General features: G+C 59.0%; 49 protein-coding genes (1 of these 49 running past the window's edge). 21 read left to right on the top strand and 28 right to left on the bottom strand.

The window, feature by feature from the left end:
* Positions 1-259, top strand: the final stretch of a protein-coding gene (tal, locus tag EJA71_RS08035; protein ID WP_158955748.1) for a transaldolase. Its footprint begins 668 nt before the window's first position; only the last 259 of its 927 coding nucleotides appear in the window; its start codon lies off the left edge, out of view; the stop codon is at positions 257-259.
* A gap of 201 nt (positions 260-460) precedes the next feature.
* On the opposite strand, the gene rssC is transcribed toward tal, so the two are convergent.
* The gene (rssC, locus tag EJA71_RS08030) at positions 461-943 is read right to left on the bottom strand and encodes an anti-sigma factor antagonist RssC (protein ID WP_042560140.1); all 483 of its coding nucleotides are present in this window, start codon (positions 941-943) and stop codon (positions 461-463) included.
* Positions 943-2124: a two-component system response regulator RssB gene (gene rssB, locus EJA71_RS08025; protein WP_158955746.1), complete on the bottom strand. Its 1182-nt coding sequence runs from the start codon at positions 2122-2124 to the stop codon at positions 943-945. The genes rssC and rssB overlap by 1 nt, the downstream gene beginning before the upstream one ends.
* A gap of 276 nt (positions 2125-2400) precedes the next feature.
* Here rssB and EJA71_RS08020 point away from each other — a divergent pair, with 276 nt between their 5' ends.
* The gene (locus EJA71_RS08020; protein WP_158955744.1) at positions 2401-2700 is read left to right on the top strand and encodes a PilZ domain-containing protein; all 300 of its coding nucleotides are present in this window, start codon (positions 2401-2403) and stop codon (positions 2698-2700) included.
* Between the two features lie 52 nt (positions 2701-2752).
* On the opposite strand, the gene EJA71_RS08015 is transcribed toward EJA71_RS08020, so the two are convergent.
* Positions 2753-3442, bottom strand: a complete 690-nt coding sequence (locus tag EJA71_RS08015; protein ID WP_122595350.1) for a VacJ family lipoprotein — start codon at positions 3440-3442, stop codon at positions 2753-2755.
* Positions 3443-3640: 198 nt separating this feature from the next.
* Here EJA71_RS08015 and EJA71_RS08010 point away from each other — a divergent pair, with 198 nt between their 5' ends.
* Together EJA71_RS08010 and EJA71_RS08005 are read left to right on the top strand one after the other, a co-directional pair.
* A complete protein-coding gene (locus tag EJA71_RS08010) occupies positions 3641-4261 on the top strand; it encodes an HAD family phosphatase (RefSeq protein ID WP_158955742.1) in 621 nt (206 codons plus the stop codon).
* A 108-nt stretch (positions 4262-4369) separates the two neighbouring features.
* On the top strand, positions 4370-4633 hold the full coding sequence (locus tag EJA71_RS08005; RefSeq protein ID WP_053122053.1) for a DUF4404 family protein: 264 nt from the start codon (positions 4370-4372) through the stop codon (positions 4631-4633).
* Positions 4634-4776: 143 nt separating this feature from the next.
* On the opposite strand, the gene queF is transcribed toward EJA71_RS08005, so the two are convergent.
* Together queF and EJA71_RS07995 are read right to left on the bottom strand one after the other, a co-directional pair.
* On the bottom strand, positions 4777-5607 hold the full coding sequence (gene queF, locus EJA71_RS08000; protein ID WP_158955740.1) for an NADPH-dependent 7-cyano-7-deazaguanine reductase QueF: 831 nt from the start codon (positions 5605-5607) through the stop codon (positions 4777-4779).
* 61 nt (positions 5608-5668) lie between these two features.
* Positions 5669-6196 carry a plastocyanin/azurin family copper-binding protein gene (locus tag EJA71_RS07995; RefSeq protein ID WP_158955738.1) on the bottom strand — a complete coding sequence of 176 codons (528 nt, stop codon included), beginning with the start codon at positions 6194-6196 and terminating at the stop codon, positions 5669-5671.
* Positions 6197-6362: 166 nt separating this feature from the next.
* Here EJA71_RS07995 and EJA71_RS07990 point away from each other — a divergent pair, with 166 nt between their 5' ends.
* Both EJA71_RS07990 and EJA71_RS07985 read left to right on the top strand, forming a co-directional pair.
* Entirely contained in the window at positions 6363-7043 is a 681-nt protein-coding gene (locus EJA71_RS07990) for a heavy metal response regulator transcription factor (protein WP_158955736.1), read from the top strand.
* Positions 7043-8389: a heavy metal sensor histidine kinase gene (locus tag EJA71_RS07985; RefSeq protein ID WP_158955734.1), complete on the top strand. Its 1347-nt coding sequence runs from the start codon at positions 7043-7045 to the stop codon at positions 8387-8389. Before EJA71_RS07990 ends, EJA71_RS07985 begins: the two co-directional genes overlap by 1 nt.
* A 39-nt stretch (positions 8390-8428) precedes the next feature.
* Here the strand turns inward: EJA71_RS07985 and EJA71_RS07980 are convergent, their stop codons facing one another.
* The 3 genes from EJA71_RS07980 to EJA71_RS07970 form a co-directional block, all read right to left on the bottom strand.
* On the bottom strand, positions 8429-9673 hold the full coding sequence (locus tag EJA71_RS07980) for a lipoprotein-releasing ABC transporter permease subunit (RefSeq protein ID WP_102902248.1): 1245 nt from the start codon (positions 9671-9673) through the stop codon (positions 8429-8431).
* A gap of 63 nt (positions 9674-9736) precedes the next feature.
* A complete protein-coding gene (lolD, locus tag EJA71_RS07975) occupies positions 9737-10420 on the bottom strand; it encodes a lipoprotein-releasing ABC transporter ATP-binding protein LolD (RefSeq protein ID WP_178113667.1) in 684 nt (227 codons plus the stop codon).
* A gap of 7 nt (positions 10421-10427) precedes the next feature.
* Positions 10428-11678, bottom strand: coding sequence for a lipoprotein-releasing ABC transporter permease subunit (locus tag EJA71_RS07970; protein WP_158955730.1), 1251 nt, complete (start codon positions 11676-11678; stop codon positions 10428-10430).
* 94 nt (positions 11679-11772) lie between these two features.
* Between EJA71_RS07970 and EJA71_RS07965 the strand changes: the two genes are divergently transcribed.
* Entirely contained in the window at positions 11773-12354 is a 582-nt protein-coding gene (locus EJA71_RS07965; protein WP_158955728.1) for a PilZ domain-containing protein, read from the top strand.
* 14 nt (positions 12355-12368) lie between these two features.
* Entirely contained in the window at positions 12369-13091 is a 723-nt protein-coding gene (locus EJA71_RS07960) for a glycerophosphodiester phosphodiesterase (protein ID WP_007910500.1), read from the top strand.
* Positions 13092-13133: 42 nt separating this feature from the next.
* Here the strand turns inward: EJA71_RS07960 and sthA are convergent, their stop codons facing one another.
* Positions 13134-14528: a Si-specific NAD(P)(+) transhydrogenase gene (gene sthA / locus EJA71_RS07955; RefSeq protein WP_158955726.1), complete on the bottom strand. Its 1395-nt coding sequence runs from the start codon at positions 14526-14528 to the stop codon at positions 13134-13136.
* Positions 14529-14725: 197 nt separating this feature from the next.
* A complete protein-coding gene (locus EJA71_RS07950; RefSeq protein ID WP_158955724.1) occupies positions 14726-15742 on the bottom strand; it encodes an FAD:protein FMN transferase in 1017 nt (338 codons plus the stop codon).
* 89 nt (positions 15743-15831) lie between these two features.
* Between EJA71_RS07950 and EJA71_RS07945 the strand changes: the two genes are divergently transcribed.
* The gene (locus EJA71_RS07945) at positions 15832-17133 is read left to right on the top strand and encodes an MFS transporter (protein WP_158955723.1); all 1302 of its coding nucleotides are present in this window, start codon (positions 15832-15834) and stop codon (positions 17131-17133) included.
* 220 nt (positions 17134-17353) lie between these two features.
* Here the strand turns inward: EJA71_RS07945 and EJA71_RS07940 are convergent, their stop codons facing one another.
* A complete protein-coding gene (locus EJA71_RS07940; protein WP_158955721.1) occupies positions 17354-18817 on the bottom strand; it encodes a glyceraldehyde-3-phosphate dehydrogenase in 1464 nt (487 codons plus the stop codon).
* A 354-nt stretch (positions 18818-19171) separates the two neighbouring features.
* On the opposite strand from EJA71_RS07940, the gene mfd reads away from it, so the two are divergent.
* From mfd to EJA71_RS07925, 3 genes are read left to right on the top strand one after another with little or no spacing between them, the layout of a single operon-like run.
* Positions 19172-22621, top strand: a complete 3450-nt coding sequence (gene mfd, locus EJA71_RS07935; protein ID WP_158955719.1) for a transcription-repair coupling factor — start codon at positions 19172-19174, stop codon at positions 22619-22621.
* 10 nt (positions 22622-22631) lie between these two features.
* Positions 22632-23198 carry a CsiV family protein gene (locus tag EJA71_RS07930; RefSeq protein ID WP_158955717.1) on the top strand — a complete coding sequence of 189 codons (567 nt, stop codon included), beginning with the start codon at positions 22632-22634 and terminating at the stop codon, positions 23196-23198.
* Between the two features lie 11 nt (positions 23199-23209).
* The gene (locus tag EJA71_RS07925; RefSeq protein ID WP_158955715.1) at positions 23210-25900 is read left to right on the top strand and encodes a DEAD/DEAH box helicase; all 2691 of its coding nucleotides are present in this window, start codon (positions 23210-23212) and stop codon (positions 25898-25900) included.
* 140 nt (positions 25901-26040) lie between these two features.
* Here the strand turns inward: EJA71_RS07925 and EJA71_RS07920 are convergent, their stop codons facing one another.
* From EJA71_RS07920 to EJA71_RS07910, 3 genes are all read right to left on the bottom strand, one after another.
* The gene (locus EJA71_RS07920; RefSeq protein ID WP_158955713.1) at positions 26041-26778 is read right to left on the bottom strand and encodes an S-methyl-5'-thioinosine phosphorylase; all 738 of its coding nucleotides are present in this window, start codon (positions 26776-26778) and stop codon (positions 26041-26043) included.
* Positions 26779-26789: 11 nt separating this feature from the next.
* The gene (gene nagZ, locus EJA71_RS07915; protein ID WP_158955711.1) at positions 26790-27800 is read right to left on the bottom strand and encodes a beta-N-acetylhexosaminidase; all 1011 of its coding nucleotides are present in this window, start codon (positions 27798-27800) and stop codon (positions 26790-26792) included.
* A 158-nt stretch (positions 27801-27958) separates the two neighbouring features.
* Positions 27959-28666 (bottom strand): TetR/AcrR family transcriptional regulator, encoded by a 708-nt coding sequence (locus EJA71_RS07910; protein WP_158955709.1) that lies wholly within the window; start codon positions 28664-28666, stop codon positions 27959-27961.
* Positions 28667-28895: 229 nt separating this feature from the next.
* Here EJA71_RS07910 and lexA point away from each other — a divergent pair, with 229 nt between their 5' ends.
* Positions 28896-29504 (top strand): transcriptional repressor LexA, encoded by a 609-nt coding sequence (gene lexA, locus EJA71_RS07905; RefSeq protein ID WP_003226590.1) that lies wholly within the window; start codon positions 28896-28898, stop codon positions 29502-29504.
* 10 nt (positions 29505-29514) lie between these two features.
* Entirely contained in the window at positions 29515-29988 is a 474-nt protein-coding gene (gene sulA, locus EJA71_RS07900; RefSeq protein WP_158955708.1) for an SOS-induced cell division inhibitor SulA, read from the top strand.
* Between the two features lie 96 nt (positions 29989-30084).
* On the opposite strand, the gene EJA71_RS07895 is transcribed toward sulA, so the two are convergent.
* The 7 genes from EJA71_RS07895 to EJA71_RS07865 form a co-directional block, all read right to left on the bottom strand.
* On the bottom strand, positions 30085-30318 hold the full coding sequence (locus EJA71_RS07895) for a hypothetical protein (protein WP_003226592.1): 234 nt from the start codon (positions 30316-30318) through the stop codon (positions 30085-30087).
* 106 nt (positions 30319-30424) lie between these two features.
* Entirely contained in the window at positions 30425-30949 is a 525-nt protein-coding gene (locus tag EJA71_RS07890) for a DUF6586 family protein (RefSeq protein WP_158955706.1), read from the bottom strand.
* 143 nt (positions 30950-31092) lie between these two features.
* Positions 31093-33723: a type I DNA topoisomerase gene (gene topA / locus EJA71_RS07885; RefSeq protein ID WP_158955704.1), complete on the bottom strand. Its 2631-nt coding sequence runs from the start codon at positions 33721-33723 to the stop codon at positions 31093-31095.
* A gap of 114 nt (positions 33724-33837) precedes the next feature.
* Positions 33838-34074 (bottom strand): DUF1653 domain-containing protein, encoded by a 237-nt coding sequence (locus EJA71_RS07880; protein WP_064392833.1) that lies wholly within the window; start codon positions 34072-34074, stop codon positions 33838-33840.
* Positions 34075-34172: 98 nt separating this feature from the next.
* On the bottom strand, positions 34173-35348 hold the full coding sequence (gene fadA / locus EJA71_RS07875; protein ID WP_007910465.1) for an acetyl-CoA C-acyltransferase FadA: 1176 nt from the start codon (positions 35346-35348) through the stop codon (positions 34173-34175).
* A 32-nt stretch (positions 35349-35380) separates the two neighbouring features.
* A complete protein-coding gene (gene fadB / locus EJA71_RS07870) occupies positions 35381-37528 on the bottom strand; it encodes a fatty acid oxidation complex subunit alpha FadB (RefSeq protein ID WP_158955702.1) in 2148 nt (715 codons plus the stop codon).
* A gap of 525 nt (positions 37529-38053) precedes the next feature.
* Complete coding sequence (locus EJA71_RS07865; RefSeq protein ID WP_158955700.1) at positions 38054-38491, bottom strand: hypothetical protein; 438 nt, start codon at positions 38489-38491, stop codon at positions 38054-38056.
* A gap of 103 nt (positions 38492-38594) precedes the next feature.
* Here EJA71_RS07865 and EJA71_RS07860 point away from each other — a divergent pair, with 103 nt between their 5' ends.
* Positions 38595-39032, top strand: coding sequence for a universal stress protein (locus EJA71_RS07860; RefSeq protein WP_053122097.1), 438 nt, complete (start codon positions 38595-38597; stop codon positions 39030-39032).
* 140 nt (positions 39033-39172) lie between these two features.
* Here the strand turns inward: EJA71_RS07860 and EJA71_RS07855 are convergent, their stop codons facing one another.
* A complete protein-coding gene (locus EJA71_RS07855; RefSeq protein WP_158955698.1) occupies positions 39173-41095 on the bottom strand; it encodes an ATP-binding cassette domain-containing protein in 1923 nt (640 codons plus the stop codon).
* Between the two features lie 214 nt (positions 41096-41309).
* On the opposite strand from EJA71_RS07855, the gene EJA71_RS07850 reads away from it, so the two are divergent.
* A complete protein-coding gene (locus EJA71_RS07850) occupies positions 41310-43238 on the top strand; it encodes a transglycosylase SLT domain-containing protein (protein WP_158955696.1) in 1929 nt (642 codons plus the stop codon).
* Between the two features lie 69 nt (positions 43239-43307).
* On the opposite strand, the gene EJA71_RS07845 is transcribed toward EJA71_RS07850, so the two are convergent.
* Positions 43308-45101: an ABC transporter transmembrane domain-containing protein gene (locus EJA71_RS07845; protein ID WP_178113666.1), complete on the bottom strand. Its 1794-nt coding sequence runs from the start codon at positions 45099-45101 to the stop codon at positions 43308-43310.
* A 258-nt stretch (positions 45102-45359) separates the two neighbouring features.
* Between EJA71_RS07845 and EJA71_RS07840 the strand changes: the two genes are divergently transcribed.
* Positions 45360-45539 carry a PA1571 family protein gene (locus EJA71_RS07840; protein ID WP_158955692.1) on the top strand — a complete coding sequence of 60 codons (180 nt, stop codon included), beginning with the start codon at positions 45360-45362 and terminating at the stop codon, positions 45537-45539.
* 87 nt (positions 45540-45626) lie between these two features.
* Here the strand turns inward: EJA71_RS07840 and pdxB are convergent, their stop codons facing one another.
* A complete protein-coding gene (gene pdxB / locus EJA71_RS07835) occupies positions 45627-46772 on the bottom strand; it encodes a 4-phosphoerythronate dehydrogenase PdxB (RefSeq protein ID WP_158955690.1) in 1146 nt (381 codons plus the stop codon).
* Positions 46773-46932: 160 nt separating this feature from the next.
* On the opposite strand from pdxB, the gene EJA71_RS07830 reads away from it, so the two are divergent.
* Complete coding sequence (locus EJA71_RS07830) at positions 46933-48342, top strand: MATE family efflux transporter (protein ID WP_158955688.1); 1410 nt, start codon at positions 46933-46935, stop codon at positions 48340-48342.
* Positions 48343-48477: 135 nt separating this feature from the next.
* Here the strand turns inward: EJA71_RS07830 and tusA are convergent, their stop codons facing one another.
* Both tusA and rlmM read right to left on the bottom strand, forming a co-directional pair.
* Positions 48478-48729 carry a sulfurtransferase TusA gene (gene tusA / locus EJA71_RS07825; protein WP_007910424.1) on the bottom strand — a complete coding sequence of 84 codons (252 nt, stop codon included), beginning with the start codon at positions 48727-48729 and terminating at the stop codon, positions 48478-48480.
* Between the two features lie 160 nt (positions 48730-48889).
* A complete protein-coding gene (gene rlmM / locus EJA71_RS07820; RefSeq protein ID WP_158955686.1) occupies positions 48890-49963 on the bottom strand; it encodes a 23S rRNA (cytidine(2498)-2'-O)-methyltransferase RlmM in 1074 nt (357 codons plus the stop codon).
* A 221-nt stretch (positions 49964-50184) separates the two neighbouring features.
* Here rlmM and acnA point away from each other — a divergent pair, with 221 nt between their 5' ends.
* Positions 50185-52926: an aconitate hydratase AcnA gene (gene acnA / locus EJA71_RS07815; protein WP_158955684.1), complete on the top strand. Its 2742-nt coding sequence runs from the start codon at positions 50185-50187 to the stop codon at positions 52924-52926.
* Between the two features lie 315 nt (positions 52927-53241).
* Here the strand turns inward: acnA and EJA71_RS07810 are convergent, their stop codons facing one another.
* On the bottom strand, positions 53242-53730 hold the full coding sequence (locus EJA71_RS07810) for an SRPBCC family protein (RefSeq protein ID WP_158955682.1): 489 nt from the start codon (positions 53728-53730) through the stop codon (positions 53242-53244).
* Between the two features lie 163 nt (positions 53731-53893).
* On the opposite strand from EJA71_RS07810, the gene EJA71_RS07805 reads away from it, so the two are divergent.
* A complete protein-coding gene (locus tag EJA71_RS07805; RefSeq protein ID WP_158955826.1) occupies positions 53894-54820 on the top strand; it encodes an ADP-ribosylglycohydrolase family protein in 927 nt (308 codons plus the stop codon).
* 56 nt (positions 54821-54876) lie between these two features.
* Positions 54877-55281, top strand: coding sequence for a lysozyme inhibitor LprI family protein (locus tag EJA71_RS07800; RefSeq protein ID WP_158955680.1), 405 nt, complete (start codon positions 54877-54879; stop codon positions 55279-55281).
* A gap of 206 nt (positions 55282-55487) precedes the next feature.
* Here EJA71_RS07800 and mrdA read toward each other — a convergent pair whose 3' ends face one another.
* Positions 55488-57380: a penicillin-binding protein 2 gene (mrdA, locus tag EJA71_RS07795; RefSeq protein ID WP_158955678.1), complete on the bottom strand. Its 1893-nt coding sequence runs from the start codon at positions 57378-57380 to the stop codon at positions 55488-55490.
* Positions 57381-57671: the final 291 nt, after the last annotated feature.

The following is a 57671-nucleotide window of genomic DNA, read 5'->3' as shown; positions in this document are numbered from 1 at the left end:
TCAGATCGAGCAACTGGCTGGCTGCGACCGCCTGACCATCAGCCCGGACCTGATCGACAAACTGGCAGCCGATACCGGCAAGCTGGAGCGCAAACTGGCGCCAGGCAATGCCGGCGAAGCGCGTCTGAGCCTGAACGAAGCGCAATTCCGCTGGCTGTCCAACGAAGACGCAATGGCCACCGAAAAACTGGCCGAGGGCATCCGTCAGTTTGCTCGCGACCAGGAGAAGCTTGAGGCGCTGTTGCAGGCCAAGCTGTGATTTGAGTTAGAGAAATGCAAAAAGGGCGAACCTGTGAGGGTTCGCCCTTTTTTATTCCGTCAGCCATGAAAATGTATCGTCTGATCTGACGCCTTCGCGAGCAAGCTCGCTCCCACAAGGGGATTTGTGAACGACGCTGATCCAGCGTGGGAGCGAGCTTGCTCGCGAAGGGGCCAGCCCAGATAACATCACTTCATGAGATCAATGCCGCTCGAGGGCATTGACCAGGTCATGGAACGCTTCACGGTTGGAGTCGTTCAGGCCCATGAGGATCTTGTGCGCTTCCAGCACCTTGATCCGCACCACTTCTTCCGACTGATCCTGATCCGGCAGGTCGTCCAGGCACTCCGGGCATGGCACCGGGTGGTTGACGATGTTGAACACCTGCTCGAAGCCCATCGATTGCAGCAGACGGGTAATGTCATCGTGAGTGGTGACGACGGTCGGCAACAGGCCGACCTTCTGCCGCGACAGGATCGACAGCTTGGCCAACAGGCCCAGCGTCGTGCTGTCGATGCTGCGGGTTTCGGTCAAATCGATCACGATCGCGTTGAAGTTCAGCGCGGTGAAGATTTTCTCAATAGTCGCATCCAACGCCGAACACAGGGTCAGGCGAACTTCACCGACGAACTTGAGGACGAAGGTGCCGTCCTGCTCGGCGAACTGGATTCTACCGGTACTCATTAAAGATTCCTGCTCAACACCAACAGGGCGATATCATCCGGCATCTCCCCTAGCGTGGCCAATCCAAACACTTGCCGCAGACCATCCAGGCTGCCGCCCGCCGACTTCACCCGTTGAGGCAAAGCGGCTTCCTTTTCTTTGAGCGTCGGTTCTGGCAAAAGATCCAGAATGCCATCCGACATCAGCGTCAGGCTGAACGTCGGCGGCAGCTCAAGCACGTGATCTTCGTAGGTGGCTTCATTGAAAAGCCCCACCGGCAGACCACGACCTTCGAGATAACGAACACTGTCAGGCGTGTACAACACAGGCAACGGCAGATGGCCGCCGATGCTATAGGTCAACAAACCGGTCTCCTCGTCGATGACTCCACCGACCATTGTGACGTGTTTACCCAGCTTACAACTGATCAGTCCCCGGTTGATATGGCCCAGGACTTCCGAAGGCTTGAATTCCGGCAATGTGCCGTTGCGCTTGGATTCGAACAGCAAGCGCGTGGTCATGAACTTCAGCAGCACGGTGACAAAAGCTGAAGAGGCGCCATGACCGGATACATCCGCCAGGTAGAACGCGACCCGGCGCTCGTCGACGCGGAAATAGTCGACAAAATCACCCGACAGGTACAACGACGGAATGATCTGGTGAGCAAACTTGAACTCGTCAATGCTCCACGGACTTTCCGGCAGCATGTTCATCTGCACCTGGCGACCGGCATTCTGGTCTTCCTGGAGCAGGTTCAGGCTGGCCGCAAGCTCGCGGTTGGCCTTTTCCAGCTTCTCGCGGTAGCGCTGGTTTTCCACCAGCAACCGCGCACGATCCAGGGCCCGACGTACGGAATGCTCGAGCACTGCCAGATCTTCGAGGGGCTTGATCAGGTAATCCGCCGCGCCCAAGCGCAGAGCCTCGACCGCGTCGTTCATCACGCCCGCGCCCGAGACCACGATCACCGGCGTTTGCGGTGACAGCTCGGTGACCTGACGGATGAGTTCGAGACCGCCCATCTGCGGCATGCGCAGATCGCAGATGACCAAGTCGGGCTTGTCTTGCTCGAATACCTGGAGACCCTGTTGACCATTGCTGGCCTGCAGGACGCTGAAACCACTGTCTTCCAAATAGGCCGCGAGGCTCGCGCGCACTACTTCGTCATCATCGATTATCAGCAGCGTGGCACTGGTTTTTGGCATGTGGGCAAACGGCGCCAGAATTAGGTTGGCGTAGTTGGCGGAGCTTATTGGCCCTGCACTGACTACTGGATTCGCTTTCTAGCCTCTCTGCTGCACCGCTTTCGAGCCTGGGCCTTGAACGCGGTTGCACCAGAGGTGCCCTTCTAAGGCGCAGACGGTACTCCCATCCGCAGAGCGTTTCAAGCATGCGCCGATGGTCGCTTGACGACTTTACTTGTCAAATCACCGAGAGTTATAAGAACAGCTCAAACCGTAACCCAATGGAAGGACGAACCTATGAGTCAAACCAGTCGGGACTACAGCGAAAAGCGCGATTTCATCCGCATGCGGGTCGATGCCGATGTCGTGTTGATTCATGAAGGGGATGACATTTCCGGGGTGTGCATCGACCTCTCCAGCAGTGGCATGCAGGTCGAAGCACCCCGCCAGTTCGCGGTCGGCGACCGTTTGACGGTGCGCATCGACTCCGAGCACGCCGCGCTCAGCGGTCTCGAGGCAGAGACTGAAGTGGTCTGGGTCAGGCCCCAGGATGGCGGCGGCCAGAAGCTCGGCCTGACCATTGTGAAGATGAAATAGCTACACACAAAAAAGGCGACCCTGAGGTCGCCTTTGTTTTTACCGGTCGAGATCAAAAATCGTCTTCGACTTGGCCATCTTTCACCTTGAACTCGCGGTTCTGCAGGTAAGCGTTGCGGATGAAGGTGTACTTGTCGCCGCTGATCAGCTTCTCGCTCGACAGCAGGCTGGCGCGGGTGTCGACGATGTTCAGACCGAAGATCGAGTTACGCGCCGGCACGTCGTCGATGTAGCGGTACATCCCGGTGAAGCTGTCGACGTACTTCGACGGCGCATCACGCAGAGTGCTCGGGCCCATCAGCGGCAGCATCACGTATGGACCGCTGCCCACACCCCAGTAGCCCAGAGTCTGGCCGAAGTCTTCGTCGCTGCGATTCAGCCCCATCTTGGTGCCGACGTCGAAGAAGCCGAGCAGACCGAAGGTGGTGTTGAAGATCAAACGTGCGGTGTCGACGCCTGCGGCAGCCGGTTTGGCCTGCAGGATGTTGTTGGCAAGGTTGGTGACATCACCGACGTTGCGGAACATGTTGTGAATGCCGTCTTCCAGAAACTGCGGAGTGACGAACTCGTAACCCTGCGCCAGTGGCTTCAGCGCGTAGGTGTCAACGAAGTCGTTGAACTGGAAAATCGGGCGGTTGACGCTTTCCCAAGGGTCTTCTTCCGTTGCGGCCTGAGTGGCGAACGGCGCCAGCAACAGGCCGGCACATACACTTAGCTGAGCGAGCGGATAGCTCCAGCGCATAGAAAAACTCCTTGGGATTGTACTGTCGCGGACATCGGAGCCCGGGCATTAAGGCCGCTAGTATAAGCGCAAAAGCCCGTTTGGACAGTCCGGGCAATGAAGCCGTCTGTAGGACGCTTCCGGAGCAGCCTTTCACACAGGTGTCATCCAACTGTCACTGACAAGCCCTAGCCTGAACGTTATTTCAGGGACGCTGCCATGACACACGCTGAAACCTTGCCCCTCGCCGCGCCCAGCCTGACGGCAGTGCTGTTCGGACTCAGCGGTTGCCTGGTGGATTTCGGTGCGCGCGCCCGACAGCAAACCACTGCCCTGCCTGAATACGCCGAGGCCACACCGGGTGCACTCGACAGTCTGCACAGTTTGCAACACCAGCAAATTCCCTGTGTCTGGCTGGATGACCTGCCCCCTGCCCTTGCTCAGCCCTTGTCGGCCTCACTGCCGGCGTGGATCAAGCCGGCGCAACATTCAGCAACAATCAATCCGTGGCCGGCCCCGAACGCTTGCTGGCAGGCACTGATGGACCTGAACGTCAGCCGTCTGGAAGGTTGCGTATTGGTTAGCGGTGAACCGCGTTTGCTGCAGTCGGGCCTCAACGCCGGGCTGTGGACGATCGGCCTCGCCTCGTGCGGTTCGCTGTGCGGCCTGGCGCCGGGCGAATGGCAGGCCTTGAGCCAGAGAGAACGCGAACAACTGCGCGGCAAGGCAACCATGCAGTTATTCGGCCTCGGCGTGCATTCAGTCATCGATCATCTGGGCGAGCTCGACACCTGCCTGGCCGACATCCGCCTGCGCCGGCTCAAAGGCGAAAAGCCCTGATCGGGATCATGCAGGTTTGACGGGAGTGGATTAATCTAAAGGTCAGCCATAGACCTTTGGCGCGCGGCTGCGGTCAATGCCAGTGCCTCTCGATAAAAGGAAAACACCATGCCGGCCCAAGAACTGCAGAAACAGCTCGAAACCCTGCGCGAGCAACTGGAGCAGAATCCGCCACTGTCGGAAGCCGAACGTGAAGACTTACGCGTGTTGATGGCGCAGATTGAATCCGAAATTCAACTGGAAAATGCCACTCAGGACGCCAGCATCGCCGATGGCGTCAACCTCGCCGTCGAGCGCTTCGAAGTCGAGCACCCGGCGATTGCCGGCACATTGCGCAACATCGTCAATGCGCTGGGCAGCATGGGGATCTAGGATTTCCGGCCGCACAAAAAAAGCCCTGCCATTACTGGCAGGGCTTTTTCATTTCTGACATTTAAAAGATCGCAGCCTTCGGCAGCTCCTACCTCTGGAATGCACTCCCCTGTAGGAGCTGCCGAAGCTGCGATCTTTTGATCTTACTGTCGCACCAGCCTGTGGTTCGGCAGTTGTACGCTTTCAGTGCTGCGATACGGGTTGATGTCCAGGCCACCGCGACGCACGTAACGGGCAAATACGGTCAGCTTCTCCGGCTTCAGAAGACGTTGCAGGTCGAGGAAAATCCGCTCCACACACTGTTCATGGAAGTCCGAGTGCTGGCGGAAGCTGACGATGTATTCCAGCAAGCTGGCGTGATCCAGCGCCGAGCCACGATATTCCACCACCACCGTGCCCCAGTCCGGCTGACTGGTGACCGGGCAGTTGGATTTGAGCAGATGGCTGTACACCGTCTCTTCGACGATGCGCGAATCATCGCAACGCAGCAGTTCCGGACGCGGATGCTCATAGTTGCTGACGCTGATATCCAGATCATCGATGCACACGCCCGGCAGCGCCACGACGCCTTCCACTTCAACGTCCTTGAGGCTGCGAACGCGCACGCCCACCGGTTTGCCGGCGGCGGCAGACAGATCCTTGACCAGCGTCGCTTCCAGGGTTGCGACATCGGCAAACACCGTCTGATTCAACGAGTTCAGATACAGCTTGAACGACTTCGATTCGATGATGTTCGGCGAGTCCGCCGGGATGCTGAATTCGCCAATCGCCACCACCGGTTTGCCGGATGGCAGCAGCCACGAGAGCTCGAAGCAGTTCCAGAAATCCACACCTTTGTACGGCAGGGTTTCGGCGGTCAGACCCAGCTCGGCCCATTTCGCGGTGCGCGGAATCGGGAACAGCAGGGACGGCGTGTACGTGGCGATGTATTCGCTGGATTTGCCCAGCGGCGAATGTTCGGCTGCGGGATGCATGGCGGAAACCTGACTGAAGAATCAGCGGATTCTACCAGCCTTTGCCCGCGCCTTTGAGTGCTTACTGACTGACAGTCAGTTTACCGACCATGCCCGCCTGATAATGCCCGGGAATATTGCAGGCGAATTCAAGGCTCGTCGCCTTGCTGAAGGTCCAGGTCAGCTCTGCCGTCTTGCCCGGCTCGACCAGCACGCTGTTCGGGTCGTCATGCTTCATGCCATGGCCCATCGCTGCGTGATCCATGCCCGCCATGTCGTGGGACATTTCTTTCATTGCCGTCGGCGTAAGCATGCCGCTTTGCTGCATCTGCAACATTTCCTGCTGATGTTTGGCATGCATCGCTGCATCACCAAGGTTGAATTCGTGCAGCAACTGGCCCTTATTCACCAGCACAAAGCGAACAGTCTCACCGGCCTTGACCTCAATCGCCTTCGGATCGAAGGACATGTCGTTCAGCACTACTTCAATGCTGCGCGTGGCTTGGGCGGCAGGCGCAGGCTGGCCGAAGTCATAGGTGTGCCCCGACGCTGCCCATGCCGATGAACTCAGCGCCAACAAACACAAGGCCAGGGATTGGCGTAAAAACATGGTCGTTCTCCAACAAGATAAGGTTCAGCCTGTGGGAAACTTTAACCGCCCTGCGCTGGCATCTACCTGACAGGCAGATTACAACTTTGTCAGGTTGACGCTTGCTGCTGGCTGTCACGGTATAAAGCGTCTGTTTCTACACCCCCCGAACCAACCCGAGTCGTCCATGAAACTGTTGATCGTCGAAGACCAAGCGAAAACCGGCCAATACCTGCGCCAAGGGCTGACCGAGGCCGGGTTCAACACGGAACTGGTGGCCGACGGCAACAGCGGGCAACAATTGGCGTTGAGCGGAGACTACGCCCTGCTGATCCTCGACGTGATGCTGCCCGGTCGCAATGGCTGGCAAATCCTCCACGCCGTGCGCGAAGCAGGGCTGGATACGCCGGTGCTTTTTCTTACGGCTAAAGACGCAGTGGAGGACAGGGTTCACGGACTTGAACTCGGCGCCGACGACTATCTGGTCAAACCTTTCGCCTTCTCCGAGCTGCTGGCGCGGGTGCGCAGCCTGCTACGCCGTGGCAGCGCCATACCCCAGGAAACCAGTCTGCAACTGGCCGATCTGCGCCTTGATCTGATCCGCCGCCGGGTTGAACGCGGTGGCCAGCGCATTGACCTGACCGCCAAGGAATTCGCCTTGCTGGAAATGCTGCTGCGTCGCCAGGGTGAGGTGCTGCCGAAATCGCTGATCGCTTCACAAGTCTGGGACATGAATTTCGACAGCGACACCAACGTCATCGAAGTGGCGATCCGTCGTTTGCGCCTGAAGATCGACGACGAATTCCCTGACAAGCTGATCCACACCGTACGCGGCATGGGTTACGTGCTTGAAGAGCGCAGCGCCTGATGCGCCGCATGTCCCTGAGTTCGCGTCTGGCCTTGCTGTTTGCCGCCTGTACCGCCGTGGTTTCACTGTTCGCCGGGGTACTGTTCAACCGCGCCAGCGAAGCCCACTTCATCGAACTCGACCAGCAACAACTGGACGCCAAGCTGATCGGTCTGCGCCGTGCGTTGCAGGATGTTCAACCTGCCCAGCGCGAGGCGCGGCTGGCGGATGAGCTGAGCCGTCAGGCCGACTTGTCTTTGCGCATTACTGGCCGTGACGGTCAGCGCGGATACGACAGCTCGACGCAGATTCCCGTGGATTTACCGCAACAACCCGGCCTGTCGACGGTCAGCAGCGGCGGCACCGATTATCGCGTGCTGAACGCCCCCCTCTACCCTGACCAAGCCGACTCGGCGCAACTGACGCTGCTGCTCGACATCACCCATCACCAACACTTTCTGCAGCGCATGCAGCACCTGATCTGGCTGACCGTCGGCCTCTCGGCGCTGGCCACCGCGTTGCTCGGCGCCTGGGCGGCCCGCAGCGGTTTACGTCCCTTGCGGCGCATGAGTGCAGTCGCCCGTGGGATTTCCGCTCAATCGCTCAACGCCCGACTGCCAGAAGAACAAATGCCGCCAGAACTTGCGGAAATGGCCCACAGCTTCAACGCCATGCTCGCACGCCTCGACGACTCGTTTCAGCGACTCTCGGCATTCTCCGCCGACATCGCCCATGAATTGCGCACACCGCTGTCGAACCTGCTGACCCACACCCAGGTCACCCTCACCCGCCCTCGGCCCATCGAGGACTACCGCGAAGCACTGCACAGCAACCTCGAAGAACTGCAATGGATGGCGCAACTGGTCAACGATATGTTGTACCTGGCCAAGGCCGATCACGGCTTGCTGATGCCCAAGCGCGAACCGCTGGAATTGGCGGACGAGACCGATGTGTTGCTGGAGTTTTTTGCGCCGTTGGCGGAAGACGCCGGGGTCAAGCTGAGCCGCGAAGGCAATGCACAGATTGAGGGTGATCGCAGCATGTTGCGCCGGGCCTTGTCGAATCTGCTGGATAACGCCCTGCGCTTCACCCCGGCCGAAGGCTATGTGAGTTTGCGGATCACTGACCAAGTGAACGCTGTACACATTTCAGTCGAGAACAGCGGTGAAGGGATTTCTGCGGAGTTGTTGCCACGCTTGTTCGACCGGTTTTATCGGGCGGATCCGGCGCGACAGGAAGGCAGCAGTGAGCATGCGGGGTTGGGGTTAGCGATTACTCAGTCGATCATCCGCGCCCATGGCGGGCAGATTCATTGCGAATCGGAGGCGGGTTGGACGCGGTTTGTGATTGAGTTGCCTCGAACCTGATCGTTCCCACGCTCAGCGTGGGAACGATCATGGAGTCGCTTACGAATATCTCAGCGCGTGAGCCGGCTCGATCTTCGCCGCCCGCCACGCCGGATATACCGTCGCCAGGAAGCTGAGGATAAAGCCCGCCGAGCAGATCAACAGCACATCCCCACCCTGCAACTCCGACGGCAGATTGCTGACGAAGTACACATCGGAACTGAAGATGTGCTGCCCGCTGACTCGCTCGATCCAGCCCACGATCTGACTGACATTCAGCGCGGCGATTACGCCCAACACGCCACCAATAATGGTGCCGACAATCCCGATCACCGTGCCCTGCACCATGAAGATCGCCATGATCTGCCGGGGCGTGGCGCCGATGGTGCGCAGGATCGCGATGTCCGCGCCCTTGTCGTTCACCACCATGATCAGGGTCGCGATGATGTTGAACGCCGCCACCGCGACGATCATCAGCAACAGCAGGCCGATCATGGTTTTTTCCATTTTCATCGCGCTGAACAGGCTGCCCTGAGTATGCGTCCAGTCGTCAGCCTTGAACTCGGCGCCCAAACCGGCGGCGATGTCCGAGGAGACTTTCGGCGCCGCGTACAGGTCTTTCACCGCCAGACGCACGCTCTGCACCTGATTCGGTTCCCAGTGCTGCATGGTCGCGGCATCGGCGACGTGGATCAGGCCCATCGAGCCGTCCAGTTCAGCGCCGACCTTGAACACGCCGACCACGTTCAGACGCTGCATGCGCGGGGTAATGCCGCCCGGTGCGGTACTGACTTCCGGGACGATCAGGGTGATCTTGTCGCCAACGTTGAGGCGGAAACGCCGCGCCGTGATCTCACCGATCACCACGCCGAACTCGCCCGGTTTCAACGCGTCGAGACGGCCCTGCACAATGTGCTGGGCGACGATCGAGACCTTGCCTTCCTGCGCCGGATCGACGCCGCTGATCTGGATCGGCTGCATCAAGCCCTTATAGGAGAGCATGCCTTCCATCTCAGTGAACGGCACGGCGGCGGTCACTTCAGGATTTTTCATTGCAGCGGCGGCCACCGGCTGCCAGTCATCAATCGGCTTGACGCCAACGATGGTCGCGTGCGGCACCATGCCGAGGATGCGCGAACTCATTTCGCGCTGGAAGCCGTTCATTACCGACAACACCACGATCATTGCCAGCACGCCGAGGGCAAGGCCGATCATCGAGGTCATCGAAATGAACGAAACGAAGCGATTGCGGCGCTTGGCGCGGGTATAGCGCGTGCCGATAAAGATCGATAACGGTCTGAACATTCGCTGGGGCACCGTATAAAAATAAAAGACCCGACGCCGTTTCCGGCGCCGGGTTTCAGCCAATCAGATGGGGGTCAGGCAGCCATCCTGCAAATGCAGAACGCGGTCCATCTGGCGGGCGAGGTTCATGTCGTGGGTCACCACCAGGAACGCGGTGCGCATCGAGGTGCTGAGTTCCAGCATCAAATCCTGAATGCCCTGGCCGGTGTGGGAGTCGAGGTTGCCGGTCGGCTCGTCGAGCATCACCAGGCCTGGCTTGTTCACCAGCGCGCGGGCGATGGCCACACGTTGACGCTCACCACCGGACAGTTCCGACGGTTTGTGCTCGAGACGATGGCCGAGGCCGACGCGCTCCAGCAATGCCGTGGCGCGCTGACGCGCTTCCGGGATCGGCGTCTTGCCGATCAGCAGCGGCATGCACACATTTTCCAGCGCAGTGAATTCCGGCAGCAGGTGGTGGAACTGGTAGACGAAACCGAGCGACCGGTTACGCAGCAGGCCACGCTTCTTCTCGCTCAAGGCCGACAGCTCTTCACCGTCGAGCCAGACGCTGCCCTGGGTTGGCGTGTCCAGACCACCGAGCAGGTTGAGCAAGGTACTTTTGCCCGAACCCGAGGTACCGACAATCGCCACACGCTCACCCGGTTGCAACTCCAGTTGCAGACCGGCGAGGACTTCTACCGATTCCGGGCCTTCCTCGTAGGATTTGCCCAGGTTGCGGCAGCTCAAGATTGCTTTTTCACTCATGCCCGACTCACTCATAACGTAGCGCCTCCGCCGGCTGGGTGCGTGCGGCACGCCAGGCGGGATACAGGGTGGCGAGGAAACTCAGAACCAACGCCGCCGCGCAGACCATGACCACGTCCTGGCTCTGCACCTGCGACGGAAGATAATCAATGAAATACACGTCAGCATTAAGGAATTTGTGGCCGATCAGGCCTTCCAGTGCCGAGATCGCCGCGCTGACGTTGAGCGCCGCGAAAATCCCGACCACCGCGCCAATCGCTGTACCGACCACGCCAATCACCGTGCCTTGCACCATGAACGTGCGCATGATCGTGCCCGGCGTCGCACCCAACGTGCGCAGAATAGCGATGTCGCCCTTCTTGTCGTTGACCACCATCACCAGCGTGGAAATGATGTTGAACGCGGCGACGGCGACGATCAGCAGCAACAGCAGGCCGATCATGGCTTTTTCCATGCGGATCGCCTGATACAGATTGCCGTGGGTGCGGGTCCAGTCGCGGGCGTAGTAATGGTCTTCGCCAAGTTGCTGGGCGATGTTCCATGCCTCACGCGGCGCCTGGAACAGGTCGTCGAACTTGAGACGCAAGCCCTGCACCTGATCCGGCTTCCAGCGGTGCATTTTCGCCAGATCCTGCAGGTTGGTGACGCCCAGATAGCCATCGAGCTCACCAGCGCCAACATGGAAAATGCCGACGACGGTGAAGCGCTTCATGCGCGGGAACATCCCGGCCGGGGTCACGCTGACCTCCGGCGCGACGAAGGTGACCTTGTCACCGATGCCGACGCCGAGCTTGGTCGCGGCCTTGTCGCCGATGACGATGCCGAAGCTGCCCGGCGTCAAATCGTCGAGTTTGCCCTGCTTCATGAAGTTGTCGATGATCGACACGTTGCGCTCGAGCGCAGGGTCGATGGCGTTGAGCAACACCTTGGACACCTGACCGTTATTGGTCAGCAAGCCCTGCATCTGGGTGAACGGCGCGACGGCCGTCACCTGCGGGTTCTGCTTGACCTTGGTGGCCAGGCTTTGCCAATCGTTGATTGGCTCAGTGGATTCGATGGTCGCGTGGGGCACCATGCCCAGCACGCGGGTGCGCATCTCATGATCGAAGCCATTCATCACCGACAGCACGACGATCATCACGACCACGCCAAGGGCGAGCCCGATCATCGAAGTCAGGGAAATGAATGACACAAAATGATTGCGACGCTTTGCACGGGTATAACGCGTGCCGATAAATACGAAGAGAGGTCTGAACATGTCGGGGCTTGTTCGGAGGGAAAAGGAACGTCCTTGTGGCGGGGGTCGATAACCAGCTTTACACTCAGACCACCGCCGCTACCATGGGTTCGCCATGTCGACATTAGATGAAGAAGATCGCCGCGAATACTACCGTATCGAGGACACGATCGCACTGGAAATTCGGCCCCTGTCCGCTCCCGAAGCCGCAGGCCAGGAAGTGTTGCAGGATGCTTCCCCGCTCTTCAACCTGCTCAGCGAACTGCACCTGAGCGAATTCGAGTCGCAGCACCTGTTGCGCCAGATCAGCGAGCGCGACCGCGCCATTGCTGCGTTCCTGAAATCCCAGAACAAACGCATCGACCTGCTCAGCCAGGTGGTCGCCCTGACCGTGCTCGGCCAGATCGGCGAGCCGCAACCGGTGATCATTTCCGAAGGCGGCGTCGACTTTCAGCACCCGACGCCCATCGCCGCTGGTGCTCACCTGTCGGTGAAACTGGTGCTGATGCCGCAAGCGCTGGGCCTGCTGCTGCGCGCCCGCGTCACCCATTGCGACCGCAAGGGCGACGGTTACGACGTCGGCACAGAGTTTGAACACCTGACCGACGCCCAGCGCCAGTTGCTCGCCCGCTATATCTTGCAAAAGCAGGCCCAGGAACGACGTCTGGCCCGCGAACAGAACGAATCAGGCATTTAATTTAAGGAAGAACCGTGACCCTCATCTACGGCCACCGCGGCGCCAAGGGCGAAGCACCGGAAAATACCCTGAGCAGCTTTCAGGAATGTCTCAAGCACGGCGTGCGCCGCTGCGAACTGGATCTGCACCTGTCCAAGGACGGCGAGTTGATGGTCATCCACGACCCGACTCTCAAGCGCACCACGGAACGGCGCGGCAAAGTCGTCGAACACACCGCCGCCGAACTGGTGACCTACGACGCGCGCAAGGGTGGCCCGGGCTGGATCAAGCCGTGCCCGATTCCGACGCTGGAAGAGTTGTTCGAAAAGTGTGATTTCGAGCACTGGCAACTGGAAGTCAAAAGCGCTTCACGCACCCGCGCCGCAACCACCGTGCTGGCGATTCGCGAAATGGCCCAGCGCCATGGCCTGCTCGACAAGGTGACAATCACCTCGAGTTCGCGGGAAGTGCTGAAAGCTGCGCTGGATCTGGTGCCGGATGTGTCGCGGGGGTTGGTCGCCGAGTACGCCTGGCTCGACCCATTGAAGGTCGCGGCAAGCTATGGCTGTGAGATTCTGGCGCTGAATTGGACGCTGTGTACGCCGGAACGCCTGCAGAAGGCGCAGCGTCAAGGGCTGCATGTGTCGGTGTGGACCGTCAACGAGCCTGCGCTGATGCGCAGACTCGCCGACTTCGGCGTTGACAGCCTGATTACAGACTTTCCCGGTTTGGCCACTGCCACGCTCGAGAATTGCTGAAATCGGTCTCCCCGGCCGGCTCAGGCCACCGGCCGGAGCCCGTCAAAAAAGCCGGTTGAGGCCGTCGTACGCCGCTACCCGATAGGCTTCGGCCATGGTCGGGTAGTTGAACGTCGTGTTGACGAAGTACTTCAGGGTATTCAGCTCGCCCGGCTGGTTCATGATCGCCTGACCGATGTGAACGATCTCCGACGCCTGATAACCGAAGCAGTGAACGCCCAATACTTCCAGGGTTTCACGGTGGAACAGGATCTTCAGCATGCCTTGCGGCTCGCCGGCGATCTGCGCACGCGCCATGCTCTTGAAGAACGCCTTGCCGACTTCGTAAGGCACTTTGGCCTGGGTCAGCTCCTGCTCGTTCTTGCCGATCGAACTAATCTCCGGAATCGTATAGATGCCGGTTGGCACGTCATTCACGAAACGCCAGCTACCGTTATCAACGATGCTGCCAGCGGCGGAACGACCCTGGTCGTGGGCGGCACTGGCCAGGCTTGGCCAGCCGATCACGTCACCAGCACCGTAGATGTTCGGTACGCAGGTGCGGTACGCCTCGTCGACTTCGATCTGGCCACGGCTGTTGACCTTGACGCCGATGTTTTCCAGACCCAGCGTATCGGTGTTGCCGGTACGGCCGTTGCACCAGAGCAAGGCGTCGGCCTTGATCTTCTTGCCCGATTTCAGATGCAGGATCACGCCGTTATCGACGCCTTCGACGCGATCGTAATCCTCGTTGTGACGCACGGTAATGTTGTTGTTGCTGAAGTGGTAGCTCAACGCCTGGGAGATTTCCGAGTCAAGGAAGCTCAGCAACTGACCACGGTTATCGACCAGCTCGACCAGCACACCCAGACCGCTGAAGATCGACGCGTATTCGCAACCGATCACGCCGGCGCCGTAAACGATCAGTTTGCGCGGGGTGTGGCCGAGGCTGAGGATGGTGTCGCTATCGTAGATCCGCGGGTGGTGAAAATCGATGTCCGCCGGGCGATATGGGCGCGAACCGGTGGCGATGATGATGTGCTTGGCCACCAGTTTCTCGACCACACCGTTGGCGCAGACCACTTCGATGGTTTGCTCGTCGGCGAAGCTGCCTGTGCCGAAGAACACGTCGACGCGGTTGCGGGCGTAGTAGCCGGTACGCGAAGCGACTTGTTTGGAAATGACTTTCTCGGCGCTTTTCAACACGTCCGGAAAGGAGAACCAGCGTGGCTCGCCGATCGCCCGGAACATAGGGTTAGTGTTGAACTGCATGATCTGCCGCACCGAGTGACGCAGTGCCTTGGACGGAATGGTGCCGAGGTGGGTGCAGTTACCGCCGACCTGGCGACGGCTGTCGACCATCGCGACCTTGCGCCCTGCTTTGGCGGCGTTCATTGCCGCGCCTTCTCCCGCCGGGCCGGAACCCAGCACCACCACGTCGTAGTTGTAGACAGCCATGCGTACTCCTCAGAACAGGCCGCGGTGCCAGCAGCACCTACGGCTAAATCACGCCGAACGGCGGCGCGAAGGAACAATTGGGGGTCAATCAAGAACCCGGACACAGTCTATAGAAGCGTCAACGCCGCGCACATTAACCCTTGGTCGCGTCGTAGGCTACTTTTGCCTGCACTACAACGCCAGCTTTCGTATTGTTCTCAGTCAGTTTTCTTGCCACTGAGGCGCTCGAAAGCCTTGTTGGTGCGGACGACAAAACCTGTATCGGCACGCATGACAAAGAATGCACCAATGTCATGTTTTTCGGCATAGTCCCAAGCCCGTTCGGGGCCAAGAATAAGCAACAGCGTCGATAGTCCATCGGCCATCAACGCTGAAGGATGAATCACTGTGACTGACGCCAGGTCGTGTAGGACCGGTGCACCGCTGCGCGCATCGAAGGTGTGGGAATAACGCCGGCCATCCTGCAGGAAATAGTTGCGATAGTCGCCGGACGTGGAAACGCCGTAGCCATCGACATTAATGACGCGTTCGGCGACCTGCTGATCTTCGCGAGGCTCTTCCAAGGCAACGCGCCACGGTGAGCCGTCGAGTTTTTTGCCTTTGGCTTTTAATTCACCGGTGGCTTCGGCGAGGTAGTTGTGGATGCCCATGGCGTCGAGTCGGGCCGCAATGGCGTCGACGGCATAACCGGCGGCGATGCTGTTGAAGTCGACTTCGACGGCGGCGTCTTTGCACAACTGATCGCCATTGATTTGCAAATGCTGATAACCAACGCGCGACATCACCTCAGCCAGTGCATCGGCGTCAGGGACTTTCTCTTCGCGTCCTTGCGGGCCGAAGCCCCAGAGATTCATCAGCGGCTCCAGGGTAAGGTCGTAGGAACCTTCGCTTTGCGCTGACAGCTGCTCGCCAACGCGGATCAGTTCAAGCACAGATGCCGGCATTTTCTGACAGCTGCTCGCGGGCAAAGCGTTGAAGCGCTCGATGTCCGAATCATTGCGATAAGTGGATAACTGCCGATCAACTTCGCCGAGGATGCTCTCCACTTCACGGCGAACCTGCGTCGCGTCAGGCATGTCGGCGTGGCGCACATACTTGATCGAGTACGTGCTGCCCATGGTCGGCCCACCGAAACCCTCAGTGGAATCGCCATTGCCGCAGCCAGCCAATAGGCCACCCAGAATCACGAGCCCAAGCAACCGTCCAGTGAACAATTATTCATCTCCCCGTAAAACCACGGCGGCCATTATGAATTAACGGATCTGCAACATCTTTATACAAAATCCAATAGTGAGACCTGACCATGTCCTCCACCACGGGCAAAGGCAAAGCGATCTTTCGCGTTGTCAGCGGCAACTTCCTCGAAATGTTCGACTTCATGGTCTACGGCTTTTACGCCACGGCCATTGCCAAGACCTTTTTCCCCTCCGACAGCGCCTTCGCTTCCCTGATGCTTTCGTTGGCGACCTTCGGCGCAGGCTTCCTGATGCGACCGCTGGGGGCGATTTTCCTCGGCGCCTACATTGACCGTCATGGCCGCCGCCAAGGCTTGATCATAACGTTGGCGTTGATGGCAGCAGGTACCGTGCTGATAGCTTGCGTACCCGGTTACGCCACACTGGGTGTCGCTGCGCCTTTGCTCGTACTGTTCGGCCGATTGTTACAAGGCTTCTCGGCGGGCGTAGAACTCGGCGGTGTGTCGGTGTATCTGGCAGAAATCGCCACCCCGGGTCGCAAGGGCTTTTTCGTCAGTTGGCAGTCCGCGAGCCAGCAAGCGGCGGTCGTCTTCGCCGGCCTGCTCGGGGTTGGCCTCAATCATTGGCTCAGCCCGGAACAAATGGGTGAGTGGGGCTGGCGCGTGCCGTTCCTGATCGGCTGCATGATTGTGCCGGTGATTTTCTTCATCCGTCGCTCGCTGGAAGAAACCCCGGAATTCCAGGCGCGGAAACATCGCCCTACCCTGCGGGAAATTGTCCGCTCTATCGGTCAGAACTTTGGCCTCGTCATCGCTGGCATGGCGCTGGTGGTGATGACCACGGTGTCGTTCTACCTGATCACCGCTTACACCCCGACCTTCGGCAAGGCTGAGTTGCACCTGTCGGATCTCGATGCGCTACTGGTGACGGTGTGCATCGGCCTGTCGAACTTCTTCTGGTTGCCGGTGATGGGCGCGGTGTCCGACAAGATCGGGCGAAAACCCCTACTGCTCGCGGCGACGATTCTGGCGATTCTTACCGCCTATCCCGCCCTGTCTTGGTTGGTGGCGAATCCGAGCTTCAGCCATTTGCTGATTGTCGAATTGTGGCTGTCGTTCCTCTACGGCTCGTACAACGGCGCGATGGTGGTGGCACTGACCGAGATCATGCCGGTAGAAGTGCGTACGACCGGGTTCTCGCTGGCGTACAGCCTGGCGACGGCAACCTTCGGCGGGTTTACCCCGGCGGCGTGTACGTACCTGATTCATGTGCTGGACAACAAGGCTGCGCCGGGGATCTGGCTCAGTGGCGCGGCGGTGCTGGGATTGCTGGCGACGCTGGTGTTGTTCCGTGGCAACAAGCATGAACTGCGCACGGCGCAAGCGGCCATACCCGGCGGAGCACGGTAGGACGCCATCGCTGGCAAGCCAGCTCCCACAGGGTTTCGGGTGTTAATGCAATTGTGCAATTCACCAAGAAACCTGTGGGAGCTGGCTTGCCAGCGATGAGGGCATAAAGCAAAGATCGCAGCCTTCGGCAGCTCCTACAGAATCAAACGCGATGCTTTGATCTTCCCCAAACAAAAACGCCCCGACCAAAAGTCGGGGCGTTTTCATGTACTGCTAAGGCTTAGCGCGGGAATGCTGGCGGATTTACATCAGCCATGTCTTCCATCACGCGAACTACCTGGCAGCTGTAACCGAACTCGTTGTCGTACCAGACATACAGAACAACGCGGTTATCCTGAACGATGGTCGCTTCAGCATCGACCACGCCGGCGTGGCGCGAGCCAACGAAGTCGGTCGAAACAACTTCCTGCGAGTTGACGAAGTCGATTTGCTTGTGCAGATCGGAGTGCAGCGCCATGTAGCGCAGGTACTCGTTCATCTCTTCGCGGGTGGCGGCTTTCTCAAGGTTGAGGTTGAGAATGGCCATCGACACGTTCGGCGTCGGAACACGGATCGCGTTACCGGTCAGCTTGCCGGCCAGCTCAGGCAGGGCCTTGGCAGCAGCGGTGGCAGCACCGGTCTCGGTGATGACCATGTTCAGCGCGGCGCTACGGCCACGGCGATCGCCCTTGTGGAAGTTGTCGATCAGGTTCTGGTCGTTGGTGTACGAGTGAACGGTTTCGACGTGACCGTTGATGATGCCGAACTTGTCATTCACAGCTTTCAGCACCGGCACGATGGCGTTGGTGGTGCAGGAAGCGGCGGACACGATCTTGTCGTCAGCCGTGATTTCGTTGTGGTTGATACCGTGAACGATGTTCTTCAGCTTGCCTTTGCCAGGCGCGGTCAGAACAACGCGGTCGATACCCGGGCAGGCCAGATGCTGACCCAGGCCGTCAGCGTCACGCCATACACCGGTGTTGTCCACCAGCAGTGCGTCTTTGATGCCGTACTGGGTGTAATCCACCTCGGTCGGGTTCTTCGCGTAGATGACCTGAATCAGGTTACCGTTGGCAGTGATGGTGTTGTTTTCTTCGTCGATGGTAATGGTGCCGTTGAACGAACCGTGTACCGAATCGCGGCGCAGCAGGCTGGCGCGTTTGGTCAGGTCGTTTTCGGCGCCTTTGCGCACGACGATGGCACGCAGACGCAGGCCGTCGCCACCACCGGTTTTCTCGATCAGGATGCGCGCCAGCAGACGGCCGATACGACCGAAGCCGTACAGCACAACGTCGGTGCCTTTACGTGCGGAAGCATTTTGCTGACCAACCACGTCAGCCATCTCTTCACGAACGAACTGCTCGGCAGTACGGCCATTGCCTTCGTTGCGGAATTTGAACGCCAACTTGCCCAGATCTACCGAAGCCGCGCCGAGCTTGAGCTCGCTCATGGCCTTGAGCAGTGGGAATGTTTCGTGGACGGAGAGTTCGCTGTCGTCGGAAGAACGGTGGCGAGCAAAGCGGTGAGCTTTGAGAATCGCGATGACAGACTGGTTGATCAGGCTGCGGCCATAGATCGAGCTCACCACGTTGTTATTGCGGTAGAGCTGACCGATAAGCGGAATCATCGCTTCTGCGAGTGCTTCACGGTCGATCCATTCACCAAGACACTGGTCGGGCTTCTGAGTCACGGTAACCTTCCACATGTAGGGGCAGAAAAAAGGGGCTACATTATGCCGCCGACAACCTCATTCAGCAATGCGCGCTTGTCGCGCAATCGGTAACAAAATTCCTTTCAAAAAAAATACGCCCCTCTGCAGACCAATAAAACCGGGGCCTCCAGCGCAGTCAATTTTCCGACGACTGTCAGACGATGTCTGTAACCCTCCGTAACACCACCCGCTTTCGGCACTACATAACCACAAAAAAACTGCTCGTTTTTATGGTTACCACTACATTTCGCCAAAACCACGAAGATAGACGCAGTCTGCAACTGACAGGCAGCACCGGACGCCGCTACAATTACCGACTTTGTCGCAAAGCCTGGAGCTCAACCTTCCGTGCCCGTTCTGCGTCTACCGCTACTCCCTGCCGAAGCAGGTAAACAGCATTGGGGCAATTTGCCCGGTGCTGCCCTCAGCCTGGCAATTGCCGAGGCTGCCAGCGCTGCCAAGCGCTTCACCCTGCTACTGACCGCCGACAGCCAGAGCGCTGAACGACTGGAACAGGAGCTGAGTTTCTTCGCCCCGGATTTGCCCGTACTGCATTTCCCCGACTGGGAAACCCTGCCCTACGACTTGTTCTCGCCGCACCAGGACATCATTTCCCAGCGCATCGCCAGCTTATACAGGCTACCGGAGCTGGAGCACGGTGTGCTGGTGGTGCCGATCACCACGGCTTTGCATCGGTTGGCGCCGACCAAGTTCCTGCTCGGCAGCAGCCTGGTGCTGGATGTCGGGCAGAAACTCGATGTAGAGCAGATGCGCTCGCGGCTCGAAGCCAGCGGCTATCGCTACGTCGACACGGTTTATGAGCACGGCGAATTCACCGTACGGGGCGCGTTGATCGACCTGTTCCCGATGGGCAGCAAATTGCCGTATCGCATCGATCTGTTCGATGACGAAATCGAAACCTTGCGTACCTTCGATCCGGAAAACCAGCGCTCCATCGACAAGGTCGATTCGGTCAAGCTGCTGCCGGCCCGTGAGTTTCCGCTGCAGAAAGACGCGGTCACCCGCTTCAAGGCGCGGTTCCGCGAGCGCTTCGACGTCGACTTCCGTCGCTGCCCGATCTTCCAGGACTTGAGCAGCGGGATTACCCCGGCGGGCATCGAGTACTACCTGCCACTGTTCTTCGACGAAACCTCGACCCTGTTCGATTACTTGCCGCAGGACACCCAGGTGTTCTCGCTGCCGGGCATCGAGCAAGCGGCGGAGAATTTCTGGAACGACGTGCGCAATCGTTACGAAGAGCGTCGCGTCGATCCATCGCGTCCTTTATTGCCGCCCGCCGAATTGTTCCTGCCTGTGGAAGACTGCTTTGCTCGCCTGAAGAGCTGGCCGCGTGTGGTTGCCAGCCAGCAGGACGTCGAAAGCGGCGCCGGCCGCGAGCGCTTCCCGGCGCAGGCACTGCCAAATCTGGCGATCGAAGCCAAAGCCACGCAACCGCTGGCAGCGCTGGCCGGTTTCCTTGATGAATTCCCCGGTCGTGTGTTGTTCACCGCCGAATCCGCCGGTCGTCGCGAAGTCCTGCTGGAGTTGCTCGAACGCCTGAAGCTGCGGCCGAAAACCGTCGACAGTTGGCCGGATTTCGTCGCGAGCAAGGATCGCCTGGCAATCACCATTGCTCCGCTCGACGAAGGCTTGATGCTGGATGACCCAGCGCTGGCACTGGTCGCGGAAAGTCCGCTGTTCGGTCAGCGCGTGATGCAACGCCGTCGTCGCGAGAAACGCAGCGACGTCAGCAACGACGCGGTAATCAAGAACCTCACCGAGCTGCGCGAAGGCGCGCCGGTGGTGCACATCGATCACGGCGTGGGTCGCTACCTCGGTCTGACGATTCTGGAAATCGACAACCAGGCCGCCGAATTCCTTACCCTGGAATACGCCGAGGCCGCCAAGCTCTACGTGCCGGTGGCCAACCTGCACTTGATCGCCCGCTACACCGGTAGCGACGATTCGCTGGCCCCGCTGCACCGCCTCGGCTCCGAGACCTGGCAGAAAGCCAAGCGCAAAGCCGCCGAACAAGTGCGTGACGTCGCCGCTGAACTGCTCGACATCTATGCCCGCCGCGCCGCTCGCGAAGGTTACGCCTTCGCCGATCCGAAAGCCGATTACGCGACGTTCAGCGCCGGCTTCCCGTTCGAAGAAACCCCGGACCAGCAATCGACCATCGAAGCGGTGCGCGAAGACATGCTCGCGCCGAAACCGATGGATCGCCTGGTCTGCGGCGACGTCGGTTTCGGCAAGACCGAAGTGGCCATGCGCGCGGCGTTCATCGCTGTGCATGGTGGCCGCCAAGTGGCGATTCTGGTGCCAACCACCCTGCTCGCCCAGCAACACTACAACAGCTTCCGCGACCGCTTCGCCGACTGGCCGGTGACCGTGGAAGTGATGAGCCGCTTCAAATCGGCCAAGGAAGTCAACGCTGCAATCGCCGATCTGGCGGAAGGCAAGATCGACATCGTCATCGGCACGCACAAGTTGCTGTCCGATGATGTGAAGATCAAAAACCTCGGGCTGGTAATTATCGACGAAGAGCACCGCTTCGGTGTCCGTCAGAAAGAACAGCTCAAGGCCCTGCGCAGCGAAGTCGACATTCTCACCCTGACCGCCACGCCGATTCCGCGCACGCTGAACATGGCAGTGTCCGGCATGCGTGACCTGTCGATCATCGCCACGCCGCCGGCGCGACGCCTGTCGGTGCGCACTTTCGTCATGGAGCAGAACAAGAGCACGGTCAAAGAGGCCCTGTTGCGTGAACTTCTGCGTGGTGGTCAGGTTTACTACTTGCACAACGATGTGAAAACCATCGAGAAATGCGCCGCCGACCTCGCCGAACTGGTGCCGGAAGCCCGTATCGGCATCGGTCACGGACAGATGCGCGAACGCGAACTCGAACAGGTGATGAGCGACTTCTATCACAAGCGCTTCAACGTGCTGATCGCCTCGACCATCATCGAGACCGGCATCGACGTACCGAGCGCCAACACCATCATCATCGAGCGCGCCGACAAGTTCGGCCTGGCGCAACTGCACCAGTTGCGTGGTCGCGTTGGCCGTAGTCACCACCAGGCTTACGCCTACCTGCTGACGCCGCCGCGCCAGCAAATCACTTCGGATGCGGAAAAGCGTCTGGAAGCAATTGCCAATACTCAGGACCTCGGCGCCGGTTTCGTGCTGGCGACCAACGACCTGGAAATCCGTGGCGCCGGCGAACTGCTCGGCGATGGCCAGAGCGGGCAGATTCAGGCCGTGGGCTTCACGCTGTACATGGAAATGCTCGAGCGCGCGGTGAAGTCGATCCGCAAGGGCGAGCAACCGAACCTCGATCAACCGCTCGGCGGTGGGCCGGAAGTCAATCTGCGGGTGCCGGCGCTGATTCCGGAAGACTATCTGCCGGATGTTCACGCTCGCCTGATTCTGTACAAGCGCATTGCTTCGGCGACCGATGAGGAAGGCCTGAAGGATCTGCAAGTCGAGATGATCGACCGTTTCGGCCTGTTGCCGGAACCGACGAAGAATCTGGTGCGCATCACTGCGCTGAAATTGCAGGCTGAGCAACTGGGCATCAAGAAGGTCGATGGCGGGCCACAGGGTGGGCGCATCGAGTTCGAAGCGCAGACTCCCGTTGACCCGATGACGCTGATCAAGCTGATTCAGAGCCAGCCAAAACGTTACAAATTCGAAGGCGCGACGATGTTCAAGTTCCAGGTGCCGATGGAACGCCCGGAAGAGCGCTTTAATACTGTAGAGGCGCTGTTTGAGCGCCTCCTCCCGAAATCCGTTTGAAGGACGCCGCATGCGCCTGTTTCGCTCACTGACTTTGCTACTTACCCTCGTAGCACCCTCGGTTTTCGCCGATGACCTGTATCAGGTCGAAATGATTCTGGTGCGCCAGAACGCCGTGCCCGCCATCGTCAGCCGCGCCGCGCCAGAAGACTGGGCTGCGGGTGCCCAGCGCCTGGGCGATGACAGCAAGCGCACGCCAGCGCTGAATGACGTCGTTACCAAGCTCACCGCCAGCGGCGACTACAGCGTGCTGCTGCACAAGGCCTGGCAGCAAACCCTCGGCGAAACGCCAGCCAAAGTCGCTGTCAGCGACGGTCAAGAGCAATTCGGCCAGTTCCCGATCGAGGGCACGCTGGAGATGAAACTCGGACGCTTCACCGACGTGAACGCCGACTTCTGGGTCAATCAGATCGATGCCAATGGCATGGTCACCGCCAGCGAGCGGCTGAAACAGGACAGCCACACCAAGAACGGCCAACTCAACTATCTCGATAACGGCCATCTGGCCCTGCTGATCAAGATCACCTCCCTGACCGCGCCTGCACCACGGGAAGCGCCTGAAGCCATTCCGGACTGATCGAAGTCCTTATGAACCCGCCGCTGAGCAAACCGTTGGCGCCCTCTTGGGTCAGCCGATTCAAGGAACAGAGCCTGGAGCGTGGCCGTCGCTACGCTCTGGAAAACCGGGTACGCATCGCGCAAGTCGGCGACGCAACGATCACCGCCAGTTGCGAAGGCTCTGGCGGCAACGTCTACCGTCAGACCATTCATCTGCGCGAGTCAGCCAAAGGCACTTTGCTGCTGGTCGATGCTGGCTGCACCTGCCCGGTGCGCACCAACTGCAAACACTGCGCCGCAGTGCTGCTGAAAGTGCAGGAAACCCTCGACTACCCCGCCGCCGCCAAAGACGCCGAATTACTGGAAAAGCTCCAAGCCGTGCTGGAAAACCGTGGCCCGAAAGCCCCGCCGCAAGTGCTGGTCGACAATGTGCAACCCGTGCCGCGCCTGTGGCTGGCCAGTGTCGAGTTCAGCGCCTTCGAACCGCGCAACGGCAAGATGCAGCGCTACATTCAGCACCGCGCGGCGCTGTCGTTCAGCTATCTGGACGAATACGTCAGCGGACAGAAAAACAGCGACATCCTGATCCGTCAGGAAACCCAGACGCTACGGATAAAACGCCATCCAGAAGTCGAACAGTCCTACCGTGAACAGTTAAGAATCCTCGGCTTTCGCATCGCCACGCGGCAGAGCAAAGCGCTGCCGGAAAGCGCCGGCGAACTGTATGAGATGGTCAATGACAGTGCCTGGCTGACGTTCACCCTCAACGATCTGCCGAAGCTGCGCACTCAAGGCTGGGAATTGCAGATCGATGAGGAGTTCGGCTTCGATCTGACCGCCGTGGATGACTGGTACGCCACGGTCGAACAGGCGCCAGAACGCGACTGGTTTGATCTGGAACTTGGGATCATCGTCAATGGCGAGCGCCTGAGTCTGCTGCCGATTCTGCTCAACCTGATGCGCTCGCACGCGGAAATCCTCAACCCGGAACGCTTGGCGCGGCGCCGCGATGACGAGTTGATTCTGGTCAATATTCCTCAGCGCAACAGCGAGCACGGACCGCTGCAAGTGGCGTTGCCGCTGGGCCGGTTGAAACCGGTGTTGATGACGCTTGGCGAGTTCTATTTGCAGGAGCCAGGGGAAACCACGCTGCGCTTGAGCAAGGCGGATGCCACGCGACTCAACTCGCTGGAAGGCCTGCCACTGCTGTGGGAGGGTGGCGAGCAAATCCGTACCTTTGCTCAGCGTCTGCGTGATATTCGTGATTTCAGCGCTGAAGCACCGCAAGGCCTGAACGCGACGCTGCGTCCGTATCAGCTCGAAGGCTTGAGCTGGATGCAATCGCTGCGGCAACTGGAAGTCGGCGGGATTCTTGCGGATGACATGGGCCTGGGTAAAACCCTACAAACCCTGGCGCATATTCTCAGCGAGAAAAACGCCGGACGCCTCGATCGCCCGTGCATGGTGGTGATGCCGACCAGCCTGATTCCAAACTGGCTTGATGAGGCGGCGCACTTCACGCCACAGTTGAAAGTGGTCGCGCTGTACGGCGCCACGCGCAAAAAGCATTTCGATAATCTGGCCGATTTCGACCTGATCCTCACCACTTACGCGCTGCTTCCCAAGGACGTCGAGCGTCTGGCCAAACAGCCGCTGCACGTGCTGGTGCTGGATGAAGCGCAGTACATCAAGAACCCGAACAGCAAAGCCGCACAAGCGGCACGAGAGCTCAACGCACGCCAGCGTCTGTGCCTGAGCGGTACGCCGCTGGAAAACCATCTGGGCGAGCTGTGGTCGCTGTTTCACTTCCTGCTGCCGGGCTGGCTCGGCGATGTAAAAAGCTTTAATGCCGATTACCGTGTACCGATTGAAAAGCGCGGCAGCGAAGTCAGGCTTCAGCACCTCAACGGTCGGATAAAACCGTTTCTGCTGCGCCGGACCAAGGAACAGGTGGCCACCGAGCTGCCGCCGAAAACCGAGATCATCCACTGGGTCGATCTCAACGAAGCGCAACGCGATGTATACGAAACCATGCGCCTGGCGATGGACAAGAAAGTCCGCGACGAAATCACCCGCAAAGGCGTGGCGCGCAGTCAGATCATCATTCTTGAAGCGCTGCTCAAGCTGCGTCAGGTCTGCTGTGATCTGCGCCTGGTCAACGACGCCACCCTGCCCGCTCGCGGCAGCACCTCCGGCAAGCTCGACAGCTTGATGGAAATGCTTGAGGAGCTGTTCGAGGAAGGTCGGCGAATTCTGTTGTTTTCACAGTTCACGTCGATGCTGTCATTGATCGAAGAAGAACTGAAAAAACGTAACGTTTCCTACGCGCTGTTGACCGGTCAGACCCGCGATCGACGTACACCAGTAAAGGAATTCCAGAGCGGCAAGCGTCAGATTTTTCTGATCAGCCTGAAGGCTGGCGGTGTCGGTCTGAACCTGACGGAAGCGGATACGGTGATTCACTACGACCCGTGGTGGAACCCGGCGACCGAGAATCAGGCCACTGACCGCGCATATCGCATCGGCCAGGAAAAACCGGTGTTCGTCTACAAAATGATTGCCCGGGGCACGGTGGAAGAGAAGATTCAGCACCTGCAAAAGGAAAAATCCGACTTGGCGGCGGGCGTGCTGGATGGGCGCAAGGCCGGGGACTGGAAGTTGCAGAGTGATGATATTGAAGCGTTGTTTGCGCCGTTGCCGGACAAGCTCGACAAGCGTTGAGACTTGCGTTGTTAGTTAAAGGGCTATCGCTGGCAAGCCAACTCCCACAGGGTTATGAGTCGTGCACAAGACTCTGATTCAACTCGATACCTGTGGGAGCTGGCTTGCCAGCGATGGGGTCAACTCGGTCTCGGCCGGACTCAGCCCTTGAGTACCCGCGCCAACGCCGACTTCACCTTGCCCATGCCGTCATGCAAAGCCTGCTCGATCTCGGCCATGGTGATCACTTGCGTGGTCTTGCCCGCCGCCGGGTTCACCACCAGCGCCAGACAGGCGTAATCCAGATCCAGCTCACGGGCCAGCGCGGCTTCAGGCATGCCGGTCATGCCGACGATGTCGCAGCCATCGCGCTCCAGACGCACGATCTCGGCAACGGTTTCCAGACGCGGGCCTTGGGTGCAGGCGTAAACGCCTTGATCGCTGTACTCGCAGCCTTCAGCGGCCACGGCGGCAATCAATTGCTGACGCAACGGCTCGCTGTAAGGAAAGCTGAAGTCGATGTGAGTGACCTGCTCCAGATCATCGGCGAAAAAGGTGTGCTCGCGCCCACTGGTATAGTCGACGATCTGGTGTGGCACGCAGAAATGCCCGGTACCCATGGCCGAATGAATGCCACCCACGGCATTCACGGCGATGATCGCTTCGGCGCCGGCCTGCTTCAGCGCCCACAGATTGGCGCGGTAGTTGACCTTGTGCGGCGGAACACGATGCGGATGGCCGTGACGGGCGAGAAACAACACTTCCTTGCCAGCGTACTCGCCAAGCTGAACTTCGGCCGACGGTGCGCCGTAGGGGGTGTCCACCGCCAGCGATTGACGAATGGTCAAGCCGTCCAGCTGGGTCAATCCGGTGCCGCCGATGATTGCGTAGACCGTCATAACGAAAATCCTTAATCGATCAGCTGAGCGTCTTTGAGCGCGCCGATGGCGGTGAGCCAGCGCGGATCCTGACGGTAATAGGTGCTGGCGAATGCTTGACCGCGCATGCGGGCGATGCGCGCGGATGGCTTGACCTTCATGCGTTGCGCGGCGCTCAAGGCGAGCTCAGCGGCAGCTCGGTCGTTGCACACCAGGCCCATGTCGCATCCGGCGGTCAACGCCGCTTCAATACGACTGGCAGCGTCGCCGACCACGTGGGCACCGGCCATCGACAAGTCGTCGCTGAAGATGACGCCGTCGAATTGCAACTCACCGCGCAGGATGTCCTGCAGCCAGCGCCGGGAGAAACCGGCAGGCTGCGAATCCACTTGTGGATAAATGACATGGGCCGGCATCACCGCAGCGAGTTGCTTGCTGAGTCTGGCAAACGGCACGAGATCGTTGGCGCGGATCTCCTCGAGGCTGCGCTCGTCATTCGGGATCGCTACATGGGAATCCGCTTCCGCCCAGCCGTGACCGGGGAAGTGCTTACCGGTGGCGGCCATGCCCGCGCTGTTCATGCCGCGAATGAATGCTCCGGCGAGCAACGCGGCGCGCCCGGGATCACCTTCGAACGAACGGGTGCCGACCACAGCGCTACGCTGGTAATCGAGATCGAGCACGGGTGCGAAGCTCAGGTCGAGGCCGACGGCCAGCACTTCGGTGGCCATGATCCAGCCGCACTGTTCGGCGAGGTATTCGGCATTCGGGTTGTCGGCGATGGCGCGCATGGCCGGCAAACGCACGAAGCCTTGGCGCAGACGCTGCACGCGTCCACCCTCTTGATCCACCGCCAGCAGCAGATCCGGGCGGATCGCGCGAATCGCTGCGCTCAGCTCACGCACCTGACGCGGATGCTCGATGTTACGCGCGAAAATGATCAGGCCGCCCACTTCGGGCTGACGCAACAATTGGCGATCTTCAGCCGTCAGCCAAGTACCGGCGACGTCCACCATCAACGAGCCTTGCAGGCCAGCAGTCATAGAGATTCCTTGAAAACGAAAAACCCGATCTGCAGGAAATCGCTACCGTGAGCCATGCTCGGCAGGTCAGCGATTGCTATGGAGATCGGGTTCAGAACGAGAGTCGGCATGGGCGGCTAGCTTAGCGGATACAAGCAGCCGCGCCCACCCGTGCACGGTTAAACCTTGGCGGCGACCGGCGTTGATTTGCTGCGCGGACGCAGTTGCGCGGAGGCCATCGCCGCATCAGTGACGCCAGTCTCAGCGCGCATGCCCGCAGCGAGAAACGGCACCATCAGGCGCATGACTTGTTCGATGGAGGTATTGACGCCGAAATCGGTCTCGGCAATCGCGCGCAAGGCCTTGATGCCGGACATGCTGAACGCCGCGGCGCCGAGCATGAAGTGCACGCGCCAGAACAGTTCGATCGGCGGAATACGTGGCGCGGCTTCGTTGACCAGCAACATGTAGCGACGGAAAACCTTGCCGTACATGTCTTCCAGATAGCGGCGCAAGTGGCCCTGACTCTGGCTGAACGCGAGGCCGAGCAGGCGCATGAAGATCGACAGATCGTTGCCGCTGCGTGGCTGAACCACGAGGGCTTGCTCGACGAGGATTTCCAGCAACTCCTCAAGCGTCGGCTTGTTTTCAGGCTTGGCCTGACGCCGCTCCAGCTCTTTATCGAGGCTGATGCAGAACGGCCCGAGGAAGCGCGAGAACACTGCCTGAATCAGCGCTTTCTTCGAGCCGAAGTGATAGTTCACTGCTGCCAGGTTGACGCCAGCCTTGCTGGTGATCAAACGCAATGAGGTTTCAGCGAAACCTTTCTCCGCGAACAACTGCTCGGCAGCATCAAGAATGCGTTCAACGGTTTCCGACTGGGCCATGGCTACTCCGCCTGACAAACACTTGTTTGAAACATACGTTTCAGCCTGTGCCTTGTCAAGCCTGCCAGTTCGTTTTGGGAATGGTCGGTCAGCTATTTAACCACACAAGGCAGACGCTTTAATAAACGCTTCTCCCGACCGTCCGGCAGCAGGCCAAAAAACGGGCATTGCCAAGAGCGTTTCACTGTATATAATCCCAGTCACTGTATAAAAAGACAGAGCGATCAATATGCTAAAGCTGACGCCACGCCAAGCCGAGATTCTGGCCTTTATCAAACGTTGCCTCGAAGACAACGGCTACCCGCCAACCCGCGCGGAAATCGCTCAGGAACTGGGCTTCAAATCGCCCAATGCTGCCGAAGAACACCTCAAGGCTCTGGCCCGCAAGGGTGCGATAGAGATGACGCCCGGTGCTTCACGCGGCATCCGCATCCCGGGCTTTGAAGCCAAGGCTGATGACTCCACCCTGCCGATCATTGGCCGGGTCGCCGCAGGCGCTCCTATCCTCGCCCAACAACACATCGAAGAATCTTGCAACATCAATCCAGCCTTCTTCCATCCTCGTGCCGACTATCTGTTGCGCGTGCATGGCATGAGCATGAAGGACATCGGTATTTTTGATGGCGACCTGCTGGCCGTTCACACCACACGTGAAGCGCGCAATGGCCAGGTCGTCGTCGCCCGCATCGGCGATGAAGTGACCGTCAAACGCTTCAAGCGTGAAGGCAGCAAGGTCTGGCTGATTGCCGAGAATCCAGAGTTCGCCCCTATCGAAGTTGACCTGAAAGATCAGGAACTGGTGATCGAAGGCTTGAGTGTCGGCGTCATTCGCCGCTAAAGGAGGCTTTATGCAGTTCCCACACACACCTCAGCAAACACAACTGACTTTATTCGAAGCGTTTCTGGCGCAACCGATGGCGCCGATCCTGAAAGAAGTGGTCGAACGTCCGTGGAATGCCGAGCCTGAAGTATTCAGTGAGCTGTCACTGCGCGGTGCGGCCGGGAACTGCCTCAACCTGCTTGCCCCGATCCTTCGCGAACTCAGTGAAGATCAGGACGCTCGCTGGCTGACGTTGATCGCGCCACCCGCCAGCCTGACGCAAACCTGGCTGCGGGACGCTGGCCTGAACCGCGAACGCATTCTGCTGCTGCAACCTCGGGGCACTCAAAGTGCTCAGCAACTGGCGTGCGAAGCACTGCGTCTGGGCCGTAGCCATACAGTGGTCACTTGGCTCAATCCGCTGAACGCACATTCACGGCACCAGCTGATCAGCGCCGCACGCACGGGCGATGCTCAGAGCCTGAACATTCGATTGGGTTAGTAGCTTGGCAACACGCGCTGTGTGAAGCGCAGGGCTTCTCAAAGGACAGAGAAGCCGATCTGAAGCGATAACGTCAAAAAGAAAAACCGATGGGGATCAATGAAGAACCCGCGGCCCCTCTTCCTTATCAAACTCGCCTTCAACCATACGGCCTGCCATCTGAACGCCGACGCTCAACATGGCCTTGGCGATTTCGACGTGCTGACCTTGCAGGAACGCCTTGGCATCCTCGGAGAAATCCAGCGTCACCAGAGAACCTTCGTCCTCAGCCCTGCGCAGTTCGATTCGGCCGTCTGGTAACTCGACAATTTCTAGAAAGGACGTTGGCATGTAGGTCTGTTCTCCACGAAAGGCAGCGATTATATAGACATCATTCAGGCTTCGCTTGGGATCTTGACCAGCAGCATGTTTCAGATTGCCACCGTGTCAATCACCCTCAGCACTCATTCAAGCCTTCGCGAAAGCGCAAAGCCAAGCCTTTAAGGTTTTGCCGCCAGCTCTCCAGCTCCTCTCGGTTCAACTCTTCAGTCGCCTCTTCTTCGTCCAGATTAACGGCCTGAATCAATGGCTGCGTCACATCGCCTTTTGGCTTATGGGGTGCGCGAGGCGGTTGAAACATTGCCGAATGCGCCGCCAGCAGCTTTGCCAGCCACGTTTCGGAATTCCCTGCCAGCTCGATCATTTCCGCCAGCTCCGGGATCGCGATCGATTCAAGCACTTCGCGTGTCAGTAACACCTCTGCACGTGGCGCATTGGCTTGTGGCAGACGATAGAAACCAGCGATTTCATGGCAAAGACCCAGCAAGGCGCCGTAGAGGTGAAACAACGCCGATTCTCGCCCGGCCTGAATCAGCGCCAAGGAATTCATCGCCCGCCCTTCTTCAGCGCGAGCCAAGGCTTCGAGCGACAGGCCGGCGAAATAGATCTTCTGGTTGGTACGGGTATAGAGCTCGTGGGCCATGACGGCAGTCTCCACTACGAAATAATTGCTTCACACAGGCCGGACAGTGTCGTGGATCAGCCGATCCCACCGCAAGCACAAAACAAAAAGGCCGCATGAAAACCCGAGGGTGCTCATGCGGCCTTTCAGTATCAGGCTAACGCTTACTCAGCTTTGGCCTTCGTACGCTTGTCTTCCACCGTCCATTTACCGCCATCGTAGTAAGCCTTCCAACCGGTAGGCTTGCCGTCGACTTCGGTCTGCACGTATTGCTCCTTGGTCTTGCGGCTGTAGCGGATGACCGCTGGCAGACCATCAGGATCCTTCTGCGGTGCTTCACAGAGGAAATGATACTTCGGATCGATCTCGTCCTTGTGCGGCAGGATCTCGATCACCAGCGGAGCACGGGTCTCGCGGTTTTTCGGGAACTGACTTGCCGCCAGGAACAGACCGGAAGCACCGTCGCGCAGGATGTAGGTGTCGTTGACCTTTTCGCACTTCAACTCAGGCATCTTCACCGGATCCATCTTCGGCGGCGCCGCGTCACCACTCTTCAGCAGTTTGCGAGTGTTCTTGCACTCAGGGTTGGTGCAACCGAAGAACTTACCGAAACGACCGGTTTTGAGCTGCATCTCGCTGCCGCACTTGTCGCATTCCAGGCTCGGACCTTCGTAGCCCTTGATGCGATAGCTGCCTTCTTCGATTTCATAGCCGGCGCAATCCGGGTTGTTACCGCAGATGTGCAGCTTGCGCTTCTCATCGAGCAGGTAAGCGTCCATCGCCGTGCTGCAGATCGGGCAGCGATGCTTGCCACGCAGTACCAGCGACTCGGATTCACCTTCGTCGTCCGCAGCGATTTCATCGCCTGGCACCAGGTTAACGGTAGCCTTGCAACGCTCTTTCGGCGGCAGGCTGTAGCCCGAGCAACCGAGGAACACGCCAGTCGAAGCAGTACGAATCTGCATCGGCCGACCGCAAGTGGTGCACGGAATATCTGTCATCACCGGTTGGTTGGCACGCATGCCGCTGTCCGGGTTTTCGGCCACTTCGAGTTTCTTTTTGAAGTCGCCGTAGAACTCGTCGAGCACGCTTTTCCAGTCGCGCTCGCCCTGCGCCACGTCATCGAGATTCTCTTCCATGCCGGCGGTGAAGCCATAGTCCATCAGGTTCGAGAAGCTCTCGGACAGACGCTCGGTAACGATATCGCCCATCTTTTCCGAATAGAAACGACGGTTGTGCAGGGTCACGTAGCCGCGATCCTGAATGGTCGAAATGATCGCGGCGTAAGTCGACGGACGACCGATGCCACGTTTTTCCATTTCTTTAACCAGGCTTGCTTCCGAGTAACGCGCCGGCGGCTTGGTGAAGTGCTGGGACGGATCAAGCTTGATCAGCTTCATCACGTCGCCCTGCGCCATATCAGGCAGAACGTCGTCGTCGCCTGGCTTGGCAATTTGCGGCATGACACGGGTGTAACCGTCGAACTTGAGGATACGGCCCTTGGCACGCAGCTCGAAATCGCCAGCGCCAACGCTGACAGTGGTCGACAGGTATTGCGCCGGCAGCATCTGGCAAGCGAGGAACTGGCGCCAGATCAACTCGTAGAGACGCTCGGCGTCGCGCTCCATGCCTGCCAGTTTGCTCGGAATGGTGTTGGCGTCAGAAGGACGAATCGCTTCGTGAGCCTCTTGTGCGCCTTCCTTGCTGCTGTAGACGTTCGGCGTTTCCGGCAGATACTTCTTGCCGAACTCGTCTTCAATATAAGCACGCGCCATCGTCACGGCGTCAGCCGAGAGGTTGGTCGAGTCGGTACGCATATATGTGATGTAGCCGGCTTCGTACAAACGCTGAGCCATCATCATGGTTTTCTTCACGCCGAAGCCCAGGCGGTTACTTGCAGCCTGTTGCAGGGTGGACGTGATAAACGGAGCCGAGGGTTTGCTGCTGGTCGGCTTGTCTTCGCGCTTGACGATGCTGTAGCTGGAAGACTTGAGCTTCTCCAGCGCGGCCATGGCCTGAGCTTCGTTGAGCGGCTTGAAGGCTTCACCTTTCTCACGAGCGACTTCGAAACGCACGGTCGAGCCTTTGGTGGTACCGAGATCGGCATGCACTTCCCAGTACTCTTCCGGGTTGAAGGCACGGATTTCGCGTTCACGCTCGACCACCAGCTTCACGGCAACCGATTGCACACGACCGGCGGACAGACCACGGGCAATCTTCGCCCACAGCAGCGGCGAGACCATGTAGCCCACAACACGGTCAAGGAAACGACGCGCCTGCTGTGCGTTGACACGATCAATGTCCAGCTCGCCAGGTTCCGAGAACGCTTCCTGAATCGCCTTCTTGGTGATTTCGTTAAACACCACGCGCTTGTAGCGGCTGTCGTCACCACCGATGGCTTCGCGCAGGTGCCAAGCAATGGCTTCCCCCTCGCGATCCAAGTCGGTTGCGAGATAGATGGTGTCAGCATCTTTGGCGAGCCGGCGCAGCTCTTCGATGACCTTTTCCTTGCCCGGGAGGATCTCGTACTTGGCTTTCCAGCCCTGATCGGGATCGACACCCATCCGCGAGACCAGCTGCTTGCGCGCTTTCTCTTTCGGCGAGAGCACCGGACCTTCGCCCGCAGCAGCCTTGCCGCGCTTGGCGGCTGGCTCTTTGCTGGCGCTAGCCGAACCGCTGGTGGGCAGGTCTCGGATATGGCCGATACTCGACTTCACCACGTATTGGTTACCCAGATACTTGTTGATGGTCTTGGCCTTAGCCGGGGATTCCACAATGACCAGCGATTTGCCCATGGATCAGAAAATTCCTGAATTCTAGAAGTGAAAGGCGGTTGGCGCCTGACGCGGCACCGCTATATATAGTTGATACAAGGTGAGGTCAAGCACAGGGTTTCCTGCGCACTGGCCTCATGCCTTGGAAAAAAGGCTCGGTTCGGCTTGCACCAAAGCAAAGCGCGGCACCTGCTCGCCGTCAACCTCGACCGACTCGAGAAACATGCTCAGCGGGCGCACCCAAAAGCCGTATTCCCCATACAGGGCTTGGTAAAACACCACTTCTTCTTCGGTTTCGGAATGCCGCGCAACACTGAATACGCGGTACTGCGGACCTTTGTAATGTTGGTAGAGCCCTGGTTGTATCGGCATGCTTTGGCCCTCACTCAAATTTTTTCAAAATAAAAATAAAATAAATCCGCAAAAACAAAAACCGGGGCACTTGGCCCCGGCTTCCATCGACGAGACGCTTAAACGCGTTCGAAGACGGTGGAGATGCCTTGGCCGAGACCAATGCACATAGTGGCCACCCCGAAGGTGCCGCTATTCTGCTTCATCACGTTCAGCAAGGTGCCGGAAATACGGGCACCGGAGCAACCGAACGGGTGACCCAGGGCGATCGCGCCGCCGTGCAGGTTAACCTTCTCGTTCATCTTGTCGAGCACTTTCAGATCTTTCAGCACTGGCAAAGCCTGTGCAGCGAAAGCTTCGTTAAGCTCGAAGAAGTCGATATCGTTGATACCAAGACCTGCGCGCTTCAGGGCTTTCTGTGTCGCCGGAACTGGACCATAGCCCATGATTGCCGGATCCACACCTGCCACTGCCATCGAACGGATAACCGCCATTGGCTGGATACCCAGATCCTGCGCACGCTGCGCCGACATCACGATCATGCACGAAGCACCATCAGTGATCTGCGACGAAGTACCGGCAGTCACGGTGCCGCCCTTTGGATTGAAGGCTGGCTTGAGAGCCGCCAGACTTTCCAGGGTGGTTTCCGGACGAATGGTTTCGTCGTAGTCGAACAGTTTCAGGAAACCGTTCTCGTCGTAGCCCTGCATCGGGATGATTTCGTCTTTGAACTTGCCTTCCACGGTTGCCTTGTGGGCCAACTGGTGGGAACGCACGCCGAAAGCATCTTGCTGCTCGCGAGTGATGCCGTGCATTTTGCCGAGCATTTCAGCGGTCAGACCCATCATGCCCGAGGCTTTCGCCGCGTACAGCGACATGTGCGGGTTAGGATCGACGCCATGCATCATGCTCACGTGGCCCATATGCTCGACGCCGCCAACCACGAACACGTCACCGTTACCGGTCATGATCGCTTGCGCAGCGGTGTGCAGCGCGCTCATCGACGAGCCACACAGACGGCTGACGGTCTGGCCGGCCGAAGTGTGCGGGATCTGGGTCATCAGCGACGCCATGCGCGCGATATTCCAGCCCTGCTCGAGGGTCTGGTTGACGCAGCCCCAGATCACGTCCTCGACTTCAGCAGGATCGACCTTGGCGTTACGTTCCAGCAATTTGCTGATCAGGTGCGCCGACATGTCTTCAGCGCGGGTGTTGCGGTGCATGCCGCCCTTGGAGCGGCCCATCGGAGTACGACCGAAGTCGACAATCACGACGTCTCTTGGATTCAAGCTCATAAAATTTCACTCTCGCTCAAAAGTTGGGACGCTTAACCGAAGAACCGTTGGCCGTTTTTGGCCATTTCACGCAGCTTCGCGGTCGGGTGGTACAGCGCGCCCAAATCAGCGTACTGGTCAGCCAAGGCGACGAACTCGGCAACACCGATCGAATCGATGTAGCGCAGTGCACCGCCACGGAATGGAGGGAAACCGATACCGTAGACCAGACCCATGTCGGCTTCGGCGGCAGTTTCAACGATACCGTCTTCCAGGCAACGCACGGTTTCCAGGCACAGCGGGATCATCATCCAATTGATGATGTCTTCGTCAGTGACTTCACGCTGCTCGTAAACGATCGGCTTGAGCACTTCCAGCACCGACGGATCGGCGACTTTCTTCTGCTTGCCTTTCTTGTCGGCCTCGTAAGCGTAGAAACCCTTGCCGTTCTTCTGGCCCAGGCGCTTGGCTTCGTACAGCACGTCGATGGCCGAACGACGGTCATCCTTCATGCGGTCCGGGAAACCCTCAGCCATTACGTCACGACCATGGTGACCGGTGTCGATACCGACCACGTCCATCAGGTACGCCGGGCCCATCGGCCAGCCGAATTTTTCCATGACCTTGTCGATACGGACGAAGTCCACACCGGCGCTGACCAGCTTGGCGAAGCCACCGAAGTACGGGAACAGTACGCGGTTGACCAGGAAGCCCGGGCAGTCGTTGACGACGATCGGGTTCTTGCCCATTTTCTTGGCGTAGGCAACGGTGGTGGCGACAGCCAGCTCACTCGATTTCTCGCCACGGATCACTTCCACCAGCGGCATCATGTGCACCGGATTGAAGAAGTGCATGCCGACGAAGTTTTCCGGACGCTTGAGGGCTTTCGCCAGCAGGCTGATGGAAATGGTCGAAGTGTTGGACGCGAGGATTGTGTCCTCTTTGACCTGACCTTCGACTTCTGCCAATACAGCTTGCTTGACCTTCGGGTTCTCGACGACCGCTTCGACAACCAGATCGACGTGACCGAAGTCGCCGTAGGACAGGGTCGGACGAATGCCGTTGAGCACTTCAGCCATTTTTGCAGCGGTCATGCGACCTTTATCAACGCGGCCAACCAGCAGTTTGGCGGCTTCAGCCAGGCCCTGCTCGATACCGTGCTCGTTGATGTCCTTCATCAGGATCGGCGTGCCTTTGGAGGCCGACTGATATGCGATACCGCCACCCATGATGCCGGCGCCGAGTACGGCAGCCTGCTTCACGTCTTTGGCGATTTCGTCATAGGCCTTGGCCTTTTTCTTCAGTTCCTGATCGTTCAGGAACAGACCGATCAAGCTCTGCGCAGCAGAGGTCTTGGCCAGTTTGACGAAACCGGCGGCTTCGACTTCCAGCGCCTTGTCACGACCGAAGTTCGCGGCTTTCTGGATGGTCTTGATCGCTTCAACCGGCGCCGGGTAGTTCGGGCCAGCCTGACCGGCGACGAAACCTTTGGCGGTTTCGAAAGCCATCATTTGTTCAATGGCGTTCAGCTTGAGTTTTTCAAGTTTCGGCTGACGCTTGGCCTTGTAATCGAACTCGCCGGAGATGGCGCGCTTGATCAGTTCAAGGGCAGCTTCCTGCAGCTTCTCTGGAGCAACCACGGCGTCGACGGCGCTGACTTTCAGAGCGTCTTCAGGGCGGTTTTCCTTGCCGGCGGCAATCCACTCGATAGCGTTGTCGACACCGATCAGACGCGGCAGACGCACGGTGCCGCCGAAGCCTGGGTAGATGCCCAGTTTGACTTCCGGCAGACCGATCTTGGCCTTGGTGGACATGACGCGATAGTCAGCTGCCAGGCACATTTCCAGACCGCCGCCAAGAGCGATGCCATTGATGGCCGCTACAGTCGGAACGTTGAGGTCTTCGAAATCGCTGAAGATCTTGTTGGCTTCGAGATTGCCAGCAACCAGCTCGGCATCCGGCAGCTTGAAGTTGTCGACAAATTCGGTGATGTCGGCGCCGACGATGAAAACGTCCTTGCCACTGCTGACGATCACGCCCTTGATCGAAGCATCTGCCTTGATGGTGTCTACGGCCTGACGAAGTTCGTTCAGGGTTAGACGGTTGAACTTGTTGACGGACTCACCCTTGAGGTCGAATTTCAATTCGACGATGCCACTTTCAAGAGCTTTAACCGTGATGGCTTTACCTTCGTAAATCATCAACTGATCTCCACGATATGGAAGCTGAACAGTACACGTCGGACGCAGGCGAATGGCTTGGCAGGACGCTTTTTCGTCGATGCTAACGCCAATCCACCCGGCACACCCGCCAACGCGATAGTCGGGATTCTGTAGGAGCAGTCTGTAAGACAAACGCTCAATTCATACGCCCGTTTGATTTGGGTACGTCACCTTCACGGAATTTCCGACAATTGTCAATCGCCCAAAATACGGGTTGAAATGCGACTTTGCGGTCATTTCCGTACCACGAAGACCCACAACACGCGTCTGCATGTGAAGCCATTCATAGAATCAATAGTTAGAAAATTCGCCCTAATTCGCTGCGCACCTTGTTTAACAGGCTACGCTGGCTGGACGACCGGGAAATGCCCCGAGTATTCGGAGCCGGATCCGTCAAAAAGTTCACCGGCCTGCCTGGCCAACCCCGCCCGATGAATCATGTCGGGCTTTTTTATGCGCGTCTGCCGGACGTTTCACACCATTGCAGTGCGAAAAGTCCGCGCGTCATGCCAGCGCTTTCAGCGTGGCGTCGATGTCCTGCAGGACCGTGGCCTCGCCCTTCTCCCCCCAATACAGGGCGATCATCTGCTTGTCCGCTTCAACCTTGAAAACATTGCCCGGCAATTTTTCGAAATGATTGAGCAGCACCCGATCCTCACAGATTTCCTGCCACTGATTGACCCACACACCCGGCGATTTCTGCCAGTACGTCCAGCACAGCGGTTTACTGCTGCGGCGCGGGCGATGGTACTGCGCACACGGATTGGGCGGCTCTTGCGCCAGCCAGTGCGGCCATTCCTGAGGCGCCAGTTGCATGGCCAGACCGATGCGGCGCGCCTCCATGCGCAGGGCAATTCGGCCGCTTTGCGCACGCGATGGACGCAACCATGCCAGCGGACTCAAAACCACCAGCAGGATTGACACCACCAACCAGACCGTCATATCTGTACTCCCGTTTATTGATGAGCCCATTGTGTCACTTTGGAACCAATGCGCTTGAAACCAGCCATACTTACCAATATTGAACCGTCACGAGGAGCACCTCATGCCCTACACCCATATCCTGGTCGCCGTAGATCTGACTGAAGAGTGCGACCCTGTGATCCACCGCGCCCGAGAGCTGTCGGTGAGCAACGGCGCCAAGCTATCGCTGGTGCATATTGTCGAGCCGATGGCCATGGCGTTCGGCGGCGACGTGCCGATGGATCTGTCACAACTGCAACAACAGCAATTCGATCAGGCCAAGGAGCGTCTCGAGCGCCTGAAGCTCAAGTATTCTGAGCTTGAAGGCGCCAACTGCCACCTGACCTATGGCCAGCCACGTCAGGAAATTCATCATTTCGCCAAAGAGCAGCAATGCGATCTGATCGTGGTCGGCAGCCATGGTCGTCACGGTCTGGCGCTGTTGCTCGGCTCGACCGCCAATGACGTGCTGCACGGCGCGCCATGCGACGTATTAGCGGTACACCTGGTCAAACGCTAACCCGTGTAGGGGCTGCCGAAGGCTGCGATCTTTTGATCCTGTTCTTTTAAAACAAAGTCAAAAGATCGCAGCCTTCGGCAGCCCCTACAAAAAGCCCGGCTTCACGCAAATGAGGCCGGGCTTTTTTGTTACCGGATCAATCAGGCGTCCAGCTCGGCCCAACGCTCCACCAATGCATCCAGCTCGGCCTGCGCCTGCTCAAGAGAAGCGATCACCTTGGCCGTTTCAGCCGCAGGTCGCTGATAGAAACCGCCCTCAGCCATTTCAGCTTCCACCGCAGCGATCTGCTGCTCCTTGGCTTCGATGTCACCGGGCAACGCTTCCAGCTCGCGTTGCAGCTTGTAGCTCAACTTCTTCTTGGCCGCCGGAGCAGCGGCGGCCGGTGCTGCGACCACAGCAGGCTCAGCGGTCACCACGGCGGAGTTCAAGTCAGCCTTGCCCGACTTGCTCTCGGTCACGCCCAGCAGACGCGGTGAACCGCCCTGACGGATCCAGTCCTGATAGCCGCCGACGTATTCGCGTACTTTGCCTTCGCCTTCGAAGACCAGGGTGCTGGTCACCACGTTGTCGAGGAATGCCCGGTCGTGGCTGACCATCAGCACGGTGCCGTTGAAGGTCAGCAGTACTTCTTCGAGCAACTCGAGGGTTTCCACATCGAGGTCGTTGGTCGGTTCGTCGAGCACCAGCAGGTTCGCCGGTTTGCTGAACAACTTGGCCAGCAACAGACGCGCACGCTCACCACCCGACAGCGCCTTGACCGGCGTGCGGGCACGCTGCGGGCTGAACAGGAAGTCGCCGAGGTAGCTCAGCACGTGACGGTTCTGGCCGTCGATCTCGATAAAGTCGCGACCTTCCGCAACGTTGTCGATCACGGTTTTTTCCAGATCCAGCTGATGGCGCAACTGGTCGAAGTAGGCCACGTCGATGCGCGTGCCCTCTTCCACTTTGCCGCTGGTCGGTTGCAGACCGCTGAGCATCAGCTTCAGCAACGTGGTCTTGCCGGTACCGTTGGCGCCGAGCAGACCGATACGGTCGCCGCGCGTCAGCACCATCGAGAAATCCTTGATCAGGAACGGGCCGCCCGGGTGAGCAAAACTCACGTTCTCGAGGACCATCACCTGCTTGCCGGACTTGTCGGCAGTGTCCAACTGAATGTTGGCTTTACCAGTGCGCTCACGACGCTCGCTACGCTCAACGCGCAATGCTTTCAGGGCGCGGACGCGGCCTTCGTTGCGGGTGCGGCGAGCCTTGATGCCTTGGCGGATCCAGACTTCTTCCTGGGCCAGCTTTTTGTCGAACAGCGCGTTGGCGGTTTCTTCAGCGGCCAGTGCAGCTTCTTTGTGCACGAGAAAACTGGCGTAGTCGCCATTCCAGTCGATCAGGCCGCCGCGGTCCAGCTCAAGAATGCGCGTGGCAAGGTTTTGCAGGAAGGAACGGTCGTGCGTGATGAACAGCACGGCGCCCTGGAAATCCTTCAGCGCTTCTTCGAGCCAGGCAATCGCACCGATATCCAGGTGGTTGGTCGGTTCGTCGAGCAGCAGCAGATCAGGCTCGGACACCAGCGCCTGCGCCAGCAGCACGCGACGACGCCAGCCGCCGGACAACTGGGCGAGGGTCTTGTCGGCCGGCAGTTGCAGACGGCTCAAGGTGCTTTCGACAAGCGTCTGCAAACGCCAGCCATCACGGGCTTCGAGGTCTTGCTGAACGTGCATCAGCTTGTTCAGGTCTTCTTCGGTGACGCAGTTCTGCGCAAGGTGATGGTACTCAGCGAGCAACGCGCCTACGCCATCAAGGCCTTCCGCAACCACGTCGAATACAGTCCGATCGTCGGCCACTGGCAATTCTTGCGGCAATTCGCCGATTTTCAGACCGGGGGCACGCCACACCGAGCCGTCATCGGGCTTCTGGTCGCCCTTGACCAGTTTCATCATGCTGGACTTGCCAGTGCCGTTGCGGCCGATGATGCACACCCGCTCACCACGGGCGATCTGCCAGGACACCTTGTCCAACAACGGCATAGCGCCGAACGCAAGGGACACATCGCTGAATTTGAGCAGGGTCATGAGCTTCTCCAAAAACCGGGCGCGCATTCTACCTGAGTTAGGGCTTCAACAGGCCGGCAATTTGTCTGTCGAAGCACTCTGCACAACAATTGTTGCGAACTTGTGCTGCGAGGCCCGCAAAGCTTTCGCCGCTTGCTGGCAAAAGGCTAAGCTACAGACAATTCAGTGCTGATTCGTGTCGGCACTTGTCATGATTTCTCTGCCCGGATGTCTCATGCGCAGTCGCCTTTTCAGTGTTTTGTCCTGTTTGCTACTTTCCGCCGCTGCCGTTCAATCCGTCCAGGCGGTGGACCTGTCCACCCAACGCCAGTATTACGATGAAGCCAAGCGTGCGCTGGCCAAAGGCGATACCGGCCCATATTTCCGTTACAGCCAGGCGCTGGCCGATTATCCGCTGGAACCGTACCTGGCCTACGACGAACTGACCGCGCGCCTGAAAACCGCGAGCAACCCCGAGATCGAGAAATTTCTCGCCGAACACGGTGATCTGCCCCAAGCCAACTGGATGAAACTGCGCTGGTTGCGGTGGCTCGCCGACCGTGGCGACTGGGCGACCTTCGTCAAATATTACGATCCGAAACTCAACTTCACCGAACTGGACTGCCTCAACGCGCAGTACCAGATCACCCACGACAAGAAAGCCGAAGGTTATGCCAATGCCGAAAAGCTCTGGCTGACCGGCAAGTCGCAACCCGCCGCGTGTGACGCACTGTTCGGCATCTGGGCCGCTGACGGCCAACTGACCGAACAGAAACGCTGGGAGCGCACCAAGCTCGCCGCTCAGGCGCGTAACTATCCGCTGGCCAACAGCCTCGTTAATGGCTTGACCACCCTCGCCCCGCGCGGTCGGCTGCTGGTCGATGTGGCGCAGAAGCCCGAGTTGCTCAATCAGCCTTCGCGCTTTACCCCTGCCGATGAACCGATGTCCGACGTGGTCAGCCTCGGCCTGCGCCGTCTCGCCCGCCAGGATCCGGACAAGGCCATGGCTTTGCTGGACGGATACGCCAGCAGCATGCATTTTTCTCGCGATGAGAAAGTCGCGATCGCCCGTGAAATCGGCCTGACCCTCGCCCGGCGTTTCGACAGTCGCGCGCTGGACGTGATGACCAAATACGACCCGGAACTGCGCGACAACACCGTGTCGGAATGGCGCCTGCGCCTGTTGCTTCGCTTGGCTCGCTGGGACGACGCTTATCAACTGACTCGCCGCTTGCCGCAGGACCTGGCCACCACCAACCGCTGGCGCTACTGGCAGGCGCGCAGTCTGGAACTGGCCCAGCCGCAAAATCCGGAAGCGCAAACCCTGTACAAGAGCCTGGCGCGTGAGCGGGACTTCTATGGTTTCCTCGCCGCGGACCGCTCGCAATCGCCGTATTCGCTGAACAACAAACCATTGGTGCTCAGCCAGGCGCTGATCAACAAAGTACGCAACACGCCCGGTGTGCGCCGAGCTCTGGAATTCCACGCCCGTGGGCAGATCGTCGACGGTCGCCGCGAGTGGTATCACGTGAGCCGGCATTTCAACCGCGACGAAATGGTCGCCCAGGCAAAACTCGCTTACGACTTGAAATGGTACTTCCCGGCGATCCGCACCATCAGTCAGGCGCAATACTGGGACGATCTGGACATCCGCTTCCCGATGGCCCACCGCGACACCCTCGTGCGTGAAGCCAAGGTGCGCGGCCTGCATTCGAGCTGGGTGTTCGCTATCACCCGTCAGGAAAGCGCGTTCATGGACGATGCACGCTCCGGCGTCGGTGCCAGCGGCCTGATGCAACTGATGCCCGGCACCGCCAAGGAAACCGCGCGCAAGTTCAGCATCCCGCTGGCCTCGCCGCAGCAAGTACTCGACCCGGACAAGAACATCCAGCTCGGCGCCGCTTACCTGAGTCAGGTGCACAGCCAGTTCAACGGCAACCGTGTCCTCGCCTCCGCCGCCTACAACGCCGGCCCGGGCCGCGTGCGCCAATGGTTGCGCGGCGCCGATCATCTGAGCTTCGACGTCTGGGTAGAAAGCATCCCGTTCGACGAAACCCGTCAGTACGTGCAGAACGTGCTCTCGTATTCGGTGATCTACGGCCAGAAGCTCAACTCACCGCAGCCGCTGGTGGATTGGCACGAGCGCTATTTTGACGATCAATAACTGCGCCTGACGCCCAGTAACAAAAATGCCCGTATCGGTGAGATACGGGCATTTTTTTATCAGTGCCGCTTAGTGAGTGACAGGTTCGGCACCAGCACTCGGGCCATCATTGAACTGCAGCGCCGCCAGCCGCGCATACAGCGGATTGCTAGCAATCAATTCCTGATGGGTGCCAATGGCAACAAGCTTGCCCTGATCCATCACCGCAATCCGGTCAGCGTTTTTCACCGTGGCCAGCCGATGAGCGATGACCAGCGTGGTGCGATTTTGCATCAGGCTCGGCAAGGCTTCCTGAATCAGATGCTCGCTTTGCGCGTCGAGGGCGCTGGTGGCTTCGTCGAGGAGCAGGATTGGCGCATCGACCAACAACGCCCGAGCAATCGCCAGTCTCTGGCGTTGTCCACCGGAAAGACCGAGCCCGCCGTCGCCCAGATGCGTCTGGTAGCCCTCCGGCATTTGCTCAATGAAGTCATGGGCGTGGGCAATCCTTGCTGCCTCCTTGACCTGCTCCAACGTGGCGGTCGGGCAACCGTAGCGAATGTTTTCTTCGACACTGCCGAAGAATAGCGCCGGCGTCTGCGAGACCAGGGCAAAACAGCGGCGCAGATCCAGCGGATCGAGGCTCGTCAGTGGCACCCCATCCAGCAGAACCCGACCCTCACGCGGATCGTAGAACCGCAGAAGCAAGTCGTACACCGTGGACTTGCCGGCACCCGACGGCCCGACCAGTGCGAGGGTTTCGCCGGCCCTGACCGTCAGATTCAAGCCGTCGACGGCGTAGCTTTCCGGACGCGAAGGGTAGGAAAAACGCACGTTCTGCAATTCCAGCTCTCCCTTCACACGTACAGGCAACGTCACCAATCCGCTGCTTGGGGGCTGGATGATATTTTCCGAGCGCAGCAATTCGGCAATGCGCTCGGCGGCACCGGCCGCGCGCTGCAGCTCGCCAATCACTTCGCTCAACGTGCCGAAAGCACTGCCAACAATGAGGCTGTAGAAGACGAATGCCGCCAGTTCACCGGCAGAGATCCGCCCGGCAATCACGTCCATGCCGCCAACCCACAACATCACCGCCACCGCGCCGAGCACCAGCACGATGACCAAAGTGATCAGCCACGCACGCTGAAAGATCCGTTTGCGCGCCGTTTCGAAAGCCTGCTCGACCGTTGAGGCGAAGCGCTGTTCGTCCTGCACCTGATGGTTGTAGGCCTGCACGGTTTTGATCTGGCCGAGGGTTTCCGAGACATAACTGCCGATATCAGCAATGCGATCCTGGCTCTGTCGCGACAGATTACGCACGCGCCGTCCGAAAATGAGAATCGGCGAAATGACCAGCGGCAACGCGATCACCACGATGCTGGTCAGCTTGGGATTGGTAATGAACAGCAAAACGATGCCGCCAATCACCATCAGCAGATTGCGTAAAAACAGCGAAAGCGACGAGCCGATTACCGATTGCAGCAGCGTGGTGTCGGCGGTCAGGCGTGACTGAATTTCCGAGCTGCGGTTGTCCTCGTAAAACCCCGGATGCAGGTACACCAAATGGTTGAATACCTGCCGGCGGATATCGGCGACCACGCGCTCGCCAATCCACGACACCAGATAAAACCGGGCAAAGGTGCCGATCGCCAGGCCGACCACCAGCAGCATGAACAGCCCGATGGACTGATTGAGCAGATGCGCCGATTGGGTCATGAATCCCTGATCGACGAGCAGCTTGATGCCCTGCCCCATCGACAAGGTGATGCCGGCCGTGACGATCAGCGCCAGCAGCGCGCCAAAGGCCTGCAGGCGATATGGCAGCAGAAAATGACTGGTCAGGCGCAGGGCGCGCCGGTGTCGGGAGGAAAGCATCGAGATCATTCGGGTTCACATCTGTGCTGATGGATAGGACAAGCCTACACACTCAAGTGGGGTGGAACTCTGTAAATCACAATGAGTCAGGTTAAATATGCCCGTGACGACTAGGGCCTAGAGACTATTGGTCTAAAGTCCCGGTTGAGACGAGCGGTCATTTCTGTTTGAGTGGAGTTGTCGCCACCAATGGACCGCAGGGAGTTGTCACAGCCTGGTCACGTGGCGGTTTTAACTTAGGCGTACAACCTGATGAGGAGACAGGCCATGTCCTTGCAACACAGCAGCGATGACAAGATTGAAGTGATCCGCACCAAGCCCGGCCAACCTCTGGGTTGCTCGATTATCGATAAGGATGGGCGTGAAGTACCGATCACTGAAGACATGATCCAGGACGCGTGCCGCGAACTGGAAAAGCGATTGGTCAAGCCTGCCGAACAAGAGTGATATAGCCACCGTCTTCCTGACCCGGCCTCTTTTGGCCGGGTTTTTTCTGTCCGGGATTTGTCGAGTAACCGTGTAGGAGCTGCGCGGTTATGGGATTGCGATTGCACCCAGCGCCGCCACGATCTGCCGCAACACTGGCGACTCCCCTTCAATCCGCACCTTCAGCCCTTCAATCTCACGCCGCACCGGATACTGCTTGCGCAACACATCGAACGCCGCACGCTGCTCGCCGACATTGCCTACGAGGCTGCGGCGAAAATCCGCATCATCGCGGCGCGGGTCGTACACGCCACGGCATAACATCGCCAGCGCCCAGGCAGGATCGCTGTCAGCATGCAGGGTCACTTCAGACAACCACGGTGCGGGCAAAAGCTCACTGAGTTGAAGACTCGACGGTTGGCCGCTGAATTCGCAATACGCCTGATAAATCTGCGCCGTTCCGCGCTGTTTACCGTCGAGGCTGTATCCGGCAATGTGCGGCGTGGCCAGCACACAGAGTTCGGCCAATGCCACATCGACTTCGGGTTCGGCCTCCCAGACGTCGAGAACGGCTTGCAGGTCTTCACGCTCCAGGAGCACTTCGCGCAGGGCTACGTTATCCACCACAGGACCACGCGCCGCGTTGATCAGCCACGCGCCGGGCTTGAGCTGCTGCAAACGCTGCTGATCGAACAAATGCCAAGTCGCGCCTTCACCGCTACGGGTCAGAGGCGTGTGCAGACTGATCACATCGCAATGCTCGATGATCTGCTCGAGACTGACGTAATCACCGCCCTCGGCAGCCTGACGTGGCGGATCGCAGACTATGACGTTCCAGCCCAGGCCCTTCAGGACCCTGATCAGCCGTCCGCCGACTTCACCGGCCCCAACAACACCGTAGGTGCGTTGAGTCAGATCGACGCCTTCGATTTCGGCGAGGGTCATCAGGCTACCCAGTACGTAATCGACCACGCCCCGGGCATTACACCCGGGCGCACTCGACCAGGTAATGCCGGCCTCATTGAAATACTCGAGATCCAGATGGTCAGTGCCAATGGTGCAGGTACCGACAAAGCGCACCTTGCTGCCTTCAAGCAGCGAACGATTGACGTTGGTCACCGAACGTACGAGCAACACATCGGCCTGCTCGACCGTCGCACGGTCGATGGAACGGCCCGGCACCCGGCGGATCTCGCCGAAACCGGCAAAAAAGGCATCGAGCAGCGGGATATTTTCGTCGGCAACAATCAGCATGGCGGGCTCCTTGGGCGGATCGGCAGTTTAGGTGCAGATCGGGTGATGAGCCAGCAGCCTTTGCACTTACAAATCCGCAACAGAGGATTTTTCCTGACCAACGCGTCAGCGGCGTAGAATGCGGCGCCTTGCGCATCAATACCTTTTGGACGCTTCGCCTGTGAATTCCGTAACTGATCAACCTGTCGCCATTTCCCTGACCCGCCCCGCGCGCATTCGCCTGGAGTTGAAGAACCTGCTCGGCCTGGCATTGCCCATTATCATTGCGCAACTGGCGACCACCGCCATGGGCTTCGTCGATGCGGTGATGGCCGGGCGTGTCGGGCCAAAAGATCTGGCGGCAGTGGCATTGGGCAACTCGATCTGGGTGCCGGTGTTTCTGTTGATGACCGGCACCTTGCTGGCCACCACGCCGAAAGTCGCTCAGCGTTTCGGCGCCGGTACGCACAGTGAAATCGGCCCGATTGTGCGCCAGGCGCTGTGGCTGGCGCTGGTGGTCGGACTGATCGCGACGGCGATGCTGGTTGCCGCCGAGCCGGTGCTGCACCTGATGAACGTCGACCCGGAACTGATCGGCCCGTGCATGCAATACCTGCACGGCATCGCCAGCGGTTTGCCGGCGGTGGCGTTCTATCACGTGCTGCGCTGCACCAGTGACGGCATCGGCCGCACGCGCCCGGCGATGGTGCTGGGCCTGTGCGGTCTGGCGCTGAACATTCCGCTGAACTACATCTTCATCTATGGCCATTTTGGTGTGCCAGCCATGGGCGGCGTCGGCTGCGGTTGGGCCACGGCAATCGTGATGTGGGTGATGGCGCTGGGTCTGGCCGGTTATGAGCGCTGGGCACCGGCCTATCGTTCCAGCGAAATTTTCAGCCGTTTCGACTGGCCGCAATGGGCGGTGATCAAGCGTCTGCTGGCAATCGGTCTGCCGATTGGCATCGCGGTGTTTGCCGAGTCGAGCATCTTCGCGGTGATCGCCCTGCTGATCGGCAGCCTCGGCGCCACCGTGGTTGCCGGCCATCAGATTGCGCTGAACGTCAGCTCGCTGGTGTTCATGATTCCGTATTCGCTGGGCATGGCGGTCACCGTGCGGGTCGGTCAGGCCCTTGGTCGCGAAGAACCCCGGGAGGCGCGTTTTGCCGCTGGCGTCGGCATGGGCACCGCGCTGGCCTACGCCTGCCTGTCGGCAAGCATGATGTTGCTGTTGCGTAAACCGATTGCGGCGATCTATACCGCTGACCCGACGGTGATTCACATCGCGGCGATGCTGATTGTGTATTCGGCGCTGTTCCAGTTTTCCGATGCGATCCAGGTGACCGCTGCCGGTGCGCTGCGGGGTTATCAGGACACGCGCGTGACGATGATCCTGACCTTGTTCGCCTATTGGGGCATTGGTTTGCCGGTGGGTTACGCCCTCGGCCTGACCGACTGGCTCGGCGAGCCACGCGGCCCGAGCGGTTTGTGGCAGGGTTTGATCGTTGGTCTGAGCTGTGCGGCGCTGATGCTGTCGATTCGTTTGACGCGTAGTGCGCGCAAGCGGATTCGGATCAGTCGTTCGGTGGGCTGAGGGTTTTACACAGGACAAAAAAATGTGGGAGCGAGCTTGCTTGCGAATGCGGTGATTCAGTCGACATTTACCGTGACTGACACTCCGCTTTCGCGAGCAAGCTCGCTCCCACCGTTGTTTTATGTATAGCCGCGATTACGCGTGTTTCTTGCGAATCCAGTACAGGTAAGTCCCGGCCTCTTCGTGCTGGCTCACCAGTTCATGGTCGAGAAACACGCAGAACTTGGGGATGTCGCGCTTGGTCGAGGGATCGGTGGCGATCACCTTCAGCAGGCCGCCAGGCACCAGGTCACGGATGTGCTGGTGCAGCATCATCACCGGCTCCGGGCAATTGAGGCCGGTGGCGTCGAGGGTGCCGTCGACCGGGGTATCGATCATTTCACTCATGATTCACTCCTGAAACTGGCCGGCATTGTCGCGCAATGCCGGGTGTTCGGTCATCTGTGACTTTAAGCCACAATCCTGTAGGAGCTGCCGAAGGCTGCGATCTTTGCTTTTCAAGATCAAAAGATCGCAGCCTGCGGCAGCTACAGGGTTTTGCGGTGTATCAGCGGGACTTGGCTTTCTTGGTGTCATGCCGGCGCAAGTGGCAGGTCACTTCCTCACGGTCGTGATAGAGCTGTTTGCAGCCGATATCGACCTTGATCCCGCGCGCCTTGAAACCATCGGCAATCCGTTCGAGCAAGCGCTTCACTTCGGCGTAGCGCTGCTTCATCGGCAACTTCAGGTTGACCACCGCCTCGCGGCAATGGCCTTCGCCGATCCACTCTTCAAGCATCGCGGCATTACGCGCCGGTTTCTCGACGATGTCGCAGACCATCCAATCCACCGGTTGCTTGGGCTTGAACGTGAAACCGTCGGCCATCAAATGCTGGACCAGACCGGTGTCCATCAGGCTTTCGGCCATCGGACCGTTGTCGATAGCGGTCACCAGCATGCCGCGATTGACCAGTTGCCAGGTCCAGCCGCCCGGCGCCGCGCCGAGGTCAACGCCGGTCATGTCGCTGTGCAGACGATCTTCCCACTGATCACGCGGGATGAAGTGGTGCCAGGCCTCTTCCAGTTTCAGCGTCGAACGGCTTGGCGCCTCACGCGGGAACTTCAGGCGTGGAATGCCCATTGGCCACATCGCCGAGTTACCGGCATCGGCCATACCCAGAAACACTTCGCGACCGCTTTTGAATGTCAGCAACAGACGCGGCTTGTTGGCGTCTTCCACCAGTTTGCCGGCAGCGGTCAGGGCCTTGCGCAGCGGGCCTTCGAATTTCTTGCAGAAGTTCGACAGTTCTTTGCCGTCGTTGGTGTCGACGACTTCCAGCCACAGGCTGCCGCACACCGGGAAATCGGCCATGTGCGCGAGAATAACGCTGATGCGATCGTTTTCCGGCAGATCGATGAAAACCCCGCGCGCCCATTGGCGCGGGAAGATCAGTTCGGCAAAACGCTGACCGCGCATCAGGCGCTCGGCGCCGTCTTCCTCGGTGCAGACAAACTCGGCGCAGGCGGTGGCCGCTTTGGCCTTGGCGTAGCCGGCCACGTTGAGTTGGGCGGCGAGGTCAGAAATCTCCGAACAGACTTCGCCTTCGAAGCCGGGCCGGCAATGCATGAATAGGGTGTTCATTCTTACTCCTGGGCAGGGGGCGGTGATTCGGCCCCTGCGCGATGCTCAAGCCTTGCGTTGCAGCAAAGCCTGTCACGAAAACCGGCGCATGATAGCCGATGTCGGAACCTTGGTTCCGCTCATAGAGTCCAGTTATTAGCCAGCTACCTAAAACAGGGCTAGGTTTAAAGCTCTATTCGTCCCCCGATCCGTAGCCGTGCGGATTCAAAGGAGTGATCGTAATGCCGTCCCTCGATAGTCTGAAGACTCTTAAAACACTGCAGATCGACCAAAAGACCTACCACTATTTCAGCTTGCCGGATGCCGCCAAAAGCCTGGGCGATCTCGACAAGCTGCCGATGTCACTGAAAGTCCTGCTGGAAAACCTGCTGCGCTGGGAAGATGAAAAAACCGTCACCGGCGCCGACCTCAAGGCGATTGCCGCGTGGCTCAAGGAGCGCCGCTCCGACCGCGAAATCCAGTACCGCCCTGCCCGCGTCCTGATGCAGGATTTTACCGGCGTCCCCGCCGTGGTCGACCTCGCTGCCATGCGTGCGGCGATGGCCAAGGCCGGCGGCGACCCGCAGCGAATCAATCCGTTGTCGCCAGTGGACTTGGTGATCGACCACTCGGTGATGGTCGACAAGTTCGCCACCGCCAGCGCGTTCGAGCAGAACGTCGACATCGAAATGCAGCGCAACGGCGAGCGTTATGCGTTCCTGCGTTGGGGCCAGAGCGCCTTCGACAATTTCAGCGTCGTGCCGCCGGGCACCGGGATCTGCCATCAGGTCAACCTCGAATACCTTGGCCGCACGGTGTGGACCAAAGATGAGGACGGCCGCACCTATGCCTTCCCCGACACACTGGTCGGCACCGACTCCCACACCACCATGATCAATGGCCTCGGCGTGCTCGGCTGGGGCGTCGGCGGGATCGAGGCGGAAGCGGCGATGCTCGGGCAACCGGTGTCGATGCTGATTCCCGAAGTGATCGGCTTCAAACTGACCGGCAAACTCAAGGAAGGCATCACCGCCACCGACCTGGTGCTGACGGTGACGCAGATGCTGCGCAAGAAAGGCGTGGTCGGCAAATTCGTCGAATTCTACGGTGACGGCCTCGCCGATCTGCCGCTGGCCGACCGCGCGACTATCGCCAACATGGCCCCGGAATACGGCGCGACGTGCGGTTTCTTCCCGGTCGACGACGTGACGCTGGAGTATCTGCGCCTGTCTGGCCGTCCACCGGAAGTGGTAAAACTCGTTGAGGCGTACACCAAGGCCCAAGGCCTGTGGCGCCTGCCCGGTCAGGAACCGGTGTTCACCGACAGCCTGGGGCTGGACATGGGCAGCGTCGAAGCAAGTCTGGCCGGGCCGAAACGTCCGCAGGATCGCGTTTCACTCCCCAATGTCGCCCAGGCCTTCAGTGACTTCATGGATCTGCAATTCAAACCCACCAGCAAGGAAGAGGGTCGCCTGGAAAGCGAGGGCGGTGGCGGCGTCGCTGTGGGCAATGCCGACCTGGTCGGGGAAACCGAGTACGAGTACGAAGGCCACACTTATCGCCTGAAAAACGGTGCGGTGGTCATCGCGGCGATTACTTCGTGCACCAATACTTCCAACCCAAGCGTGATGATGGCCGCCGGACTGCTGGCGAAAAAAGCCGTGGAGAAAGGACTCACGCGCAAACCGTGGGTGAAGAGTTCGCTGGCACCGGGCTCGAAAGTAGTTACCGACTATTACAAGGCTGCGGGGCTGACGCAGTATCTCGACCAACTCGGTTTTTCACTGGTCGGTTATGGCTGCACCACTTGCATCGGCAACTCCGGGCCGCTGCCTGAGCCGATCGAGAAAGCCATCCAGAAAGCCGACCTGACCGTGGCCTCGGTGCTGTCCGGCAACCGCAACTTTGAAGGCCGCGTGCATCCGCTGGTGAAAACCAACTGGCTGGCCTCGCCGCCGCTGGTGGTCGCCTATGCCTTGGCCGGCAGCGTGCGCAGCGATATCAGCAGCGAACCGCTGGGTGAGGATCAGCAGGGCAATCCGGTCTATCTGCGCGACATCTGGCCGTCGAGCAAAGAGATCGCCGACGCGGTCAATCAGGTCAACACGGCGATGTTTCACAAGGAATACGCCGAAGTGTTTGCTGGTGATGAACAGTGGCAGGCGATCGAAGTACCGCAAGCGGCGACGTACGTGTGGCAGGACGATTCCACCTACATTCAGCATCCGCCGTTCTTCGATGATATCTCCGGCCCGTTGCCGGAAATCAAAGATGTCAAAGGTGCGCGGGTGTTGGCCCTGCTGGGTGACTCGGTGACCACCGACCACATCTCCCCCGCCGGCAACATCAAGGCCGACAGCCCGGCCGGACGTTATCTGCGCGAAAAAGGCGTCGAGGCGCGGGACTTCAACTCTTACGGCTCACGGCGCGGCAACCACGAAGTGATGATGCGCGGCACGTTCGCCAACATTCGTATCCGCAACGAAATGCTCGGCGGCGAAGAAGGTGGCAACACGATCTACATTCCCACTGGAGAGAAACTGGCGATCTACGACGCCGCCATGAAATATCAGGCCTCGGGCACACCTTTGGTGGTGGTTGCCGGGCAAGAATATGGCACCGGCTCAAGCCGTGACTGGGCAGCCAAAGGCACCAATCTGCTCGGCGTGAAAGCGGTGATCGCCGAGAGTTTTGAACGGATCCACCGTTCCAACCTGGTCGGCATGGGCGTGTTGCCGCTGCAGTTCAAGCTGGATCAGAATCGCAAGACCCTCAACCTGACCGGTAAGGAGACCTTCGAGATCCTTGGCCTGACCGGGGTCGAGCTGAAACCGCGAATGAACCTGCCGCTGGTGATCACCCGTGAGGATGGCAAGCAGGAGAAAATCGAAGTGCTGTGCCGGATCGATACCCTGAATGAGGTGGAGTACTTCAAGTCAGGCGGGATTTTGCATTACGTCCTGCGCCAACTGATTGCTTCTTAAACCTGCAGATGTGAAAACACCGCCATTCGGCGGTGTTTTTGTTTGAATGCGGTGCTTTTCTGCAGGCGAAAAAAAACCCGCCGAAGCGGGTTTTTCCCAAGACCATTATCGACTCCCTGTCGGCAGCGATCCTTGCAAATGGTCGATCATCCGTGATCCTGAAACACTCCCTGTGTCTCAGTTGATGTGTGTAGATTACGCAGTGGATCCAATCAGCAATAGTCGTAAAAGCTACCAAAGCGTGTAGGACATTCGCCATAGCGGCCCTTCCGAAAACCCTTAGACGCGTCAGGCATTGAGTATGGACCCGTCTGATCAGTCACCCTCACCCTCGCGCGTCTTGGCGCTGTCCGTCAGAAAATGCTCCAACCGACTTAACTGCTCTTCCCAGCCACGGCTGTCCATGTAGTAAGCCTCCTTCTGCCGCACATCGGGTATGTGGGCGAATCCGGATTCGGACACTTTGAGCAGCGTCCCTTCCTCATAATCCTGCAGTTCGAACCTGACCAGCGTGGTCGGCTCTTGTGAATAGTCGATCTGCGGATTGACGGCATACGGGTGCCAGCGAAACGAAAACAGTTGCTGCGGCTCGACCCGCTCGACCAACACATTCCACAACACGTGTTCAAAACCCGGATACGTGACTTGCCCCTGCGTCCATTCACCGGCAATAAACCGCCGGCCCTCCAGCGCCACACCAAACCACTGGCCGAACGCCTCGGCATCGACCAATGCACGCCAGACATGAGAACGCGGCGCCTTGAGCGTGATTTTGCGTTCGAAACTATTGGGTACTGGTTTCATACGTCACCTCCTGTTTTGAACACTAGGCCTGTATGACCACATGTCCAATGTGAAGTTGTATCAAAGCGGTGCAGTCCTCATTAGCGAGGAAACATCAAGCCGCATTTTTTGCCCGGCGCCATGATGGATCCATTCAGCAAAGCTGTTACCTTTTCCGGGGAATCTGAACGAACAAGGACCCCTCGCCGAACGTTATCGCGGTGCCCTGCTCGGTCTGGCTTGCGGCGACGCAGTCGGTACTACGGTTGAGTTCAAATCACGGGGATCATTCCAACCGTTGACCGACATGGTCGGTGGTGGTCCGTTCCACCTCAAGCCAGGCCAGTGGACCGATGACACCTCGATGGCCCTGTGCCTGGCAGAAAGCCTGCTGAACAAGAACGGCTTCAATGCAGCCGATCAGATGGGCCGCTACCTCAATTGGTGGCAATGGGGTTATCTCAGCTCGACCGGTGAGTGTTTCGATATCGGCACGACCGTCAGTCAGGCACTGGCGCAGTATCAGCAAACCGCTGAGCCCTTCGCCGGCTCGACCGATCCCTATACCGCTGGCAACGGTTCACTGATGCGTCTGGCACCGGTGGTGCTGTTTTATTTTCCAGATGCCCGACAGATCCAGAGCTTTGCCGCCGACAGCTCACGTACCACCCACGCCGCCCCTGAAGCCATCGAGTGCTGCCAATTGTTCGCTGGGCTGATCGCCAGAGCGCTTGAGGGCGCAACCAAAGCAGACTTGCGCCAATCGTCCTCTGCGAAGTTCTCGCAACCCAAGGTTACAGCCATTGCTCGCGGTGATTACCTCGGCAAGACCGAGGCGGACATCAAAGGCAGTGGTTACAGCGTGCAGTCGCTCGAAGCGGCGCTGTGGTGTTTTCAGCAGACCGACAGTTTCGCCGCCGCGATCCTCTTGGCCGCCAATCTGGGCGATGACGCTGACACTACCGCCGCCATCACGGGCCAATTGGCCGGCGCCTATTACGGCGTTCGCGGCATTCCTGCGCAATGGCTTGAAAGGCTGCACGACGGTGAAGAGATTGCGGCCACCGCCGACCGCTTGCTCGACGCCTCTCGACTGCGCCCACCTGAATAAGCGTGACGCAGTCGCTACACTGCTCGGCACTTACCTTCAATAAGCGAGATTTGCCCATGTCCCCACGCCTGCTTCTGGCCTTGACACCTTTTCTCTTCAGCGCCCTAGCCCACGCCGCCGTTGACTGCGCGAATGCCAGCGATCAAGCGACGATGAATCAGTGCGCCGGGCAGGACTTCAAAGCGGCGGACAAGGAGTTGAATACGGTGTATCAGCAGATCACCAAGCGTTTGAAGGACAACCCTGACGGCAAAAAGCTGTTGGTCAGCGCGCAGCGGGCGTGGATTGGCTTTCGGGATGCCGAGTGCAAGTTTTCCGCGTCCGGAGTCGCGGGCGGAAGTGTTTATCCGCTGATCTACAGCAATTGCCTGACCAGCGTGACCAAGGTGCGGGTCGAGGCGCTGAAGGAGTATTTGAAGTGTGAGGAAGGTGACATGAGTTGCCCGGTCCCGGGGGCCTGATTTTTTGGCAGCGGTTTTAAGGGCCTGCTCGCGAATGCCATCTGCCAAGCACCCGTGACTTCAGCGCTGCCAAACCTCTCCAATCACAAGAGACGGCCTGTCCTCGAGACTTTCGAGGTGATACCGGCCCTCCTGAACAATTAGACGCGGTAATTCCAGCACATGCTCAGCCTTCGTGAGCCTGTGCTGTGAAGCTTGTTGAAGGTTCAAACGTGCGGATCACCCGGCGCCTTGGTCGGCGCCGCGTATTGCGGCTTGAGATGGCCATCCTGATCAAGTAGCCAGGCATCCATGATCTGCCGCACCACCGGCCCAGCGACACGGCCACCGGCCTCGCCGTTTTCGATCATCACCGAAATCGCGATCTTCGGATGTTCGGCCGGGGCGAAACCGACGAACAACGCGTTGTCTCGGTGACGCTCAAGGGTTTTCGCGCGGTTGTAGCGCTCGCCCTGCTTGATTGCCACGACCTGCGCAGTACCACTCTTGCCGGCAATGCGGTATTGCGCCCCCGCCGCTGCCGCTCGCGCAATGCCTCGCGCATCGTGCATCACCATTTGCATGCCGTGGTTGACCTGCTCCCAGTCACGCGGGTCCTTGAGCAGGATGTTCGGCATCGGATGTTCGTCGACCGGGGCGACACCATCAACGGTTTTGGCCAAATGCGGACGATTCCATACACCTTTGTTGGCGATCAGCGCGGTGGCCTGGGCCAGTTGCAGTGGTGTGACCTGCATGTAGCCTTGGCCGATGCCGAGGATGACGGTTTCGCCCGGGAACCACGCTTGGCGGCGGGTGGCGCGTTTCCATGCCTGCGAAGGCATCAGACCAGGTGACTCCTCGAACATGTCCAGCGAGACTTTCTCGCCAAGACCGAACATCGCCATGTAATCGTGCAGGCGATCAATGCCGAGCTTGTGGGCCAATTCATAGAAGTAGGTGTCGTTGGAACGCATGATGGCTGCGTCCATGTCTACCCACCCGTCGCCGCTGTGGTTCCAGTTACGGTATTTGTGGTCGAAATCCGGGAGCTGGTAGTAGCCCGGGTCGAAGACGCGGGTCTGCGGGGTCACCACACCGGCATCGAGGCCGGCAATCGCAACTTCCGGTTTGATCGTCGAGCCAGGCGCATAGAGCCCGCGCAGCACGCGGTTGAACAGCGGGCGATCAATCGAATCGCGTAGCGCTGAGTATTCTTTGGAGCTGATGCCGGTGACGAACAGATTAGGGTCAAAACTTGGGTTGCTGACCATGGCCAGTACTTCGCCGGTAGACGGATCAAGAGCAACCACGGAACCACGTCGATCCCCGAGCGCGGCTTCGGCGGCTTCCTGCAACTTGATATCCAGGCTCAGGACAATGTTTTTACCTGGCACCGGGTCGGTGTGTTTAAGCACTCTCAGGACCCGACCTTGGGCGTTGGTTTCCACTTCCTCGTAACCAACATGGCCGTGTAACTGCGCTTCATAGAAACGCTCGATACCGGTTTTACCAATGGATTGTGTCCCCCGGTACTCCACCGAGTCGAGGGACTTGGATTCTTTTTCATTAATGCGGCCGACGTAACCGATTGAATGGGCGAAATGCTCCCCAAGCGGGTAATGACGAACGAACTGCGGCTCGACATCCAAGCCAGGCAGGCGGAATTCATTAACGGCCAAAACGGCAATCTGCTCTTCGGTCAGCTCGTAGAACAACGTCACTGGCGTGAAGGGGTGACGGGATTGCTTCATCGCCTTGTCGAATACCGTGCGGTCTTCGGCGGGCAAATGCAGGAGATTGATTACTTCGTCCAGCTCCTGATTGATGTCAGTGGCTCGTTCGCGGGTGATGGTCAGGTTGTAGCTGGGGCGGTTATCGGCGAGCAGTTCGCCGTTACGGTCGTAGATAAGTCCGCGCGTTGGCGGAATCGGCAGGACGTGGACGCGGTTGTTTTCAGAGATTGTCGAGTGGTAGTCGAACTCCACCACTTGCAGGATGTACAGGCGCACCACCAGTGCACAGCTGACGGCGAAGACGAACAACGCGCAGGCGATCAACCGTTTGTTGACCAGGCGCGTCTCTTTTTCGTGATCCTTGATCGGGATTGGTTCAGGCATTTCTACAGCAACTCTTTGACATAAATGAGTGCCGATCCGTGGGCATGACATCAGTCCGTTAAAAAACGAGCTGCACCATACCAAAAACTGCCCGGTCACTTCAGAACGATTTTCCCAATGGCCGCTTCTTGCGACGGTTGGGGAAAGCGCTGTCGTAAGCGAAAACTTTTCTACGGGCAAAACAAAACCCCAACTGCTTTCGCAATTGGGGTTTCGGAATTTAATCTTGACGATGACCTACTCTCACATGGGGAAACCCCACACTACCATCGGCGATGCATCGTTTCACTG

It is taken from the genome of Pseudomonas sp. PB106, from assembly GCF_009764645.1.
Classification (GTDB): domain Bacteria; phylum Pseudomonadota; class Gammaproteobacteria; order Pseudomonadales; family Pseudomonadaceae; genus Aquipseudomonas.
Note: the sequence above shows the minus strand (reverse complement) of the source record. Positions and strands in the feature narration are given on the sequence as shown.

What these genes read in the sequence shown, in the direction of transcription:
- rssC (WP_042560140.1), bottom strand. Translation starts at nt 943, where the DNA reads ATGAGTACCGGTAGAATCCAGTTCGCCGAGCAGGACGGCACCTTCGTC.
- rssB (WP_158955746.1), bottom strand. Translation starts at nt 2,124, where the DNA reads ATGCCAAAAACCAGTGCCACGCTGCTGATAATCGATGATGACGAAGTA.
- EJA71_RS08020 (WP_158955744.1), top strand. Translation starts at nt 2,401, where the DNA reads ATGAGTCAAACCAGTCGGGACTACAGCGAAAAGCGCGATTTCATCCGC.
- EJA71_RS08015 (WP_122595350.1), bottom strand. Translation starts at nt 3,442, where the DNA reads ATGCGCTGGAGCTATCCGCTCGCTCAGCTAAGTGTATGTGCCGGCCTG.
- EJA71_RS08010 (WP_158955742.1), top strand. Translation starts at nt 3,641, where the DNA reads ATGACACACGCTGAAACCTTGCCCCTCGCCGCGCCCAGCCTGACGGCA.
- EJA71_RS08005 (WP_053122053.1), top strand. Translation starts at nt 4,370, where the DNA reads ATGCCGGCCCAAGAACTGCAGAAACAGCTCGAAACCCTGCGCGAGCAA.
- queF (WP_158955740.1), bottom strand. Translation starts at nt 5,607, where the DNA reads ATGCATCCCGCAGCCGAACATTCGCCGCTGGGCAAATCCAGCGAATAC.
- EJA71_RS07995 (WP_158955738.1), bottom strand. Translation starts at nt 6,196, where the DNA reads ATGTTTTTACGCCAATCCCTGGCCTTGTGTTTGTTGGCGCTGAGTTCA.
- EJA71_RS07990 (WP_158955736.1), top strand. Translation starts at nt 6,363, where the DNA reads ATGAAACTGTTGATCGTCGAAGACCAAGCGAAAACCGGCCAATACCTG.
- EJA71_RS07985 (WP_158955734.1), top strand. Translation starts at nt 7,043, where the DNA reads ATGCGCCGCATGTCCCTGAGTTCGCGTCTGGCCTTGCTGTTTGCCGCC.
- EJA71_RS07980 (WP_102902248.1), bottom strand. Translation starts at nt 9,673, where the DNA reads ATGTTCAGACCGTTATCGATCTTTATCGGCACGCGCTATACCCGCGCC.
- lolD (WP_178113667.1), bottom strand. Translation starts at nt 10,420, where the DNA reads ATGAGTGAAAAAGCAATCTTGAGCTGCCGCAACCTGGGCAAATCCTAC.
- EJA71_RS07970 (WP_158955730.1), bottom strand. Translation starts at nt 11,678, where the DNA reads ATGTTCAGACCTCTCTTCGTATTTATCGGCACGCGTTATACCCGTGCA.
- EJA71_RS07965 (WP_158955728.1), top strand. Translation starts at nt 11,773, where the DNA reads ATGTCGACATTAGATGAAGAAGATCGCCGCGAATACTACCGTATCGAG.
- sthA (WP_158955726.1), bottom strand. Translation starts at nt 14,528, where the DNA reads ATGGCTGTCTACAACTACGACGTGGTGGTGCTGGGTTCCGGCCCGGCG.
- EJA71_RS07945 (WP_158955723.1), top strand. Translation starts at nt 15,832, where the DNA reads ATGTCCTCCACCACGGGCAAAGGCAAAGCGATCTTTCGCGTTGTCAGC.
- EJA71_RS07940 (WP_158955721.1), bottom strand. Translation starts at nt 18,817, where the DNA reads ATGTGGAAGGTTACCGTGACTCAGAAGCCCGACCAGTGTCTTGGTGAA.
- EJA71_RS07930 (WP_158955717.1), top strand. Translation starts at nt 22,632, where the DNA reads ATGCGCCTGTTTCGCTCACTGACTTTGCTACTTACCCTCGTAGCACCC.
- EJA71_RS07925 (WP_158955715.1), top strand. Translation starts at nt 23,210, where the DNA reads ATGAACCCGCCGCTGAGCAAACCGTTGGCGCCCTCTTGGGTCAGCCGA.
- EJA71_RS07920 (WP_158955713.1), bottom strand. Translation starts at nt 26,778, where the DNA reads ATGACGGTCTACGCAATCATCGGCGGCACCGGATTGACCCAGCTGGAC.
- nagZ (WP_158955711.1), bottom strand. Translation starts at nt 27,800, where the DNA reads ATGACTGCTGGCCTGCAAGGCTCGTTGATGGTGGACGTCGCCGGTACT.
- EJA71_RS07910 (WP_158955709.1), bottom strand. Translation starts at nt 28,666, where the DNA reads ATGGCCCAGTCGGAAACCGTTGAACGCATTCTTGATGCTGCCGAGCAG.
- lexA (WP_003226590.1), top strand. Translation starts at nt 28,896, where the DNA reads ATGCTAAAGCTGACGCCACGCCAAGCCGAGATTCTGGCCTTTATCAAA.
- sulA (WP_158955708.1), top strand. Translation starts at nt 29,515, where the DNA reads ATGCAGTTCCCACACACACCTCAGCAAACACAACTGACTTTATTCGAA.
- EJA71_RS07895 (WP_003226592.1), bottom strand. Translation starts at nt 30,318, where the DNA reads ATGCCAACGTCCTTTCTAGAAATTGTCGAGTTACCAGACGGCCGAATC.
- EJA71_RS07890 (WP_158955706.1), bottom strand. Translation starts at nt 30,949, where the DNA reads ATGGCCCACGAGCTCTATACCCGTACCAACCAGAAGATCTATTTCGCC.
- topA (WP_158955704.1), bottom strand. Translation starts at nt 33,723, where the DNA reads ATGGGCAAATCGCTGGTCATTGTGGAATCCCCGGCTAAGGCCAAGACC.
- EJA71_RS07880 (WP_064392833.1), bottom strand. Translation starts at nt 34,074, where the DNA reads ATGCCGATACAACCAGGGCTCTACCAACATTACAAAGGTCCGCAGTAC.
- fadA (WP_007910465.1), bottom strand. Translation starts at nt 35,348, where the DNA reads ATGAGCTTGAATCCAAGAGACGTCGTGATTGTCGACTTCGGTCGTACT.
- fadB (WP_158955702.1), bottom strand. Translation starts at nt 37,528, where the DNA reads ATGATTTACGAAGGTAAAGCCATCACGGTTAAAGCTCTTGAAAGTGGC.
- EJA71_RS07865 (WP_158955700.1), bottom strand. Translation starts at nt 38,491, where the DNA reads ATGACGGTCTGGTTGGTGGTGTCAATCCTGCTGGTGGTTTTGAGTCCG.
- EJA71_RS07860 (WP_053122097.1), top strand. Translation starts at nt 38,595, where the DNA reads ATGCCCTACACCCATATCCTGGTCGCCGTAGATCTGACTGAAGAGTGC.
- EJA71_RS07855 (WP_158955698.1), bottom strand. Translation starts at nt 41,095, where the DNA reads ATGACCCTGCTCAAATTCAGCGATGTGTCCCTTGCGTTCGGCGCTATG.
- EJA71_RS07850 (WP_158955696.1), top strand. Translation starts at nt 41,310, where the DNA reads ATGCGCAGTCGCCTTTTCAGTGTTTTGTCCTGTTTGCTACTTTCCGCC.
- EJA71_RS07845 (WP_178113666.1), bottom strand. Translation starts at nt 45,101, where the DNA reads ATGATCTCGATGCTTTCCTCCCGACACCGGCGCGCCCTGCGCCTGACC.
- EJA71_RS07840 (WP_158955692.1), top strand. Translation starts at nt 45,360, where the DNA reads ATGTCCTTGCAACACAGCAGCGATGACAAGATTGAAGTGATCCGCACC.
- pdxB (WP_158955690.1), bottom strand. Translation starts at nt 46,772, where the DNA reads ATGCTGATTGTTGCCGACGAAAATATCCCGCTGCTCGATGCCTTTTTT.
- tusA (WP_007910424.1), bottom strand. Translation starts at nt 48,729, where the DNA reads ATGAGTGAAATGATCGATACCCCGGTCGACGGCACCCTCGACGCCACC.
- rlmM (WP_158955686.1), bottom strand. Translation starts at nt 49,963, where the DNA reads ATGAACACCCTATTCATGCATTGCCGGCCCGGCTTCGAAGGCGAAGTC.
- acnA (WP_158955684.1), top strand. Translation starts at nt 50,185, where the DNA reads ATGCCGTCCCTCGATAGTCTGAAGACTCTTAAAACACTGCAGATCGAC.
- EJA71_RS07810 (WP_158955682.1), bottom strand. Translation starts at nt 53,730, where the DNA reads ATGAAACCAGTACCCAATAGTTTCGAACGCAAAATCACGCTCAAGGCG.
- EJA71_RS07800 (WP_158955680.1), top strand. Translation starts at nt 54,877, where the DNA reads ATGTCCCCACGCCTGCTTCTGGCCTTGACACCTTTTCTCTTCAGCGCC.
- mrdA (WP_158955678.1), bottom strand. Translation starts at nt 57,380, where the DNA reads ATGCCTGAACCAATCCCGATCAAGGATCACGAAAAAGAGACGCGCCTG.